Source organism: Neisseria sp. HMSC03D10, from assembly GCF_001807625.1.
Lineage (GTDB): Bacteria > Pseudomonadota > Gammaproteobacteria > Burkholderiales > Neisseriaceae > Neisseria > Neisseria mucosa.
The window spans coordinates 5,600-57,181 of the sequence record NZ_KV789551.1 but is presented as its reverse complement, the minus strand read 5'-3'; the positions used below and the strand labels follow the sequence as shown (position 1 = coordinate 57,181).

Sequence of the window (51,582 nt, the reverse complement as noted above, 5' to 3'; positions counted from 1 at the left end):
GACGTACAGGCCGTCGCGCGGCTCGGTTTCGGCGTGGTTGATTAGGATGTTTATAAAAGGCTTTAACTAGAAACTAAACATGGAACTTGTATAACAGTTCCATGTTTGAAAAAAATCTTTAATATCATACATCTAAAAAACAAAGCATCTGAAGACTATAAGCTAAACATGAAACTTGAATTTAAAAGCGGAGTTTCATGTTTAAGCCTATTTTTTCCGTTTTTTAGTCGATACTGCTGCATATGTTTTTTGCAAATCGTCATTACTTAATTCAGTCAGGCTTTCTACTGCGAAATTTTTTTCGAGGTAACTTTTCAACCAATCTTCAAGCTCAAGCTGTTTTACATTTAATTTGATATAAGCGTATTTCTTTTTTCGCCAGTCGGGATCATTGTTCTTTGATGTTGCTGTATTGCTCAACCTACCCAGCCATTTTCTGAGATAAGTTTCTGCTTTGTCGTAATCGCTCAATGCGATTAGTTTGTAACTTGGAACTTTACAGTAAGCATTCAGACTAGCCCAAATTGCACGGATTGATTTTGGCGACCGTTTGGCAATCTCTTCTGCTGCGGCAACTTGTTTAACAAGTTGTTGCAGCTTCGAAGCTTGCTCAAGCGTTATATGTTCCTTGCCGGGTTTTGAATCGACACGGGTTCTGATGACGTGATTTTGGGTATTAATTTGATGAACAACCGAACCAGATGAGGCGATAACAGCGTTACTGACGTTGCCGTTAATCTGATTCTCAACGTTTGATTTGCCAATAGCGTCGTCCAATTTTTTATTAAGGTCGTCTGAAACAGCATTTAAATTTGCCGAATGAATGCCTGTAAAGACAAATTGAATATCCACCCCTAATTGGACAGCAGCAAGTAAAAAGTCCGCAGGAATGTTGACCTGCCCGCTTTCATACAGTCTCAAACTTTCTGCACTGCATCCAGTTTGCTCAGCAAAATTCTTTCGAGAGTATCCAAGTCGGCTTCTCTCTTCAACTAAATTCAATGCTAAATCAATGCGTTCCATAAAAACACCGCAAAATAGTACCAAATATATTTGCTATACCAAATATTTTGGGTATATCATTCAGGTAACAGTTAAGGCAGGCATTAAAGCCTGTAAGGTAAGTAAGTAAGGGATTCTATCATGGAGGCATTATGCAAGCGAACGAAATCTATAAATCCTTAGAAGAAAAAAATATATCGGCAAGAATGTTGGCTTCGGCTTTAGGGGTAACTAACCAATCTGTTTCTGAGGTCATAAGAAATGGACGAGGAAGCAAAAGAATTGCGGAAGCAATCGCGAAAGTGATTCAAAAAGATTTAGTTGAAGTTTTTCCGCATTACAAGAAAACAAATTGTCGAGACAAAAAGATAGCTGAATTGAAAGAGATGCTCGGAGTGGGTTGAAATGGAATATATGGACCTCAAAAGCCTGCTTGATTTTGGGTTGCCAAATATGCCAAGAACAGTAATAGGGCTGAGAAAAAAAGCGCAAAGGGATGGTTGGCAAACGAGAAGGCGTCAAGGTAAGGGTGGTGGTGTTGAATATGCCCTACCTATTGAAATCCGAGCCGCCATCATGAAACGGCAGTCGGACGAACTGGCGGAGAGTATGCCGAAAGCCATGCCACAAATCAGACAGGAGAAAACGGCGATGTCACCTCAAGTCTTGGCGGAAGCGGCAAAGCGGCTGAACGAGAAACAACGGTCGGTGGCGGATGCGCGATGCGCGGTGGTGGCGGCGGTGTTGGGGATTAAATATCAATACGGTTGCTCTGCCAAGGCTGCGGTGGCTCAGTTTTTGGGCTTGCTAGCAGAAGGTAAATTGGACGCGGTCACGCTTGGGAACTTGGAAAAGGCCAATGACCGCAGTCGGTCGGCAAAGGTTGGCGAACGTACTTTAGACGGCTGGATTTCTGCCTACCTTAAGGCGGAAAACGCGACGGAGCGGCTGGTTGCTTTGGCTCCGAAGACGACGAAGGCGGTCAAACCGATTGAGAGCTACGGTTGGTTGCCGATGTTTATGCAGTTTCACAATATCCCGTCCGCGCCGAAACTGGCACACAGCTACCGCCGATTTGTGCAGTGGGCTGAAGCGGAAAATATGCCGGTCAATGATGTGCCTAACTTGAGTATGGTGCGGCGCGTTTGGGAAAAGCTCCCGCTGATTATGCAGGAGCGCGGCAGGAAAACGGGGGCGGCTTATAAATCGCTGCTGCCTTATGTGAAACGTGATTGGGGGGCTTTGAAGCCGAACGATGTTTGGATCGGCGACGGCCACAGTTTCAAAGCGAAAGTCGCGCATCCGGTACACGGCAGGCCGTTTAAGCCTGAAGTTACGGTGATTATCGACGGATGTACGCGGTTTGTGGTCGGATTCTCGGTTTCGTTGGCTGAAAGTTGTGTGGCGGTATCGGACGCGCTGCGTATCGGGGTCAAGCACTATGGTTTGCCGATTATCTATTACTCGGATAACGGTGGCGGTCAGACGGGTAAGACGATAGACCATGAAATCACGGGTATTACGTCCCGACTGGGTATCCGGCATGAAACGGGTATCGCGGGCAACCCGCAAGGGCGCGGCATCATCGAGCGATGGTGGAAAGACAATCTGATTGAGATGGCGCGACAGTATGAGACTTTCACGGGCAGCGGGATGGACAGCAGCACGAAGAACCTAATGTACCGCAAGATGGAAAGTGCGTTCAACGCCTTGGAAAAAGGCAAGGTGCCGACGCAGGAGCAGCAAAAATATTTGAAAAAACTGCCGAGCTGGTCGCGTTTTATCGCGGATGTGGTCAAGTGTATCGACGAATACAACAACCGCCCGCACGGCGAGCTGCCCCGACATCCTGACGGTGGGCATTATACGCCGAAGGCTTATCGGGAAATGAGGCTGGAACAGGACGGTATCGCGCCGGATATGTTGTCGACGGAAGAGCTTGCGACGATGTTTATGCCGCAAGAGGTGCGAAAAGTTCAGCGAGGTTGGCTGGATTTGTTCAACAACTCTTATTTTTCGGTCGAGCTGGCGGAGTATCACAAGGACGAGGTACGGGTCAGCTACGATTTGGACGACGCTGCCTTTGTCAATGTATTTGATATGGATGGCAAGTTCATCACGAAGGCACAAGTCAACGGCAATAGCCGCGAGGCTTTCCCGACGGCGCGTATCGACCAACTGGCGGAAAAACGCCGAAAAGGCAAAATCAAGCGGGCGGAAAATGCGATCAGGCTCGCGAATGCGGAAGTCAATCCGGCTTTGGAACAGGCTGCAGTTTGGGACGAGCTGGGAAATTTAGGCAGAAACGTCATCGAGGCGGAGTATGCGGTATTGCCGAAAACGGGAACAGACGACGAGATTGTCTTGTTTGAGGCGGATATGTAGTTAAAACGGTTTTAAAACTCTTTTAATAAGGAAAACATCATGACAAATACGGTCAACAAAGCACTGCAACAAAAACTGGTTGAATTTAAAGCCAAATCAGGGATGAATCAGACAATGCTTGCACGCGGTATCGGGGTATCTTCGGCATCTATCAGTATGTACCTGAATGATACCTACGCGGCAAAAGGCGGCAAATATGGAACTATCGAGCCGAAAATCGAAGCGTTTTTAGAGATGCAGGAAAGTAAGGCGCAACGCGAAGAGTTGGTGTTGGGGTTTGTATCGACCAAGACGACCCGCCGAATCTCTGAAGTGATGCGCGACGCACACGAGGCAGGCGACACAGTGGTGATCTACGGCCAAGCGGGTTTGGGCAAGACGCAAGCGGTCAAAAACTACTGCGAAAAGAATCCCGCCGCCATCCTGATTGAGGCTAATCCGAGCTTTACGGCTTTGGTTTTGATGCGCAAGTTGGCGGCAGCGGCGAAGGTCTCAACGGTCGGCAGCCTGAATGATTTGTTTGAGTCTGTATCTGACCGCCTGCGTGATTCGGGTCGTCTGATTGTGGTCGATGAGGCGGAAAACCTACCGTTACGCGCCCTTGAGATTATCCGCCGACTGCATGACGACACGGGCTGCGGGTTGGTTTTAAGCGGTATGCCCCGACTGGTGGCGAATCTGTGCGGTAAGCATGGCGAGCTGGTGCAACTTTATAGCCGCGTATCGGTTGCGCTGAATTTGGGCGACTCGATGCCGGATGAAGAATTGGAAGAAATTGCCAGAGCGGCGATGCCGGAAGCGGATGATGCGACGATTGAGGAACTGGTTAAACAAAGCAACGGCAATACGCGACGGATGAGTAAGTTGATGCGCGGTGCGGTACGAACGGCAAACAAAAACGGCATCAAAATGCAATCGGGCATCATCAAAAAATACTCGACATTGATTATCCGATAGGTCGTCTGAAACGGTAAGTCTTTGACAGGGCTATATATTTTTTTACCCTATGATTTTAATAAGTTATTGTTTTTAAAGGAAAACGAAAGTGCAAGTTTTGAAAAAAGTTGATTGGAAGATGTTTTCGGCGCCACGTTTTTGGCGGTGGGTGCCGGTTGGTTTGACGGTCGGGGTGTGGTGTTTTGTGGGTGGAATGGCGTTGTATGGCTGCACCCAAGAAGAACCCGAACCGGTTGCGAAAGAGCCGACGAAGGTCCAAGCGATGGACAGACAGGCGGATTTGGAAGTTTTGAAAATAGAAAGCGCCTACGAGGCAATGGGTGTGGAGCAAAAAATGGAAGGAATTGTATATGAATAAGTTTAGAAGGCCTAAACGGGGACTTAGCCGAATCAAGAAATTGGCATTGAAACGGGCAGTCGAGGAAATCCGCGCCAAATACGGCGAACGGGCGATTATGAAGGGATGGCGTGAGCCAGAAGGGAAGTAAAAATGTTAACCAAGTTAAAACCCTGCCGAGTTTGCAAACAGATGAAGCCTGAAGTGGCATTTGCTTGGACTTGGGATAAAAACGGGGGGCGGAAACGGACGCATCGATGCGCGAAATGTTGGGCGGAGCAGATGGAAAAAGAAGCTCGGGCGAATATGGAATGGCCTCGCGAAAAGCGCGGGACGGTACTTGAGTTTGGACGCCCCGCCGTCGCCCGCATAGTTTGGGGCGACAGTTGGCCTGCCGCGCCCGCCATTATGGATAACCGGTACTGGACGGCAACGGATACGCGCAAAGCGGATGTCGAATGGGCTTTGAAATTTAGGGAGCGTGTGAAATGAGCTTTAAAAGACGGAACAGCGATTGGCAGGCATGGGGACAACACCGCCGGCGAGCGACGAAGTTTATGGTGAAGCGAAACCGCGAGCAGGCAATCGCGGAATATCAGGCGCAGTTTGAAGATCAGGACGGCAAAGGTCGTCTGAAAACGGAAGGGAACGAAAAATGAACGAAAAAGATTTAATCGAATGGCTGGAAGACCGTGGGGAACTCATGGTCATGAAGAAGGACGGTGAGGGTTTCGTGATCGCCGCCCGCGCGCCGGACGGGATTTGGAAGACTGCCGAGGCGCAATCGCTGGCTCTGGCGATAACAGTATGGGAGGAGATGAGATGAATATTGCTAAACCAAATAAAGAAGACCTTGATGCAGTATGGGAGCTGGTCGCGTTTTTAAACAAGATTGAGCAGGGTTTGAATCCGATTTACCAACCTGCCGACCCAGAGGATGAAGACGATTTCGAGTATCTGAGCAATGCGCCTGCAGATGAAGTGTTTGAAGCTTTGGAATATAAGTCTGACAACGCCAATTTGCCTTGGATTATGACCGTATTGGATACCTTGCTGTCTTCGAATAACGACATTGTTGACCAAGAATCTGATGTTTTGGATTTCTCGCCGAAATTTAAACAGGCCGTAAAGGATACGGAAAGGCTGGATTTCTTAATCGAAGTCGGGTCAGCCGAATTTTCAAAAGAAAATGGTCAGAAGGCCTGTTGTAGGTTAACCGAATATGGCATTAGAGGCTATGGAGGCAATTACCGCGAAGCCTTGGATGATGTGATGAAAGAGTGGAAGGAGATGTGATGGCAAATATCGATTTGACCCAATGGGGAACGAAGCTGCAAGTCATCCCGCAGCATATCGAAGACGAGCCGACCATTTATGAAATCGAGTGCGGCAGCGATTCGGTCTTTATCACGGAAGAACACGCGTATCAGTTGCGAAATGCGCTGGTCAGAATTTTGGAGGATTGAAAATGCCTGTCGGAATGAAAATCTACTTTGCCGTCTGCGCCCTGCTCGGGCTGTCCGCCGTATTGGTTGCCCTGATGGACTTGGTCGGCGGCGGTTGCAAAGGTCGTCTGAAATGGATTTTGGCGGATATGGTCGGCTTGGCGTCGGGACTGTTTGTCTTTCTGGTCGCGCTGCTTGCCCTTTGGGGAGTCGTCAAATGAACATCAAATGCCCGAACTGCGGGGCGGTGCATAGCCTGGACAGTTTAATCAACGATGCCGACGCATCGGCGGTATTGAGGGCTGTGTTGGAAATGGATGTGGAGATGGGCAAGGCGGCGATACGTTATGTCGGCTTGTTCCGCCCCGCGAAATCGCAGCTCTCTTGGGCGCGTACCGCGAAGCTGTTGAACGAGTTGATGCCGATGATGAAAGCGCAGACGGCGGAGCGCGACGGCGTGTCCCATCCCGCCCCCGCCGAGGCTTGGCTGCACGGCTTTAACGAAACCGTCAACGCCCGCGACCAAGGTCGTCTGAAACTGCCCTTAAAGTCGCATGGTTATTTGCTGGAGATTGTGAGCCAGTGGCAGGGTTCGGGGTTGCCCTCTCCCCAGCCCTCTCCCACGGGGAGAGGGGGCGAAGGCGGCGCGCCGTCAAAACTGCGGCAAGGTGTGGCAGCCTTGGGCGAATGGGCGGGAGATGATTGGGCAAAACGGGAAATCGCGGCAGGTTTTTCGCTGCTCGCCGCGCTGAATCTACCCAACCGCCCCGCAGCGCAGGATATGCCGGTAGTCGCGGAAATTTGGTATCGGAAACTGAAGGAGACAAACGAAATCGTCTCGCCGGAGTATGACCCGATACGGATTAAGACGGGGTTTAAGGTGTTGCAGGCGGCGGAAACATGGCCGCAACCCGCCGAACTGCTCCGCAACCTGCCGCCACGGTTGATACCCAGGGCGATGTTGGCGAAGCCCGCGCCGGATAAAGTAAAAGGCCGTCTGAAAATGGCGAAAGTGAAAGAAGCTTTAAGTAAGAAAGGTAAGTGAAATGGAAAATGTATATTTTACAAGTAATAACCGAATATCGGGGATTAAGATTGTATCGGGGCTTGAGGATTTTGTGATTGAGCCGAGCGAACAAATTCTATAAAATCAACAGCCTGATTTCAATTCAGTGTGTTGAAACGTGATTGAGCCTACGGAGCAGGAGTTTGCCTAGTGGATTCAAATAGGCTTTAACCCATGATTAAAGGTCGTCTGAAAACAGTTTTGAGGCTGTTTCAGACGACCTTTTTTCATGCCCTAGATTTAGGCTGCTTTCTCTTCCTGCTCGTACACGGCGTTGTAGAAAGCGGCGGACAGCTTGTCGGCTTTCTCGGAGGCGGTTTCAATCACGGCAGACAAACCGTCTTCGATTCCTTCCATGTCCATATCCAAAACTTTCAGATGGTTGAGCGTGAACACCAGCAGATTCAGGGCTTTGAGGCTGTCTTGGTCGAAAGTCAGAGTATAGGTGGTATTCATGGCTCACACCTCCTCTTCTTTCTGTTTTCGGTCAAGTATGTTGGCGTATTCGGACAACACCAGCAGCAGGCAGCCGCATTGCTCCATCTCTTCACGCGCCATTGCTTTGCGGTCCAACAGGTTTGTGCCGATAAAATTCAAAGCGTTTGAAAGCTGGTTCAAGGCAAATTCGGTATTCATGGCTTAACCCTCCAATCCCAAAGACTGTTGTTGTGCCACCATTTTGGGCTTAGGGACATATTCCAAGAAACCCAAATCGTTGAGTTTTTTGAGACGGTAGGAAACCGCGCCGGGGGTCATGTCCAAGAGTTTGCCTATTTCGGTCAGGTTCAAGCCCATACTGTGGTAGCGCAGCAGCGCGAGCATTTCGGGCGCGGCTTGGAAATAGGCGTCTTCCAATGCATCGATGCGGTATAGCACGGCATCGGGCAGGGCTTTTGCCTGTTTCTCCATTTCGATAAAGTAGCGGCGGGCTTGGCGTCCTTTGTCGTTACGTTCAACCATGCACAGCTCTTTTGCCATATCGAGGGATAAATAATACCCCTGAACAGTTTTATCACGCTGTCCAAAGAAACCTGCTTCGGTGCGGACAATTTTGTCCACGCCGATAAAATCAAGGGCTTGTGTAAATCCGTATTCTTCAATGCGACGCTGAATCCATTTAGAAAATGGTGTTTCCACACCTAAGAACTTATGCAGGTCATGAGCATCAACCAGTGCTTGTGTTTAATTGTCCAATTGACCTGAAACAGTTGGGATGAGTTGGGTATTCATGGTATTATTACCTTTCATTTTTCGTGAATGACGAGGAAAGAGAGTTGCTGCTCTGCTTTCCACCTGTTCCCCCCGAAGCTCCAACTTCGGGGGGAATTTCATTACTGCCTAAGCAGTGTTTGCATATTAATATGTGTACACATAATTAGTCAAGCTGATTTTTGAAATCTTCGCGTATTTTTTCTTTAACCCATTGAGAAAAATCAAGATTATTGGCTATTTCTAAAATATCCCTTTCTGTTTCGCGGTTAAAAGAAACTTTTTTAATAACACGCTTGGCTTCCGCCCTTTTACGGTATTCAGCCAATTTTTCATCAACCATAGGTAAACTCCTTGATTTTTTTAGCCGTCTTTTATAAGATGGGAACTAAGGGCGGCGGCTACCGCCCTTAGCTTTCAGTTTCCTAGTAAGCCTTACCGCTTACCAATATCAGAAACAGAAAGAACAGAATTTGAAGGTAGGACTTCATTTTCTTTCTCCCGTAACAGCCCCGCTTCGGTGGGGCTTTTCCCGTATCGGGCTTCACTGCCCCGATAAATTAAATTATATATGTGTCCACATAATTAATCAAGCATTTCCCAAACATAATCAGAGAAAAAGGTCGTCTGAAACGTTTTCAGACGACCTTTTGTTGTTGTCGGGCATCAATGCCCTGCCATTTGTGCGATGTTGCGAGCATGTAAATCAAGATATGGTATTTTAGTGTGTATTTTTGGAAGAAATTTACCATATATAGTATTAAAATATTATACATTTATTTTATATAGGTTTGATTTTCTTGAAAAATAAATCCTATATGCTAATATTTGCGCTATTTAAGCGAGGTTAAAAAATGAATACCATCAAAGAATATACGACAGTCCGCGAACGGCTGCTCAATGCTGCCGATTATTTGGAAGAAGTCCGTAAAGACCGTAAGACGGGCAATATTGCGTCCGTGGAATTTGTGCCGCCGAAAATCGGGGCTCGGGGTTACGGCAAATTCAAAGTCCGTTACAAAACCTTGGTGGCGGTTGATTTATGAGCGGGGAAAAATCCGAGAATCTGCCGGTCGATGAACAGCAGAAAATGCTTCAGGAGTTTTTAGAACTTCAAAAACAGGATATTGCGGTCAAACAGAAGGAGTTGGAAAGCCGTAAGGACGAAATCCAATCTCACGAGCGCATTGCACTGGCTACCATCGAAGCGCAAAAACAGGGCGAACAGCAACATGGTGAGATTTTCAAAGAGGTACACAAACGCCGTTTGAATGCCGTGATTGCTATTGCTTTTCTGATTGCCGCCGTGCTGATTACTGCGTTATGGCGCGATAAGGACAGCGTCGCTATTGAAATTGTCAAAATCGGCGGGGCGGTAGCTTTGGGATATTTTGCAGGAATCAACAGAGGTAAAGCGCAAACCTTGGAAAAGCAACGGCGCGAAAAAGACAGTGATTAGATTGTAGTAAAAAAGGCCGTCTGAAACGTTTTCAGACGGCCTTTTTTCATGCCTATCCGTTTCGCAAAAAAAAACAGCGGCTTACTACAACATATAGTATTTTATCTGTATAATATGCGTTAATTAATCAATATATTGTGTTTTAGGGGTTTGAAATGCGCCGTGCGTTGATTGCGAAAATTAAAATCGCTCAAAAAGAGCTTGGTTTGGATGATGCGACGTATCGCGCGGTCTTGGAGCGTGTAACGGGCAAGCGGTCGTGTACCGAGTGCAGCATCCCTGAGCTGGAGCGTGTGGTCGAGGATTTGCGCCAACATGGGTTTACGCCGAAAAAGACGGCGGGACAACGGCCGAACCGCCGCGATTCTGCCGATCCGATGATGCGCAAAATCGAAGCCCTGCTGCTGGATAACGGCTGGTCTTGGAATTATGCGCACGGTACGGCGAAAAAGATGTTTAAGGTTGACCGCGTGGAATGGCTATCAGACGGCAATATGCGCAAGTTGGTGGCGGCGTTGCAGATTAGTGCGAACCGCAAGAAAAAGGAGAAAACGGGATGAGCTTAAATTGGGAGATGACGGAGCAGGATTTTGAGGATGTGAAACATCTGCTGCCGCACAGTGTGGTGGCGATGATTACGGTTATCGGGCTGGAGGCGGCGTTTCACATGGTTAAGGTTTGGGGTGGGACGAATTATCCGATTTCGAATCGCCGCCGCAATACGCATCAGAGCCGAATTTTACACGCTCAACTGGTCGAGGATATCGGCGAAGAAGCGGCGGGACGGTTGGAGCGTGCTTATGTCGGGCAGCCTTTCTTGGCAATCCCGCGCTGCTGGGACGCGATGCGCGAGCTGCGCAACCGATTTATCCGCCGCCAGTATGATGCGATGAGCGCGGAAGGTTTGAGCGATTTGTTTATTGTGCGCGAGCTGGTGTTGGCGCATAAGCTGTCAACACGAAATATCCGATACATCCTAAAAGAAGCTGACCGCGAAGCGGCGGCAAGGGCGCAGGCTGATTTGTTTGCGGCTTAGTTTTTGTTGTGCTTGTGTTGAGAGTGGACCTTTTACCCTGCCTTCGGGCAGGGATTTTTTTGCCTGTACCCGCTGAATGCAAGCCTGACGGGGCTTGGGGGTCGTCTGAAAAGGTTTAATGGGGTTTTAAAACTATCTATTTGAGGTATGTATGGCCCAGCAAAAAGAACTCCCTTGGGTGGCTGAAGCGCGAAAGTATATCGGTCTGACAGAAATCCCCGGTAAAAACCACAATCCGACCATTTTGAATTGGCTTCACGGTCTGAAAGCTTGGTGGAAAGACGACGAGACACCGTGGTGCGGCGTATTCGCAGCCCATTGCCTGCGAATCGGCGGGCGAGACATCCCGAAGGATTGGATGCGCGCCAAAGAATATGCCTTTGCCGGTAAACGGCTTACCAAGCCTGCTTACGGCTGTTTGGTCGTGTTCACTCGCCAAGGCGGCGGTCATGTTGGTTTTGTTGTCGGCAAGGACAAGGTGGGCAATCTGTTGGTTTTGGGTGGCAACCAAGGCAACCGCGTCAGCATCGCGGCATTTCCAACGCCCCGCGTGGCTGCGTATGTATGGCCGTCTGTTGGCGGTGCGCCTCTTGATCCCGCTCCTGAGCGTTACAACCTGCCATTGGGCGGTGCGGCACTGAGCAGGAGCGAGGCATGAAAAAGGCTTTGATTGCTCTGGCATTGGCGGCATTGGAACCACAGATGCGTGGATTTGAGATTAAACCTGCCCGCGTGGGCAATCTGAAACAACATCCGAGCCTGCGCTTGGGTAAATCAGGCGTGGCAGCCGCGAAACGGGCGGCGCGTAAACGCAAAGCGAGAAAGTAAGAAATATGATTGACGGTTGGGATGGTTATTAAGATGCGCATTTTCGATATTTTCAAAAACCCCGCGACAGGCGGTATTTCTCATTCAAAGCTGTGGGCAAATATCGCCTGCGCGGCAGGGACGGTTAAATTTGTGATGCTGCCCGATCCGTCGGCGGAGATTTGGGCGGTTTATTTGGGTATCGTCGGCGGCTATGCCGTAGCGCGCTCGCTGGTCAGTGTCAAACGGCAGGAGGTCGAGAATGACATTCAAACTGTTGACGAATAAATGGGTGCTGAGTGGCTTGGCTGCCATCTTAGTGCTGGTTTTGGTGGCATCGTACAAGCAAGGGTACAAGACGGCATACCAAGAACAGCAAGCAGTCATCGATAAGATGGAAAAAGACAAGTCGGAAGCCTTGAGGCTGTCGGCTCAAAACTACGCACGCGAGCTGGAGCAAGCCCGCGAAGCCGCTAAACAATCTGAAGCCAAGGCGCACGCCGTCGGCGTGGCTTTGGCGCAAAAACAGGCGGCAGTCAGTCGTCTGAAAACGGAAAACAAAAAGGAAATCGAAAATGCGCTTACTCAAGACCGCCAAAAAGCAGGCGGCGGTTGTATTGACGGCCTTGGCTCTCACAGCCTGCGCCTCTATGCCCGCGCCCTCGGCTACGGAAATTAAGGTTGTTGAAAAGGCGGTCATGCCGACACCGCCCGCTGCGTTGATGGTCGCGCCGGTACGCCCGAATCCGCCGAAAGACGGCAAAACGGCAACGCTGCTCGAACACGCCGCTGAGTTTGGTGGCTATGTTTCGGAGCTGGAAAACCAAAATCAGGCTTGGCGCGATTGGGCGGGCAATCACTCCCGTAAAGTCGGTGACTGACAAAAAAAGCCCGCGTAGGGCGCGGGCTGAGGGTGAAAGCGGATTTTATACCTCTTTTACAGGGGTGGCGGCGGTAGTGCTTTTCAGCAAATCGACTGCGTGCTGGCAGTTTTGCTTGCTGGTGTAGCCTTCGCCCTGAGCGATAATTTCATGGTTGGCTGCTTTCAAACGCCAACGGTATTCGCCTTTTGCGTCTTTATAGATTTCAAAATACATAAGGTTTCTCCTATGAATGAGTACACGTTTTCTTACCGCTTTGACGGCAAGTCCTGGTCATTGAGCATTTGGGCGGACAGCCCTGAAGAAGCCAGGGAGAAATTTCGGGCTGCACGAGAAAATGCGCAGTATGACGGCGAAGTTGTAGCAAAGATTTATACATTTGTAAATATTTCGTGGGTTAAGAAATTGTACAAGCGGATAAAATATTTAATGGGTATCAAAGAATGACCTACCGTGAATTAGTTGAACGTCAGTTGGCTGTGCGCCATGCCGATTTGGAATTGGGCTTAAGCCGTGCACGTGAACAAGAGCCGTTTGTCATCCATGTTTCCAATTTGCTGGATAAGGCAGGGTTTGAATATACGGTACGGATGAACAAGGATTTTCAGACGACCTTTAACCTTGAATATCCAAATACAAACTACGACACCTTTAAGCGTGCAGTTTGGCAGACGATTTCGGCGTATTACTGCGTTTGTAACGATGGGGATGGACTCGAAATTTCCAGCAATCGCCCTGACGGCTACTCCGTCCGTATCGTATTCGGCGATGTGCCGGTTTAAAGGGGTTTTAAATGGACTTTGAATTTGGTTTTAAAACCCTGTGGCCGATTGCGACTGCCGCATTTTGGTTTTGGGTCAACGGCATTTCAGGGCGTCTGAAAGAGGCGGACAAGCGCATTGAAGACCTGAAAGAGGAGCTGCACGTGGTCAAACTCTCCTATCACACCAAACAGGACGCCCAAGCCGACCGCAAAAATATTGCGGCGTCTTTGGAGCGCATCGAAAACAAGTTGGAAAAAGTAAACGAAAAACTGGACAGGAAAGCGGACAAATCATGAAAGACCCGATTTTAGAAGCCTTGGCGTGTATTGAAGCCAAGACTGACGAAACCTTGAAAAACCAAACCGAAATGAAAGCCGAAATTGCGCAAATTCATAAGGATACGCGCAAGGCGGCAGTCATTGCAGGCAGTGCGTCCGGAGCGATTACAGGTGGTTTGGTATCTGCCGCCATCATGACTGTTCGCGCCAAACTGGGATTTTAAAATGGCACACCCAAAAGAAACCCGCGAAAAGCTGCGCCGACTGTACGTCAGCGACGGGCAGACGCTCGAAATCGCTGCGATGATGTGCGAAATCCCGACCGCTACCGCCCGTAGTTGGAAACGTGCTGCCAAAGAGACCGGCGACGATTGGGACAAAGTGCGCGCCGCCTACACCTTGGCGGGCGGCGGCATCGAAGACTTGAGCCGTTCGCTGCTGGCGGGGTTTTTGGTGCAGTACCAGTCAACGATGACGATGTTGCAAGACACGTCGGTCGAGGAGCTGATGCCGTCCGAGCGCGCCAAACTGTTGGCGAGCTTGTCGGATGCGTTCACCAAGACCGTGGCGGCAAACGCCAAAGTAATGCCGGAAACGTCAAAACTGGCGACGGCGATTGAGGTGTTGGAATTGTTCGGCGAAGTGGTCAAGGAGCGATACCCGCAACACTTGCAGGCTTTTGTCGAGTTGGTCGAGCCGCTGGGCGTGGAAATTGAAAAGAAATACAGGTAAGGCATGAAGTCCAAAGAGTTTTTAAAGTCACTTGCCGAATATGCCGCCCAACTCCGCCAAACCATCGAGGCGGAGGCGGACGGCTTTGATGCGTCGCCCGCAGCCATTGCCGAGCGTCGGGCGAAGGTTTTAGACCCGGTTAACGGTTACGAATATTTCGTCAATACCTATTTCCCGCATTATGTCAGGTCGTCTGAAAAGTCGGAGCTGCATGAATTTCTGTTTTCCCGCCTACCCGAAATCCTACAACAGCCCGAAGGTATCAACGAAGCGGATGCCGCTCCGCGCGGTGAGGCGAAATCGACGCTGGTTACGCGCTTGTTCTCGCTTTGGACGGTCATCACCGGCGCGAAAAAATTTATTGTCATCGCGATGGACAGCATCGACCAAGCCTATCCGATGCTGGAAGCCATCAAAGCGGAATTGGAGTTTAACCCGCGTTTAAAAACCGACTTCCCCGAGATGTGCGGACAAGGGCGGGTTTGGCAGGCGGGAACGATTGTTACCGCGTCCAACGTAAAAATTCAAGTCTTCGGATCGGGTAAGAAAATGCGCGGCATGGTACATGGTGCATTCCGCCCCGACCTTGCCATCCTCGACGATATCGAAAACGACGAGATGGTGCGCAACCCCGACCAGCGCGACAAGCTGGAAATGTGGCTTAAACAAACCGTCTTGCCGTTGGGCGCGGTCGGTACCAAGTTTGACGTGATTTATATCGGCACGATTTTGCACTACGACAGCGTTTTGAGCCGCACGTTAAATAACCCGTTTTGGAGTACGCGCAAATTCAAAGCGATGAAACGCTGGCCTGACCGCATGGATTTGTGGGACAGATGGGAAGAGCTGTACCGCAACGACGGCAAAGAGGTGGCCGAGGCGTTTTATCAGGCGCACAAAGACGAGATGGAGCGCGGCGCGCAAACAAGCTGGGCGGCTCGCGGCGTACTCGCGCTGATGAAAATCCGTGCGCGTGACGGTCATGCGACGTTCGATTCGGAATATCAGAATGATCCGGTCAGCGGCGAAGACGCGCCGTTTGCGGAAAACATCAAATATTGGTCGGAGCTGCCCGACGATTTGGTGTACTACGGCGCGCTCGACCCGTCTTTGGGTAAGGCGGGTGCGGGGCGCGACCCGTCGGCGATTTTGGTCGGCGGTTATCAAAAATCGACGGGGCGGCTGTTCGTAACCGTCGCCCAAGTCAAAAAACGCCTGCCCGATTTGATTATCGAGGACGTGATCCGCATCCAAAAAGAGGCGCGGGTCAAGCCGGTGTTGTGGGTGGTCGAGACGGTGCAATTCCAGGAGTTTCTCAAGGATGAGCTGATTAAGCGCGGGGCGCGTTCGGGGGTGCATATTCCCGTGCGCGGTATCAAGCCGTCTTCGGACAAGATGTTGCGGATTGAGACTTTGCAGCCGCATATGGCCAACGGACTGATTTTGCTCAACCCCGACCAAAAGACTTTAATCAGCCAGTTGCGCCACTTTCCAAAAGCCGACCACGACGACGGCCCCGATGCGCTGCATATGCTGTGGATGGCGGCAACAACGGGCAATGTGTCAAACAGGGCGCGTGCGATTGATTTGCCTGCACCGATGTTGGAGATTTAAAAATGTGTGATGTGAGAGAACGTATAACCGCTCGTGAAAAAGAGCTGACAGAGGATGTTGAGTACCTCGAGCGTGGTTTGGATAAAGCGATTACACATCTGCAAGAGGTTGTCTCCTGCTATAAGGCTGGGCGGCTATTAAATCTACATTTTATTGTTGCTGGAATTGAAGGTTTTTTGGCGGCTCGCGGTGAAGAGTATTGATTTTAAGGTCGTCTGAAACCGTTTTCAGACGACCTTCGGAGTAAAAAATATGTTCGGATTGATTAAAAGCGCAACGCGGAAAACCGCCATCAAGACATTGACGAGCGCGACTGAAGATGCGCTGGAAAGCCTGTTTTCCAATATGGAGGGAACGGACGCGCTGCTGTCGCGCCTTGGTGTGGACAGACAGCAGGCATTGGACGCGGTGGTAAGTGATGACGAAGTGGCCGCCTGTTTGGAGGATTTGCACGCGGCGATGCTCAACAAGCCTTGGCGGATTTACGGCGAGGATTTGGGCGACGAGGATAAAGACCGCTTGTGGAAAACGCTGAAACGCCACCTGCCCGCGCTTGCCGAAATCGTATTGACGGCACGGCTGGGCGGCTATGGTGTCGGTCGGTACGTTTATCAGCCCGAACCCGACGGCTTTTTGACGATTAAACACATTAGCAACAAAAGCGGCGAATTGGCGAAATATATCCCCTACCGCGACGGTTCGCTGGTGTATCGCGGCAGCGGCGGTGAAGAAACTTGTAATACGGACGTGCTGTATCTCTTTATTGCCCATCGCGCGACATCGACCAATCCTGCGGGCGAAATGGCGGCGGCACGGCTGTATGCGCCCGTCGCGTTGCGTAAAAAAGGATTTGTCTATGCCGCGCAATTCATCACGCGCTACGCCCAGCCTTATCTGATTGCCAAAATCCAAGCCAACAGCGAGGAAGACCACAATAGCTTCATGAGCCGTTTTTACCGCTTTGTCTCCGGCGGCGCATTGAGTATCGACCGCGAGGACGATGTGATGATGCTGCAAAACAGCGCGGACGGTCAGGCATTCCGCCGTCTGGAAAACCTTGCCAATGCGCGCATCCAAAAAACGCTGCTGGGCAAAGTCAAAACCAGCGACCTTGAGACCGCCAGCCGCGCCAGTCAGGAAACCGAAGAAAACAACCGCGACGAGCGCATCGGCGCATATCTTGCCCTTTTGTCCCGCGCGGCGCAGCACTTTATCGACGCGCTTGTGATGGTCAACAACGCCTACGGCAAGCCGATTAATGCGCCCAAAGGCGTATGGTTCGAGTTTGAAGACGAAATCAAGGTCGATAAAACCCGCGCCGAACGCGACAAGATGTATATGGATACAGGGCAACTCGTACTGACCGAGACCTACTACCGCGACATCTTGGGCTTCGAGCCGGAGCATTTCGAGCTGCGCGACCCGAAAACGTCGTCTGAAAACCCTGCGCCCGCCAAATTCAGCCTGCGCCTGTCTGACGGTCTTGCCCATAATGCGCCCGATACAGCGGAGCAGGCAATCGCCCGTCCGAAGATGGAAGCGGTGTTGGGTTTGTTGGAAAGCTGCAAAGACTACGCGGAATTTGAGGCGAAGCTGTCCAAACTTGATTTGAGCCAGGGCGACAATCTCTTAATTCAGCGTTTGGTTTCAGACGGCCTTTCGGCTTGGGCTGACGGAGCGGACGATGGACGGGATTGAATACAACTTCGCAGGGCTGGTCGATAAAGCCGCTTTCGCGCATTTCAAGGCTAAGAAAATCCTGCCCGGGTTTTCGCATTACGATGTTTGGCTGTATCAACACAGCCTTGCCTTTACCGTCGCCAAGATGATGGACGCGGATATGCTTGCCGAAGTCAAAGCCGCCATTGAATCCGCGCAGCAGAACGGCACGGCGTTTGCCGATTTTAAAAAGCGTTTAAAACCGTATTTGATGGCGAAAGGCTGGTGGGGCGAGCAAGTAATGACCGACCCGCTGGACGGCGAGCCGAAATTGGTACAGCTCGGCAGTACACGTCGTCTGAAAACCATTTTCAACACCAATATGCAGACCGCCTTTGCGGCGGGGCAGTGGCAGCGGATTCAGGCAAACAAAAAAGCCTTGCCGTATTTGCGCTACAACCATTCCGCCGCCGGGCATCCGCGCGACAGCCATAAACGGTACTACGGCTTAGTCCTGCCGGTTGACCACGATATTTGGAAGGTTATCTTCCCACCCAACGGCTACGGTTGTAAATGTTCGGTGTCCGCGCTGACCCGTCGGCAGGCGGAGCGCGAGGGCATCAGCGGCGAGCCTGATGTGGATATGGTTGAGTTTACCAATCCGCGCACAGGCAAAACGGTATTGATACCCGACGACATCACGCCAAGCTTTGCACACAACCACGGCGACCGATTGGGCGCAATGGACGCGCTGTTTGGCGAACGCAACGGCGAAGAGGCACTGACCGCCATGATTGCCGGGCGCGAGGCGTGGTTGGACAAGCGGTACAGCGTGCCGTCTGATAAAGTGGCGGTGTTGGCTTTGTCAGATAAGGTGTCGGAAAAAGAAGTGCGCAGGCTGACAAAAGAGCAGTCTGCCAACAATACCAAAGACCACGAAGCGAGAGCTGCGGCAGCGTGGCAGGCTGAAACGGGCGACAGGCTGGAAGTGTTCGATTTGCCCGTGGAGAAGGGTAAGGGTCAAGCCGATTATCTGATTGTTTCAGACGACCTGCCCCGCGAGGAATGGGCAAAACTGGATTTTATGTTTACCGAAAATCCCGACAGTGCGGAATTGATGAACCGTTATTTTGCACACACCGCCGGGGCGTGGAATACTAAGGTCGATAAGATTCAGGAACATTTTGATAAAGCCGATATTGTCCCGCTTGATTTGCGCCATTTGAATGCGGCAAACCGGCATAAATTGTTGCAGTATGTGTTATCATTGCCAAAAGAACAGCGGGATAAAGTCCGCTTATTGGTAAAAATATCGGAGTAAGTCATGCCGTCTGAACTGTATGTCAGCCGCGAAGTAAAAGTATTTTTAGGCGGGAAAACCGCCCCGTCCGAATTGTTGGGCTATCTGTATCCGCGCCTTGCCGAAATCGACAAGGAGGCAGCCGAGCAAATGCAGGGCGAGTTTTCGGGCTGCGTATTTTCGATTGCGGATTTGTCCGCTGCGGCATTCGCCCGTGTGCGCGGATGGATACTTGAGGCTGCTGAAAAGTCCGAGTGGATTAAGCCGTACAAGTCCGATTTAAAAGCCGCGCTTGAAGCTGATCCGAGATTTAAACCTGTATAACCCGAAGGTCGTCTGAAACCGTTTCAGACGACTTTTTTCATAACCGCCCAAATTTCGCGTTTAAGCGCGTTTTATCGGTCGGGATAGGCAAAGATATGTCCGAGAGTTTAAATGCAATCTGACGCAGCCCTAAAAGCCCTCTGAAAACGTTTTTGAAACCGCCGCCGTCTGCATTTTTGGATATGTCCCAAATTTGCGATTTTAGGCGGGTCGGATGCTAAAGACAGGCAAACCCCCGCCAGAGTCTTAAAAATCAATCTGACGCGATTCTAAAGCGGTTTTAAAGTGGGTATTTTTATATTTTGCGCGTAAGGATTTTCAAAGGTCGTCTGAAAACCAAATACGGTTTCAGGCGGCCTTTTTCATTTCAGGCGGCAAAGTGAAGTCATGCCGCCGTCTGTTTGCCGTCATGCGTTGCACAATGGCGGCTATGAATACGAAAACATCACCCCTCAATATCAAATTGTCCGCCGCGCTGCCGGTTGCCTTGGCGACCCGTGCGGATGATGTGCGCACCTTTAAGGGCGTCGCCAATTCGGGCAAGCCGTTCGGCTACGGCGGTTATCAGGCCGTCGTCGATTTGGCGGAGCTGTCGCACAAAGCGTCCGTCCCCGTCCTGTTGGAGCATTCGACGCTGAAAATGGCGGGCGTGTGCAGCCTGTCGGTAACGGCGGACGGTCTGATTGCCGAGGGCAGCCTGTTGTCCAACGAGTTTGGCACGCAGATCGCCGAAGCAGCCGACCAAGGCTTCCCCTGGGAAATGTCGGTTTACGCGCAGGCGGAATCCTACGAGGAGCTGGCGGCGGGCGCGGTATTGTCCGTCAACGGCAATGAAGTAACGGGGCCTGCGGTGATTTTGCGCCGCTGCACCATCCGCGAGGTGTCGTTTACCGCCGTCGGCGTGGACAGTGAGACGGAGGCGGTGGTGTTGTCGGACGGCAGCCCCTTGCCGGATATTTTTAAACAACCTTTGGAGTTATCCATGACCCCAGACGAGAAGAAAGCGTTTGACGACCTGAAAGCGGAAGTCGATACGCTCAAGGCTGAAAAAGCCGAAGCCGAGAAAAAGCTGAAAGAAGCCGAAGCGGCTGCCAAGAAAAACCAAGTCAAGGCGAAATTGTCCGCCGCAGGCTTCAAGGAAAGCGAAGACGGCAAATTTGAAGGCTTGTCCGATGCAACCATGACCGTGCTTTTGTCTGCCGACATCGAAGCGGCAGAAGCCATGATTGCCGATTTGACGCCGAAAGCCGCCCAGTCTGCCGTACCGCCCGCGCTGTTGAGCGAAGGCGCAGGCAAAGGCGAATCCGAACACACCGGCGAAGCGGAGGGCAAGTTCTCCGTCGCCAGCCACAAAGGCTTATTGGGAGGCTCTTATGTCTAAAGTCAAAACCGAAATCTTAGGCCCTGCTATTTCCGACTTTTTGAAATACGAGGCGACGCCGCAGACCCGCGTTGCCGTTGCCGCCGATGCCGGCACAAAGGCAGGCAAGTTTGTCGAGTACCCGCTGCGCGGCAAAAAGCTGCTTGCGTTGACCGATGAAGCCGACGGCAAAGTCGTCGTACAGCCGCTCAACTGCATCATCGACCTGTCAAAAGTTGCCGATGCGGACGTCAAAGCAGCAACTACCGGCAAAACCTTGGCTGCATTGCAAAAAGAAGGCGACGCATACGGCATCATTTACCAAGGCACGCCCGCCGCCTGATTTTCAGACGACCTTTAAACCCGATTTAACAAGGACACATCATGCCTTTATCCGATAACAGCAAATTTGGCGTGCAGGCTTTGACCACCGCCATCAACAAAATCGACCCGGGCGCAAGCCAAATCCGCGAACTGGGTATTTTCGAACCCGAATATCTGACCACCACTTATGCCGACATTGAGTTCCAAGACGGCAAAGTCCACTTGGTTGCCAGCAAAGAGCGCGGCACATCCGGTCAGGCGGTCGAAAGTCCGAAACGCACCGTGCGCACCGTCAAAGTGCCGCACCTGCCGATTCATGATGTCGTTCGCGCCGACGACGTGCAAAATTTGCGTGCTTTCGGCACGACCCAAGCCGCGACCGTTATGGACAAAGTGAATGAAAAACTCGCCGGCGGCAAATCCGACCTTGAATACACCCGTGAGCATCTGATGCTAGGCGCCCTGCAGGGCAAGATTTTGGATGCGACCGGCAGCGTGATTTTGGACATCAATACCGATTTCAACGTGGAACGCAAAACGCAAAACATCGAATTGTCCAAAGACACGACCAAAGTCGGTTCGGTATTGGACAAGCTCTTGTCCGAGCAACGCCAAAAATTCGCCGGTGCGCAGGTGCGCGGATGGGTCGTGTATTGCGGCATGGATTTTCTGAATGCGTTCAAAGAGCATAAGTCCATCTTCGAGGCATACAAACGCTTCGACGAAGCACGCGCCTACCGCGAAGGCGATACGCTCAATCCGACCGAGTTTGTCCACAAGGGCATCCGCTTTATCGAGTATGCCAACCATTTCGGCAGCGACGCCGACATTGCGGCGGACAAAGCGATTCTGTTGCCGGTTGGCCGTAATCTCTACAAAGAGTATTTCGCGCCTGCCGACATGAACGCGACCGTCAACACCCGCGCCCTGCCGTATTACGCCAGCCGCGAGAAATTGCAGCACGACAAGGGTTGGAGCCTGCACATGCAGTCTAACCCGCTGCCGATTGCGCTGCGTCCTGAGTTGTTGGCAACGCTGACCATGTCTTAAACGGCTTTCAGACGACCTTTAGGGCAAGTTTAAAGGTCGTCTGAAAACGGAGGACGGCATGATTACCATCCAAGACATGATGACCCGTTTCGGCGAGCAGGAAATGGCGGAGCGGTCGAATCATGAAAACTACGAAACCATAGACGAAGCGGTGATGGCGGCGGCGATTGCGGACGCGGAAGAAGAAGCGGCAAGCTACCTCAGGGCGGCGAAACTGTTTTTTACAAACGACACCGCGCCGCAGGTTTTGAAAATCAAAGTCTGCGACATCGCCCGCTACTACCTCTACGACGACGCGGTAACGGGAATTGTCGAAGAGCGTTATCAGTCGGCAATCGCCTGGCTGAAGATGGTCGTCAAAAATCCGAATATGCTGGACGAGACCCGCGTATCGGACGACCGCATACCGTCAACGTGTGCCGTTTATGTCAACGAAATACCCGATCTTCGGGAATGGCTGAAGGAGTAGGCAATGCGGATTACGGTATCACACGACTTATCGCGCATCGCCCAAAGTCTGAACCGCCTGTCGGGCAGGTTGAATGGCAGCCTTGAAGAGCCTTTACGCGCTATCGGCGGCATCCTCGAATCTTCGACCCGCCGCCGTATCGCCGAAACCAAAACCGCGCCTGACGGCAAACGCTGGGCGGACGTATCCCCCGCTACGGCAGAAGCCAAAAACGGACGCGACGGGATTTTGGTAGACCACGGCAACCTCTTGGCAAGCATTACGCACGAGGCATCGGCGAAAAGCGTGATTACCGGCTCAATCATGGGCTACTCGGTTTATGCGCAGGAAGGCACGAAAAACATGCCTGCCCGCCCGTTTTTGGGCTTGTCTTCGCAAGATTATCAGGACATTGACGAATTGATGTCCGACTGGCTGGAAGGATTGATTGTCTGATATGGCTTTGAAACAACATGAAAACTTATTGGCGGTCTATCCCGAAATCCTAGGTCGTCTGAAAACCGTCAAAGGCATCAAGGCGGTTAAGGAAATCGGCGAACTTGCCGAGCTGCTCGCCCAAGGTGCGGCGAAGCGCAAAGCCGCCCCGCTGGACGGCGCGGTCTATGTCGTTTACGGCGGCTCGACCTTTGCCGACGAGGCGAAAAACGGCAAATACCTCAAATCAACGCTGCACTTTACCTTTATTCTGGCGCGAAATTATACCGCCTACGGAAAATCCACGCTGTACGAGGTCGGTGAGACCTTGACGGCAATCCAGCGTGCGTTTTCGGGCTGGGACGCGGGCGACGAATATGCCGTTACCCCCTTCCGCCGCATCGCCTCGCCATCCATCGAATACAACGACGGCTTTGCTTTTTACCCCATTTCATTCGCCTGCGACACCGTGCAGGCGGCAAACTAAAGGAGCTGCCACATGGCAAAACAAAACGACCACGGCTTAATCTTTGAGGGCGACGTCAAGGTGCGTAACCTCAATCAGAAAGGCTCGGGCTTTATCGACATCGGCAACACCACCGCCCTGACCACGCAGACCAGTGTGGAAACCAAAGAGCGCGTGTCCAAGCAGAAAGGCACTTACGGCAGCGCGTTGGACAGTTTGAAAACCGTCAAGCCTACCGAAATCGGTCTGAAGCTCGACACCTTCGACAAAGACAACCTCGCGCTTGCCCTGATGGGCGAAGCCGCCGTTATCGCGGCAACGGCGCAGACCGTTACCGACGAGACCGTAACCATCGGCAAAAAAGGCATGGCGTACAAGCTGGCAAACGGCAACATCGACCCGGCTACCGTCAAAGTCAAAAACAAGTCCAAAGCCAATGTCGACGCCAAGCATTTGGACATCAATGCCACCTTGGGCATGATTACCATCCTGCCTACTGCCGACACCGTCAACGACGGCGAAGAAATTACCGTCGAATACAAAACCCGCGATTCCGGCGGCTATAAAGTGTCCGCCGCGACCTTGTCGCGTTTGGATTTGGAAATCTATGTCGACGGCCGCAACCGCGTTACCGGCGAGACCGGCATTCTGCACATCCCCCATGCCGTATTGGCAGCGGACGGCAGTATCGACTGGTTCGGCGACGACTTCAACGAAGCCGAATTCAAAGGCACGGCGGTATTGTCTTCGGGCGAGACCTCGACCTATTCCTTCACGTCGTACAACAACTAAAGATTCGGGCGGCTTATGCGGATTGGCGGGTTCGCCGGTCGGGCTGTCCGATAAACGGCAAAAAGGTCGTCTGAAACGGGCTTCTGCGTGTAGGCGCAGCGGCGTGGAGTTTCAGACGACCTTTTTTTAAACGGGTTTTAAAACAGATTAGAACCGATACAGGGCTGATTTAATCAGGTATCCGCTGACGGCCATAAAGGCAAAAAATTCCAGCAGTTTCATGTCGCGGATGTGCGCCAACATATCGAAACCGAGATACAGCGCGGCGAAACCGAAGAATGCGCCGACGGCGAAAAGTATGGTTAGAGCGAGGGTTTTCATGATTTTCGAACCATTCGTGTAGAAAGTATGGATAAGTCGCACGGGAAAAATGGAGGTAGCTTTGGGAGTTTGTAATGTTCGGAAAATAGAACAAGCATTTTTTCATCGGTCAAGTCTGCCTGCGAAACATATGTTTCCCAGCTAAGGTTTCGCGTCAATTTTACTTTAGCTTCTGCTGCAATTCTAAGGTTTGATGCCCGCAAAGAAGCAGCCTGTAAAAGGATTCGGTACTTGTTTCTAGGATTTGGTGTTTCAAATTTTCTCCACCCTTCCTTGCGGGCGATTTCTTGGCATTTTTCCAATTTCTTCCATGTGAAATTTTCGTTATTCCGAAGCGTGCAGATATGGTCTGCTGCAGCTTGGGGAGTGGGAAAAATGCATAGTGCGTCATAAATTTGGTCGACATCAAACAGTGCGGACAATCTGTTTTCTGAAAGAATCTGACGGATTGCCTGTTTGTAGTAGGGTTGCAAATGTTTCATATGCTGACTGTAAGTAAGATTATTTATTTTAAATAGCAAAGGTATCAAAATAATGGCGAATATTCAAGCAGGTTTAGAGATTAAAGCAGGTGTTTCCGGTGCCGAAAACATCGACGCGCTGGCGCAGTCCATCGAGGCGGCGGGCATCGATACGGGCAAACTGACGGAAGAAGCAAAAGAGCTGGGCGCGACGCTGGCGAAAGCCCAGGCGCAACAGGCGGCGATTGCGGAATACAAGGCTTTGTCGGCGGAATTGGACAATACCGCCAAAGAAATGCGTGCGCTGGACGAACTGACCGCAACGCTCGAGAAATCCATGCGCGGCGGCGGTACGCAGCAACAGCAAGCGGATCTGGCGAAACTACGCGCCGAATCCGAACGGCTGGCAAAAAGCGAAACCGAGCTGACAGGCAAGCTGTATGCCGCCCGCGATGCGATGTCGGTGTCTGGGGTGTCCGTCAAAAACCTTGCTGCCGAAGAGGCGCGCCTGTCGTCCGAATCCGCCGCCGCAACGGCGCAGCTCGACCGCCTGACCGCCGAAGCGCAAACCCTAAAGGCGATTGCCGATGCCAAAATCCAGCTCGGTATCGATACCGACGACAAGGCGCGTCAGGAAATCCAAAAGACCAAAGACGCCTACGAGCTGCTCAAAGACAGCGGCACGCTCTCGCACGAGGAATTGGCGCGGGCGGCGCAGTTGCAGGAAGGCAAGGTGCGCGAGCTTGAAGCCAGCTTGAAAGGCGTGAAGCCGTCTATTACCGAGGTCGCTTCGGAGATTCAGGGCTTGGTCGGCGGTGCGGGCGGCTTGGCGTTTGCCACCCGCGAGGCGATGAAGTTTGAAACCGCGATGGCGGGCGTGAAAAAAGTCGCCGAAGGCACGGATGAGCAGTACGCCCAACTTTCAGACGAGCTGAAGAAAATGGGCGCCGAATTGGGCATTTCCGCCGCCGAAATGGCGGATCTTGCCGCAGCGGGCGGACAGCTTGGCATCCCGATTGAGAAGTTGTCGGAATTTACCGCCATCGCGTCCAAGATGTCGGTTGCCTTTGGGATGAGCGCGGAAGAGGCGGGAAATGCCGCCGCGACGATTGCTAACGTGTTCCAGCTCCCAATCGGCGAGGTCGAGAAGCTCGGCGATGCCATCAACGTTTTGGGCAACAATACCGCCGCGCGTGAAAAAGACATTGTTGCGGCGATGGCGCGTATCGGCGGTACAGCCAAGCAGTTCGGGCTTGCCGCCGACGAAGCCGCCGCGCTTGCCGACGCCTTTATCGCATTGGGCAAACCGCCAGAAGTGGCGGCGACCGCCATCAATGCGCTGTTGCAAAAACTGCAAACGGCGCAAAGCCAGGGCAAGGGTTTCCAAGACGCGCTCGCGTCCATCGGTACGTCCGCCGACGAGATGGCGGCCAATATCGCCGCCAATCCGCAGCAGGCTCTGACCGAGTTCCTGCATAAACTCGAAGGCTTGGACAAACAAAGCCGCGCCCTGACGCTCTCGCAACTCTTCGGTACCGAGTACAGCGACGACATCGCGCTTCTGGTCGGCTCGCTCGGCGAATACGAAAAGGCTTTGGGCTTGGTCGCCGACAAAGGACAAGTCGTCGGCGCGATGCAAAAAGAAGTGGCAAACGCCATGTCCACCAGCGAGGCGCAGATTGCCAAAGCCAAGCAAGAAATCGTCAACGTTGCCATCGAAGTCGGCGAAAAGCTGCTGCCTTTGGTGTCTTTGTTGGCGAGTACGGTGGGCGGCGTTGCCGGTGCGGTCGGCGCAATTACGGAAGAGTTCCCCGTTTTGACGCAGCTTGCCGCGCTGTTTGCGGCGGGAGCCGTTGCCGTCAAAGCTTATGAAGCGGCTGTCCGCCTGACGGGCGGCGCGGTATCGGCATCGTTTGCAACCCAGCGCGTCAGTATCGAAGCAACCAAGACATCTATCCTGTCGACCACTGCCGCTGCGCGAGAGCTGGGCATCGCGCTCAAATCTGCCGCTGCCGGCAACGGCTTCGGCAACGGAGCGGCTGCTGCGGGTGTGTTGGCGCAAAACCTTAAACTGGCGGCGGCCAATGCAGGATTGTTGGCTGCTGCCGCCACTGCCGGATGGGGTGTGGGTGAATGGCTGCGCGAAAATACCGATTTTGCCAAGATTTTTGGCGATAGCCTCGGGCGCGTACTCGCCATGTTGGACAGTTTCTTTACAACAGGCAGTCTGGACAAATACCGCGAACATTTCAAAACCGAAGCGCAAATCAAACGCGAACTGGAGGAAGCGGATAAAAAGGCGCAAGAAGCCGCCGAAAAAGCCGCCGCCGCCAAGAAAAAGGCAGCCGAAGAGGAAGCCGCCGCCGTCAAAGCACTGCAAGCCGAATATCGTGCTTCCGCCGCCGAACAGGCGGCGTTGGAGCGCAGTATGGCCGCCTTGCGTGCCGACGGGCGCGAAACTGGCGATTTTTATAGCGAGCTGGCGGTCAAGCTGGAAAACGTGCGTACCAAAACCGCCGACCTGAAGGCAGAACTTGACAAGAAAAACATCAAAATCAGCGCGGACACGGGCGAACTTGCCGAGGCGCAAAAAGCCCTTGAATCTTTGGGGTTGACGGCGGAAGAAGTCACCACCGGTCTGAGTAAGAAAGCGTCGGAAGGGATTGCCAACTTTTCCACCGCCGCTGCCAAGTTTGGCAATGATGCCGAGCAGATGTCCCGTGTGTTTCAGGCGGCATTAAAGCAGATGGACAGCCCGGAAGCGGTCGAAAAACTGAAAGCCGCCTTGGAAGACGCGGGCAAACAGGCAGGTATGACCGCCGAGGAAATTAAAAAAATCGGCGATGCCGCGCCTGTTGCGTCCGATAAGGTTGCCGACGCATTTTCCAAAATCGGCGTGGACAGCAAAGCCGTGATGACCGGCATCAGCAGCGACGCACGTCAGGCGTTTGCCGACTTTAAGGACGCTTCCGAACAGGCAGCAGCAGCGGGTCAGAAAGATGCCAAGCTGATGCAGGCGGCGTTTGAGCAGATGATGGGCAAACTCAAAAGCAAGGAGGAGTTCGCCGAGTTCCAGCACCAGCTCAAAGCCAGCGGCGACGCGGCACTGTTGACGCAGGAGCAGCTTGCCCGTTTGGGCGACGCGGCTTCAGGCGGCGCAGAAAAAGCCAAAGCCGCCTATCAAGGGCTGAACGATACCGCCGCGCAGGCGGGCGAGGCTGCCAAAAACGCCCACAACAAAGGCGCGCAGGCGGCGGAAAGCCATGCCCAATCCGTCAGCAAGGTGGTCAAGGCAAACGACGATGCAGCGGCGAGTGCGGAAAAGGCGGCGGCAGCGACCGAAAAAGCCGCCAAAGCCGTAACCGACTACGGCTACCGGCTTAGTCAGACGGGCGGCTACGTCAAGTTCAACAACGAACAGCTTGAATTGATGAACCAAAAATTCAGGGGCGTCAAAATCGGTATGGAAGCAACGCTGCAAATCGGGCGCATGAAGGACTACACCCAGCAGATTTACCTTGCCAACTCCGCCATGCAGCGGTTGAGCGACGCAACGGCGCAGGGCGCGTTGACACAGGGTGTGTTGAACGATGCAGCCAGTGCGGCTGCGGCGGCTGCCGACAAGCTGGGCAATACCGAGCTGACCAAGTTTCGCAATGCGATTGCTGACGCGCAACGTCGTCTGAATGCGCTGCGCCAAGAGGCAAGCGACGCGACGCGCGCCCTTGAGGCGGAACTTGCCGAACTCAACGGCAACGCCGAGGCGGGCTACGCTTTACAGCAGGAGAAAAAGCTGCGCGAGCTGAATCAGAAACTGGCAAACGCCAAGCAACTGGGACAGGGCGACATTGCCCGCGAATACCAGCGTCAAATCGAGCTGCAACAGCAGATTTACGACCGCCAACGCAACAAACGCGCCGAATCAGCCGCGCAGGAACGCGCCCGCAGCCAAAACACGGCAAGCGGCAGCAACAACGTGGCACGCCAGTTGCAGCAAATCAGCAATCCGCAGGTCAACGTCAATATAGACGAGCTTAACCGCCTGTTGACGCAACGTGACGAAGCAGTCGCCAACAGGGCGGTCGGCAGCCTGATGACCCAACTGGAAAACTCGTTCAAGCGGACGAGTTAATTCAAGCGGCAAATACAAACCCGACTGCAACCATGCCAAGCCCCGATTTTCGGGGATTTTGCTTTAATGGGGTTTTATATTTAGGCAAAGGTCGTCTGAAATGGCTGATTGGATTTTGAAGCGCAAAGACACCGGCGCAACCGTCCGCCTGCCGCAGGATATGCGCTGGGAAGATGAATTTTCGTGGAATAAGGTGGCGCAGGCCGCGCCGCAACGCACCTTGTCGGGCGGATTGGTGATCCAGCAGGGCATCAAGGCAAACGGCCGCCCGATTACGTTGTCGGGCGATTGGGTATGGCTGGACTTGGGGTCTTTGCGCACTTTACGCGATTGGACGGACGTCCCCGAATTGGAAATGACGCTGACGCATTACGACGGACGCGAATTTAATGTTGTTTGGCGAACGCATGACGCGGCTTTGGGCAGCGTCGAGCCGGTGCGTTATTCAACGCCCGAGGCAGACAGCGAACGATACACCGCCAAGCTCTGCCTGATGACGTTTTAAGGTCGTCTGAAAGCAGGTTTAAATAGGATTTAAAAAGGTTTCAAAATGGAAAAAACAACGCGCCTGACGCAACAGGATTTGCAGATTTACCCCAGCCAGCGCATGACCGATACGCCTGACGGCGGAGGTCTGATGGTCGGGCAGCCGCTGACGGGCGAGGATAACGAGATTTTTCCGCCTGTTTCGGACGTTGACCGCACGATGGGCAGTTTGGACGCCCGTTTGCTCTACCCTGCCGTCCTGCGCAACGACTCCGAGCCGCTCTATGGCGGGCATTTTGTCATTACCGAGCCGCCGACCTCTGAAAACGTGTCTTTCTTGGCGTTTAAGGCGCGCAACTACGGCGAGAGCCGCGCAGACATTATGCCGCGTATCGAGGCTTATTCCGTACCGACAGTGGAAAGCCGCATGACGCTGATGGGGCGGCATTTGGCGGGCGTGCGCCTTGTGCAGGCATATCAGCGCGAAGAAGCCCCGCTGCCTAAAGTGGGCGAGCGGTACTGTCTGCAACACGAAGACAAAACCAATGCCAAGACCGAGCGGATTACCGAATATTTCCGCATCGCCAATCTGACGCACGAAATGCGGACGTTTGAAATTCCCCTGCCGAGCGGGCAGACCAAAGAAATCCGCCGCCGTGTCGTCAAAATGGAAACCACCAACCCACTGACACGCGATTTTGATGGTGTCGATTACCCGGTCGAAGGGTATGCAGGCAACAAGGTCAAGATTTTGGAGACGCAGGTCGCCGATTCAGCAAGCTATTACGGCGTCAAACCCGTTTCAGACGACCTTAAGGCGGGCGACGCATCGCTGACGGTTGCCAGTATCTACGAAAAGCTGGTTCCCACTTCGACGGTGGAGACGCCGTATGCCGACCAATATCCCGTCGCGGGTGATATGTGGGTGGCTGCCGCGCCTGAAAAACAGGTGTTTAGCGGGTATGTATCGGGCGGTACGCTGACGATGCCCCATTCGCTCCTGCCGGGCAGCATCAAAATCGGCAATTACAAAGACAACGCGCAGGGGCAGCTTATCTCCGGTGACAACATCATCCAAGCGGATTATGAAAAAGGCCGTCTGAGCGGCATCCCAAACGGGACTTATACCGTTTCCGCCATCCCCGCCGCCAAATCGTCGGCGGCCCGGTTTGCCTTTGCCGTTGAAATCAAAGAGACCAACCAAGGCACGGCGTTTGCGCCGCTGCTGACCCCCGCCCCCGCTGCGGGTAGCCTGAAAGTGTCGTTTATGGCGTTGGGCGTTTGGTATCTGCTCGCCGATTCGGGCGACGGCGTGTTGCGCGATGAAGCAGGCAAGGCGGTAGGCACGGTGTCGTCAACTACCGGCTCTGTCGTGCTTAATCTGCCCGTCCTGCCCGATGTCGGCAGCCGCCTTGTGTTCCAATGGGGCGGGATTTCGGGGTTTGCCTCGTCCGACGGCGGCAAGACCGGGACGGCAGCGACGCCAAAACCTGCCGAAAGCAAATGCACCTATGGCTTGGGTCATCCCATCAAGCCGGGTACGTTGGTGTTGACTTGGCAGGATGGCGGTACGAAAACCGCCCGCGACGACGGCAACGGCAGTCTGACGGGTGATATGCAGGGGTCGGTGGATTACCTCAACGGCGTGATTTCAACCGAACGCTACATCAACAGCAATACAGTCGAGTACACCTGCGAAGAGACGCGCCGAATCAGCGCAAGCGTGGTCGGCGGCGCAGGCTACGGCATGACGGCGGAGGATAAGGGAGCGCATTGGGAGCTGGTATTCAAGGATGCTACGCCTAATCAGTCGGTCTTCAGATTGGATGTCAAGGGACAAGTTTCTGAAGAGACAGAGTACACGGTGCCGAATTGGTATGGCGCAGCGGTTAGATAGGAGATAAAAATGGCGATTTCTGCCGGAAAAGAAATTAAATCAGGTACGGCGCGTATCAGTCTGCTCGCAGTCAAAGGCGGCTGGAAAGCGGGTAAAAACACTGTGCAGGGTATCCGCTGGGACGGCGACAAGCTGATTGTGCCTAAATCCGCGTTGCGGGTGGAGGCGTTGGCTTGGGCGACCAAGTCCTATTCGACCTTGGGTGCCGCATGGCGCGCTCAGGAAAAAGACGCGACCGCCAAGAAAACCGTCGATATGTCCTTCAGCGATTGGAATGCGGAATTTTTGTCCGCCGACTCGTCCCACGCCAAGCCCCGAAGCGGGCGTCTGGCAGGCGGGCTGACATTTAATGTCTTGATTGACTTTGACCAAGGCAGCACCTGCGTCTTTAATTCGTGGTCTTTTTCAGACGGCACGACCGAAATCGTCGAATACGGCGGCACGCTTTATAAAAACTGGGATGCGGCTAAAGGCAGCGGCGAAAATATCGGCACATTGTCCGCCGCCGGCGAAGTGTCTATCAACGACCCTGCCGTCAAATTTCAAAGCCTCAAGGTAACGGGCGGGGTTGTCCGCTTGCCGCAGGTTAAGATTTTCTCTTATGCAGGGCGCACGCCCGCCGCTCCGGTCAAGCCCGAAAGCTTTACCGTTTATGCCAACAACGGCGACATCGTCGGACGCAGCAATGCGGAAGGAAATATCGAAGGCGGCATCACGGGGAAAATAGACTACGAAACAGGGTTCTATGAAATCAACCGCACCGAAGGTTTTTATCCCGAGGATTTGCGATACAACGCCGTAACCCAAGACAACCTGCCCTTGGATTCGTCGATTATCGGCATCGATGCCGTGCGCCTGCCTGCCGACGGGCGCGTCCCTGTGTTCCGCAAGGGCGACATGATTGTGATTTCCAACCGTCTCAAGCAGGATTTGGGCAGCGCGTTTACCGCCGCCCAGAAAATCACGCTCAACCGACAAAACCTCGACCGCCTCTGCTTGGTCGACAGCAAGGGCAAACACGTCCTTGCCGAAAAATACACGGCAGACTTAAAGGCTGGCAGTATTACTTTTGCCGAGCCGTTGGACTTGTCTCAATACACCATGCCGCTGACCGCCGTTTGCGCGTGGGAAGAAGAAAACCGCATTACGGGCGTCGATATTTCGGGTCGTCTGAAACTGCAATTTGCCATTTCGCGCACCTACCCCAAAGCAGGGACTTACGTTTCATCCGCCCTGATCGGCGGCGATTTGCTGGTACGCGCGACCGAGCCTTTCTCGCAACAGGCATGGGACGGCGTTTGGGCGGATTCGCGCCGCGGCGATCCGATTCTGGCAAAGGCCAATGTCAAAGACTACCCGATCAAACTCGCCAGCAACGGCGCGATTACCGAGCGTTGGCTGATTAAATTCACCACTGCCAACCAATTCGAGCTATACGGCGAGCAGCTCGGTTTGGTGGCAAAAAGCGATACCCTGACCGACCTCGCCCCCGCCAATCCTGCTACGGGCAAGCCGTACTTCACGATTAAATCGACAGCGTTCGGTGGCGGCTGGTCTGCTCAAAACTGCATCCGTTTCAATACCTACGGCACGCCGCTTCCCGTGTGGATTTTACGCAGCGTCCAGCCCTCGCCCGACAGGCAGGAAGGGCGCGACGGCTTTACCGCCTGCCTGCGTGGGAATACAGTGGCGGAATAGGAGGCGGATAAGCAAAAGGTCGTCTGAAACTTGGAATCATGGTTTCAGACGACCTTTTATACCGCTTGTTTATTTTTAATGCCGTTTAATTTAAAATGCTGTTGATATTTTTTTAAACGGAGTAATAAGAATGAAAAAAATTATATTAATAGCTACGTTAACTGCGATTGTGGCAAGCGGCTTGGCGGGCTGCGGGAAAAGTAAAGAAGAAATCGAACTGGAGCGCGAAAAGATTGCATTACAGCGAGAAAAGTTACAACAACTTCGAGAATCGAAACAAGATAGACCGATTGCTGCACCGCAGCCCGAAAAAATGGAGGTACAGACAAAAAAAGACGTTCAGCCAGAACCTGCACGGGAGAATGTAACGGTCAATGTCAACCAGGCGGAGCAGCAGGTGGAAGTTAGACGGGTAAGTAAAGCTGTCATGATTTCAAACGCCAAAACATACTTTTCCGAGAGTGTGCTGCGAAGTGTCGAGGCGCGTTATAAGGACGGAGAAAGTATTTTGTGTGGAGAGGTACTTTGGGATAAAGCCAACTGGCGGCGGTTTGTACAAGTCAATTCATACAATGACAAAGACGGCAAAATAATGACGCAAACCTATTTCGACAAAGATTATTCGCACGAATTTTCAGACACCATATGGCGAGAATATTGCCGCTGATACAAGTATCCGACTGCAACCATGCCACGCCCCGATTTTCGGGGCTTTTGCTTTAATAAGGCTTTATTTTTAAAGCAAAGGTCGTCTGAAATGTTTAATACTGAAAAGGTGCCGGTCAAGGTTTATCGTTGGGATGATGAAGGTGCGCCGAAGGTGTTGCCTGCAGAAGGGGATATTAAGACCATTTTAAAAGCTTGTCTGGTAACGGGCTATGGCGAAAATGAAAACCGCAAAGAGCCGCTGGGCTGGGAAATGCTATTTGAAAACGGCAACGACGCCTGCTTTAGGAGTAAACATGATAAGTCAACAAAATGGGCATTGGGTGTGCATGGTAAAGCAGATTATGGGGGATGCAACGTTGTCGCGCTGAAAAATCCCGTATCTGCTAAAAAAGGCGAAATTGAAGTCGATCAGGAATCTGGAAATATAAAGTTTGCTTACGCCAATTACAGTGGTCTTGATCGGGATAGTCAGATAAAGTGGGTTGTGGTTGGGCATGAGCGTACATTTTTATTGGTGATTCTGAATGAATATTATTCGACCATTTGCCCGCATTTGTACTTTGGAGATTTTCCGAGTTTGGCTGCTGCTGATAGCAATAACTGTATTTTGTCTTTTGTCGGATCCAATAGATATTTGAACAGCGGAACAAACCCTGTTTATAACCTCATCGTCCGCGACTATAAGGGCGATGAGGCAATATCGGCTGATTATTTGTTCAAATCCGTTGGCACACAGGTGGTAAATTATCCAAACCCGGTAACCATGGGGTTTTGCGCCGACGATATATATCTTTCAGAGCGTAAAAATAGTGATGGTAAGCTGAGAGGATTGCTTTCCGGCTTGTGGATTACGATGGAACTCATGCCCCAAAGTAATGAGGTGGAGTTTGGTAAGATTTATAATAATTTAGATGGTGCCGAAGGGAAATGGATGTATTTCAGAGGGTTTAATGCCCGAGGTTTTTTGGTAAATCTGAAAGAATGGGAAATCTAAATGGCTGATTTGATTTTTAAAAGCCGCACTGTAACTAAATTCGGCGTGCGTCGCTCAAAAATCGAAAACCATGCCGTCAAAAGCCGTTCCATCCGCTCTCCTCATGTCAAATACGGCGGGCGCGGTTATATCGCCGGAGAGGCGGAGGGTATTGTTACCGTTGGCGGGCAACCTGCCTCAAGGCGCATCTACCTGTTCGCCCGCTCCAATATGGAGTGCATTGCCGATACTTGGAGCAAAGACGACGGCAGCTACCGCTTCGACCGCCTGAAGGAGGACGAGGAGTATCTGATGGTGGCGACGGATTATAAAAAGCAATACGAGCCTGTCTCCTATGATTTCATCAAGCCCTACGTCGATACTGACGGCGGATAAGGTCGTCTGAAATGTCTGACGATAAATCCAAAACCTATGCCGATTCCGCGCGGATTCCGCTGCCTTTCGGGGCGTTGATTTCGGAGCGTAAGCCGTCAAACCGGCTGGCAATCCCGTTTACCCGACCGCTGCGCCATATTACAGCTGGCGATGCGGTCGCGCCGATTGAGCCGCCTAAGCCCAAACCGCCCGAACCTTACGCGCCGCCGGCAGGCTATGCCGCTGTATCGGGTGAGTGGGGGTTTGTTTTACATGAGGCGGGGACGGGGTCGGCTTGTTTGTCCGGTGGTTTTGCGGGCGGTAGCGCGGCGATCGGAATGGCGGGCGTATCGGTTGAGGCTGTTGATGTTGCCCATTGTTTTCAGACGACCTTTGAGGGAGTGACCGCGCTTGAAGGTCGTCTGAAAGCGCAGTCCGAGCCGTCGTTTGCGGTTACTGCGTGCGCGGACGGAGTTCAAAGCGCGATGGACGGGCTGGACGGCTGCTCCGGTTTGAGTACGACAGGCAGCCTGTTTTTGACGGGCTGTGGCGGCGACACGCAGGCTGCTCAGGCGGGCGAGTTATTGGAAGCCCACGCGGACAGTACGTTTTCAGACGACGCTTTATTGGTTGGCTGCCTGCAATCGGACATCCTTGAGGCAGCGGATTTGGTGTGTTGTTTCAGCCCTGAATCCCTGCCTGCCGTTACCGTACCTTGCGAATACTATGAGATTCCGGTCGAGCCGGAACCCGTCCCCGAAACCTACGTCTGCGGTATCCGCCCGCCGTCAAACCGCCTTGCTCTGCGGTTTTACCGTAGGAAAATTGCGCACGACCCGCGCCATATTCCGCTGCCGTTCGCCTGTTTCGATACGGCAAAAACCCCTGTTTTAAACGGATACATCATGAAAAATACCGTCAAAGCCACGGCGGACGGGCAGCCGATTGAGTTGTTTTCCGCCTCGTTTACCGCCGATACGGGCGGCTACTGCTGGCAAGGCAGCCTGACCGTTTCGCCCGAGGATTTCGCCAAAATCAACCCCGACGCACACGCAAAGGGCGAGGAAGCGCAAATCAAGGTGCAAATCAATGCGGACACTTTTGTCATCCTTGCCGAGGATTACAGCGACAACCGCCGCTTCGGGCAAAAAAGCTATACGGTAACGGGCAGGAGCGTTACCGCCCGCTTGGGCGCTGACTACGCCCCAAAAGGCAGCGGCACATACCGCAACCCTATCTACGCGCAACAAATCGCCACGGAGGTCTTGAGGCCGACTGGCGTGGGATTGGACGGATGGACGATGGCGGATTGGCTGATTCCTGCCGACGTGTACGCATTGACGGACAAGACGCCGATGGCGGTATTGCAAGAGCTGGCGCAAGCGGCGGGCGGGTTTATTGAGAGCGACCGCGCCAAGCCTGTCCTAAGATTTAAGCCTAAGTGGCGGACGGCAGCTTGGGAGGTGGCGCAGGCGGCAGCAGACGTTACCGTGCCTGCCAGTGTGATTTACAGCATCAGCGGGCAGCGTAATGTGTCCGAGCGGGCGAACGGGATTTATGTTTGGCCGAGCCATAATAAGGGCAAAGGCGCGGACGTGTACCGCAACGGCAGCAACCGCGAGCCGCGCGCCTCCGCGTTGACCCACGCGCTTTATACCGACCAACCTGTTTTGCTGGCCGCAGGTGTTGCCGCCTTGAGCGCGACGGGCGTCCACAAGCGCGAGACCGTGTCTTTGCCTGTGTCAGACAAATACGCGATTCCGATGGCTAATTTGGGCGAGATTTGGCAAATCAGCGAGCCGTCAGGCAACTGGCAGGGCGTGGTTGTTGGCGTATCGGTCGAGATCAAAATCGAAAACGACGCGCCTGTCGTTACTCAAAATGTAAGCATCGACCGCTATTTGGACGATTAAAGCCGCTTTAAAAATGCTTTAAAGGTCGTCTGAAAGCCATGTTCAGACGACCTTTTATCTATTTGTTGGGGGTAAAAATGACCAATCTGTATCAAAACCTGACGGCACTGCTCAACCGCGAGCAGCGCGGCATCGCCAAAATAACGGGCGATTTGGGCGGCGGCTCATGGGCGGCGCAAACGCAAAGCGGCGGGAATATCGTTTTGAGCGGTCAGGCTGCTTTGAATCAACGTGTTTTCTACGACATTCGCACCAACCGCATCATCAGCCAAGCCCCCGACGCTGCTGTTTTGGAGTTGGGCGTGTAGTGTTGAGTGCAGGCTCGCCGCCTGCACCTGTCGCGTGAGTTCGTAAAATTATGATTATTTTATAAGGAGTTGGCATGAGAACGGAAACGCTTGGGATTAATACGAGCGATATTTTGAAGTATGAGGCAACGCAACTGACCCGAGTCAAAGTAAAAGCAGCGGAAGGTACCAAGGCTGGCAGTTGGGTTGATTTTTCGCTGCGCGGTGCAAAACTGGTGGCGTTGACCGATGAGCAAGACGGTTACGTTCTTGTGCAGCCGCATAACTGCATTATTGACCTTAAATATTGTGCCAAACCTAAGAATCTTGATGAGATTTTGCAGCAAGGCGACCGTTGCGGCATCCGTTACTTCGGTGTGCCGACGGCGCAGGGGCAGTCTCCGGCAGTAAGTCCAAAACCTGCGCGACCGCCCGCACAGCCTGAGCCACCACAACCCACTCAACCGCCCGCACCGGTGAAACCGTTGGTGCGCAGTCTTAATTTCTTCGGCGACTCGACAAATGCGAGACTTGGCGACCAAGCTATTAATCTCGCTAAAGCGGATGATTTGCCAGTTATCAACAATGCCGCAGGCGGCAGCTTGGCATCCTATGCGCTTATGTCGATGAACGGCAGCCCGGTTGAAATTAAATTCAGCGTTGACACGATTCCTGCGAAGGGGCGGAATGTTTTCATCGATGCCGAACTGGTTTACGGCGAAGGTGTGACACCATTTAGTTTGCATTCGACCATTGTAATCATTGGAGACAACATCGAAGCATCTGTCGTGGGACAAACTGCAAATGTCAAAGTCTACCCACGTGACGAACAGGCTCACAGCATTGTTGTTGGACAGCAATACCCAGTCAAGCTAAAAAACAATGGTGGTACTGATGGCATCTGCGTCCTTGCCACTGGCAAAAACGATGTTAACGGCGCTAACTGGAGCAATTGGCAGGCAGCGTTAGAGCGTGTTAAAGGGTACATTCAAAAATGTATCGCCCTTGTACAGCCAAAAGATACACCTCGATATATTATCTTGCCTATTTGGGCTGATAACAAACCGGGCTGGTCTAAAGAAGAACATCCTTACCGCCATCAGCTTAAAGATGAGCTAAACAATTGGATACGCACAACATACGGCGCAAACGTATATGACATTGAAGCTTATATGCTGTCAGAGCAGATTTGGACGGATACTGGAATCACGCCAAATGAGGCTGACAAACAGGCTCAAAAAGACGGTATCATGCCGTTATCTCTGTCGTATGATGGAGGAGCGCATTTCTTGCCGGCAGTAGAAACTATCATTGCCGGTAAGATTATCGCCAAGGCTAAAGAGCTGAAATATCTGTAAATTCTTAAAATTTAAAGGTCGTCTGATTTCAGACGACCTTTAAAAGGGAGATTGAAAAAATCAAGTGGGACGGCGACGTAGCGGTGCGGCAACACCGCTACGCCAGCCAAGCAGTTCGCGGCTGCATTGACTTCTAAGGCCGCCTTAGTCTCTAGAGACCGGGGCATTCTATCCGTGATATGGGAGTGAGTGCAAATGCAAATTTATCGGGAGTTGCGCTGCAAATTCTGCGGCAAATTACTGGCAAAAGGCAGCGGTTTCGTGCAAATAAAATGCACACGCTGCAAAAATATTAATTCTTTCAGTTGATTATAAAATCGAAGAATGCCGTTGAGCATCATATTAATTCTGTTCCGAGCGTCCCGAATGCCGCAAATTAGGAGTATATATATGATGCAAAAAACACAACAAACTCTACCGATTATCCCTTGGATGGGCGGCAAACGACGATTGGCAAAACACCTGTTGCCCATGTTCCCCGAGCATTCTTGTTATGTCGAGCTGTTTGCCGGCGGCGCGGCGTTGTTCTTTCTGCGCCCAACGCCTGCTAAAGTAGAGGTACTCAACGACATCAACGGACAGCTCATCAACCTGTACCGCGTGGTACAACACCATTTCGACGAGTTCGTCCGCCAGTTTGAGTGGACACTGACAAGCCGAGAGGTCTTTGCCCGCCTGCAAAGCACGCCGCCTGATTGCATGACCGATATTCAACGAGCTGCCCGGTTCTTCTACCTTCAACACAACGCCTTCGGCGGCAAGACCGTCCATCAACATTTTGGTACGGCCACCACCTCAAAAGCTTGGGACGCGTCGCAGATTGAGGTTAAATTAAAGGCTGCTAAAGACCGTTTAAAAGGTGTTTATATCGAGAATGAATCGTGGGATCGTTGCTTCAAACGATATGACCGTGAGCACACCTTCTTCTATGCAGACCCACCATATTGGCAGACCGCAGGCTATGACCAATCATTTGGCTGGGAGCAGTATGAATTACTGGCCAAGGTGATGGCAGAGAGTAAAGGTAAGGTCATGTTATCAATTAATGACCACCCTGATATTAGGGAATTGTTTAAAGATTTCCGTATCACTCAACTTGAATTGGCTTATACGGTCGGAAGAAATAAAACTGGTAAAACCAGTGGAGAATTGGTCGTATGTAATTGGTAAAATAAAAAGCGACGGTAGCGTCGCTTTTCTTATTTCTCATCATCCGATATAGTGCAAAAGCTGGCGAAACTTTCGCAGAGCCTAGAGTGCAAAAGTTACTGCAACAAAGTGCAAAAGTCGGCGGCGGCTTACACTTCTTTGCGGTGTTGAAGACGGAGTGTTTCTATAACGCAGGAAAATTGACGGTGGACGAATTGATGAAGCAGATAGATGACTATATGGATTACTACAACCGGGAGCGTTGCAGTTTGAAGTTGAAAAAGCTGAGTCCTGTCGCATACAGAACCCAGCTTGCACAGAGCGCCTGAATAGGCTTTTATGAGTGTCCAAGATTTGGGGGCCAGTTCAATTTTCAGACGACCTTTTATATTAATAATATTCAGGGCAATCAGATATATTGAACCGAAATAATGTCGTATTCGCGTACACCACCAGGGGCTTGTACTTCAGCGACATCGCCTTCCTCTTTGCCGATTAGGGCTCGGGCAATGGGGGAGCCGACGTAGATTTTGCCTTCTTTGATGTCTGCTTCGTCTTCGCCGACGATTTGATAGGTAACGTGTTCTTCGGTTTCCAAATCTTCCAGCGTTACGGTCGTGCCGAAGACGATTTTGCCTTCTGCGTGGATTTCAGCGGGATTGATGATGTGCGCCATGGACAATTTGTGTTCCAACTCGGAAATTCGTCCTTCGATAAAGCCTTGTTTTTCTTTGGCAGCTTCGTATTCTGCGTTTTCGGACAAGTCGCCGTGCGAACGGGCTTCGGCGATGGCTTCGATGATTTCGGGGCGGGCGACGCTTTTGAGGCGTTGCAATTCTTGTTTGAGCAATTCTGCGCCGCGTACGGTCAATGGAATTTTTTGCATGGTTTGTCTTCTCCGCAAAAGCGTTTGGGCTGCTTTTGCTTGGTAAATATGCGGTAAATATAATCCGCAAAAAATGAAAATAAAAATACAAGCCGCCTAAATCTCGGCGGCTTGTCTGTGTAAGAATGAATGGCGGTATTGTACCAAAATCAGGGGAAACTGCAACGGCAATCGGCTTTTTCCCTGCTCTGGTGTGGCTTTAGTCCAAATGTTCGCTGCTTTGCGCCAAAACGGTACGGTTGCCGTTGGTTTCGGCAGGCGAAACGATGCCGTCTGCTTCCATTTGGTCAATCAGGCGGGCGGCGCGGTTGTAGCCGATGCGTAATTGACGCTGAATGCCGGAAATGCTGGCTTTGCGCGTTTTCAGAACGACAGAGACGGCATCGTCATACATCGGATCAACTTCGCTGTCGCTGCTGCGGCTGATACCCGGCAGATCGTCGGTTGTGCCGCTCATCAGAATATCGTCGATGTAATCGGGTTCGCCGAATTGTTTCAAATATTCGACTACGCGGTGTACTTCGTCGTCTGAAGCGAATGCGCCGTGGACGCGTTGCGGATAACCTGTACCAGGCGGCAGGAACAGCATATCGCCTTGTCCGAGCAGGTTTTCCGCGCCCATTTGGTCGAGAATCGTACGGCTGTCGATTTTGCTGGATACTTGGAAGGCGATGCGTGTCGGGATGTTGGCTTTAATCAGACCTGTGATGACATCGACGCTGGGGCGTTGTGTGGCAAGAATCAAATGGATGCCTGCTGCGCGGGCTTTTTGGGCAAGGCGGGCAATCAGTTCTTCGATTTTCTTGCCTGCGGTCATCATCAAATCGGCGAACTCGTCAACCACGACTACGATAAACGGCAGTTTTTCCAAAGGTTCAGGATCGTCAGGCGTCAGGCTGAACGGGTTGGCAATTTTCATGCCTTGTGTGGCAGCTTCCATGATTTTTTGATTGAAGCCAGCAAGGTTGCGAACGCCTACATGGCTCATCAGACGATAGCGTTTTTCCATTTCGTTGACGCACCAGTTGAGCGCATTGGCCGCCAGCTTCATATCGGTAACGACAGGCGCGAGCAGGTGCGGAATGCCTTCGTAAATGCTCAATTCCAGCATTTTCGGGTCAATCATAATCATGCGCACGTCTTCAGGCGTTGCTTTGAAGAGCATAGATAAAATCATGGCATTAACGCCGACCGATTTACCCGAACCGGTTGTGCCGGCAACCAACAAATGCGGTGCTTTGCCCAAGTCGGTAACGACGGGCTGACCGGTAATGTCCTGACCGAGCGCGAGCGTCAGCTTGGATTTGGATTCGGCAAACGCGGGCGAATTGAAGATTTCGCTCAGGCGTATCATTTGGCGTTTCGGGTTCGGCAGCTCCAAGCCCATGCAGGTTTTGCCGGGTATGGTTTCGACGACGCGGATAGAGGCAACACCGAGCGAACGGGCAAGGTCTTTTTCAAGGTTTATAACCGAATTGCCGCGCACGCCGACATCAGGTTCGATTTCGTAACGCGTAATCACCGGACCGGAATAGGAATCCACGACTTTGACTTTGACCTTAAATTCTGCCAGTTTCTCTTCGATGGTGATGCTGTTGTTTAACAATTCTTCTTCGGTCTGCGTGGCGGCCAGGTCGAATTGGGGCGGGAGGAGCAGGGCGGTAGTCGGCAGATGGATGCTGTTCGTCTGCGGGGCGGTGAGGTCGTCTGAAGCCGCGTCCCAATCATCGTCGCCGTCAAACCACGGTGTTTCATTGGTTTCAATGTTTTCAGACGACGTTTGCTCGTGTGGCAGGTCGCGTCCGAATACATCCGCGGTATCGTTGTCTGTTTCGGAATCAACGTCCTTAATTGTGTCGCTTGCCGATTCGCGAATCAGGTAATCATGTATAGAGATTTCCGGATTGTTGCTGATGTGTGCGTTAACTTCCGACTCAAATACGGAAACGGACGGATGATTACGGAACACGGGTGGTTCGGGAATGTCGATTTTGTTTTCGGGTAAATCGAATTTGGGCGGTTTCGGAATATCGACCGCAGGTGCCGGTACGGGTGGTACGGGAGGCGGTTCGATGACGGTTGCGTCAGGAGCGGGCGGCCGGGAAATAAAAGTGTTTTCACGAACGGCGCGGGACAGTTTGGCGGGAACCGCCGCTTTTCGGCTGAGAACAGGAGCTTGGCTTCTTGCTGTAAAGGATGAGGTGGGTTTCGCCGTTGATTGTTCAACACTTTCTGCTTCTTGTTTAGACAGTTGACGACGGGTTATTTTTTCTGCGGCAGCTTCGGAGTGCTTGAGTGTGCGGCGGCGGTTTGCAGGCAGTTTCAGATTGGCAAAAATATCTTCATCTTCAATAATTTGAGGCTGGTATCCGCGCACAGGGGCAACGGCTGCGGCAAGTTTGTCGCGAGCGGCACGGCGCATGGCGAGATTGTTTTGGATGTCGATGACGTTGATTTCGTCTTTTTGACCGTAATAGTTGGCCGTAGAGGGGATGGATTCACGTTCGGCAGTACGCAAAGCGGTTTGTGCCGTTTCGATATGGGGACGGCCGGCTTTTTCCAGATGGATGCTATCCACATAAGATTTGACGCGTTCGCGCGTACGGCGTAAGACAGGGTCGTTGAAATCAATGACTTCCAAACCTTTCATCGGTGTAACCGATGTCCGTACCAAACGGATTTCCGGTTCGCTTTCAGTAGTGATGGCAACGGGGTTTTGTTTGGCGGTTTGATGCTCTTCCCATTCTTGGACGGCAGCTTCAGTCAGCGAGCGGGTGGCTTCTTCCAAAGTAATCTCTTCGAAGGCACCGCCTGTTACCAAGCCGGGCGTATATTCCGGCGTATCGGACGTTTCGAACGGTACGATTTCCGGATATTGCTCAGGTTTGTGGGCATTTGGACGGACTTTTTTGGGGGGGATGTCGGGTGTTTGGGGAAATTCAGGCTCGTGGAGGTATTCCGGCTCGAAATCGGTTTCAGACGACGTTTCGTATGCGGGCGATGAATCTGCCGCATCTTCTTGTACGGAAGGGGAAACTTGGAATGCGCCCATAGCCTCCGCCAGCGAGCTTGGAGAGAAAGAGGAGTCGTCTGAAAGCGTTTGCATACGTTTCTTGTAGTCGTGTTGCGCAGCCAAAAGACGCAGGCGGGCGATGGTTTTGTTGCCTGCGGTTTTTGCTTCTTCCGTAAGTTCGTACGCTGCGTCCGGATTTTCGTCAAAATCCCTGCCGCGTTTCAGACGGACCAGCTCGCGTTCCCAATCTTGTTCTTGTTTTTTGTGCAGTAAAAACACGATGCCGATGGCAAGCAATAAAATAATAATCAGCACGCTCCACAACATATTGAAATTTTCCCGAGTCAAAAAAGCAAAGTCCGTTATTCTAACGCTTTTCAGGATGAAACAAAACCGACAAGGCTTTGTTTCCTTTCGGTTGTGCGAATCCACTATAATCAGGTCGTCTGAAACGCTTTTTAAACATTGAGGATATATGCTTTTCCAAACGGGATGGTTTTCGGGTTTGATTTTGGCCGCTGCGTGGTGCGTGTTGGTTTTATTGTTGGCATTATCCGCGCCGAAGGCTTATCGTGATTTTCGAAAACATGGTTCGGCAGCCGCATTGGCAGGGATTATTTTGGCGTCGGTCTGGAGCTTGAATGCCACCCCTGACGGCGGGCAGCTTGCGGGGATGAGTTACCATCTTTTGGCGGTCAACCTGATTGCCTTGATGCTCGGTGTCCCGCTGGCATTTTGGGTCTGTGCGTTGCTGTATTTGCCCTATGTTTGGATATTTGGCTCAGATTGGCAGGCTTATCCGGTCAATGCGCTTGCGTTGTTTCTGCCTGCGCTGGCGGTCAATTTGCTGTCGCGCGCCTGGGTCAACCGGCTTCCCGCCAATATTTTTATCTTCATTTTTGTCAATGGTTTTTTAGCATCCGCAGCGGGTATGCTGCTGACCGGGGGTGTTTTGGTCGGCATATTGGACAGGGTGCGGGCTTTTCCTGAAACGGCATTGTGGAGTATGGCATTTCCCGTGTTTTTCCTCATTGCATGGGCGGAGGCGTTTTTAAGCGGTATTACCGCCGCTATTTTTATTGCGTTAAGGCCGCAGTGGATTAATACGTTTGATGACGGACGCTACCTGAAACCGTCGAATAAGATTTGGTAAAAGGTCGTCTGAAAACCGGATTTTGGCTTTTCAGACGACCTTTCGTTTGGGGCGGTATCAATAAACGTCGCGTTGGTAGCGTTTGTCTTCGCGCATTTCGTTGAGATAGTCTTCGGCATCGTCGCGGCTGAGTTTGCCTTGGGTTTCGATGACGTTGAGCAGGGAGGTTTCTACGTCGCGTGCCATGCGGATGGCGTCGCCGCAGACGTAGAGGTGTGCGCCTTGTTGCAGCCAGTTCCAGACTTCGGCGGCGTGTTCGGCGATTTTGTGTTGGACATAGACTTTGTGTTCGCCTTGCCTGCTCCATGCCAAGTCGGCACGGGTGAGTATGCCGTCTTTGCGGTAATCGCTCCATTCAAGCTGGTAGAGGAAGTCGTCGGCGAGGCGTTGATTGCCGAAGATGAGCCAGTTTTTGCCGTTGTCGCCGTTGGCGGCGCGTTGTTGCATGAAGGCGCGGAAGGGGGCGATGCCTGTGCCTGCGCCTATCATGATGACGGGGGTGTCGCCGTTGGCGGGCAGGCGGAAATTGGGGTTGGGTTCGACGAAGACGCGTACTTCGCCGCCTTCTTCAAGGCGTTCGCCCAGATAGCCTGAGGCTGCGCCGGTGTAGGTGTTGCCGTGGTGTTCGAAGCGGACGACGCCGACGGTCAGGTGAACTTCTTCGCCGACTTCGTCTTGCGCGGAGGCGATGGAGTAAAGGCGCGGGGTTTGGGGGCGGAACAGTTGGAACAAGGTTTGCGCGTCCAGCGGATGGGGGTGGGCGGCGAAGATGCCGACGGGCGGGGTAGCGGCGAGGTAGGCGTCCAATCGGGTTTTGTCGGCGGCTGTGGTTTTGAGTTCTTCGCTACCGGACAATTCGGCGTATTGCTGCACGAGTGCCGGTGTGTTTTGCGTGATGTCGGCGGACTCGGTCAGGGCGGTGCGGATGTCGGTTTCGAGGTCGTCTGAAAGGCGGATTTTTTCTTCGCCGCTTAATTGGTGCAAATCAAGGATTTCTTGAACCAAAGCGGGAGCGTTGAGCGGGAGTACGCCCAATGCGTCGCCTGCCTGATAGTGCAGTCCGGAACCAGACAGGTCGATTTCGATGTGCTCCACGTCTTTTTCGGCGGAGCGGGACGTGATTTTTTGGCGGACGGACAGGGTGGCGGTATAGGGTTTGTCTTTGGTATAGACAGTACCTGCGGTTTGAAGGGCGGCAGGTGTTGCAACGGATGCTGCGGCGGTTTGCACGGCAAGCTCGGCAACTAGGGGGACGACGGCTTCTATCCACGCGTCGGCGGCACTTTGGAACTCTAAATCGCAGATGCCCAAGTCGTTCAGACGACGTGCGCCCAGTTCGGCGAATTTGGCGTCAAAGTCTTTGCCCGCTTGGCAGAAATTGGGATAGGAAGAATCGCCCAAACCTAAAACGGCAAAAGTGAGTTTGCCCAAATTGGGGGCTTTTTTGCCGAAGACGAATTTATACAGCGGCAGGGCTTCTTCGGGCGGCTCGCCCTCGCCTTGCGTGGATGTTACCAATAACACGATGTCTTCATCGGGTAGGGTTTTGCTTTTGAAGTCCCCCGCGCTGCTCAATACGGCTTCTACGCCGGCGGTTTTGAGTTTGGCGTGCAGGGATTCGGCCACGCCGCGCGCATTGCCCGTTTGCGAGGCGGATAAGACCAACACGCGTCGCGCGGTGGCGGCAACGGCAGCAGCAGCGGAAACACCCAAACTGCCCGCCGCCCCTTGACTTTGCGCCCAGCAGTAGCCGGAAAGCCAAGCGAGCTGTGTAGGCGAGAGGGCGGCGAGTTGTGCGGAAAGTTCGATGGGAAGCGGGTTGGCTGGGGTCATGTCGGTTCCTTTGTGCGGACGGCTGCTTGAGGCAGAACGTTTGCCTGCGCGGCTTTAATTGTTTGGTTGAATGGTGATTTTTCTGAAAACAGTGGCGATACTGTAAACAGGTCGTCTGAAAAACGGAAAGAATGCTTGGTTTTAATTTAATGCGATTTCGTTATATTCCGGATTGGGAGAGGGGGAGAGAAATGGTGATGGGGTTGGGTTTCAGACGATCTGGCTATCATCTTTCAGATTGGCAAAATATGAATGGATAAGAAATTTTTTAAATGAAATTAGTGGTTTTATTGCGTATCGCCGCCGACGGTTTGGATAAGGCAAAAAATATTCTGTCCAATCCTGCAAAATAACCGATGATCCGAATTGTGCAGAATATTTTTGCAAAGGCAGCGGGCATTTGAAGGGGAGTGAACTAAAGCTGAATTTTGTATGATCAGATAGAAAAGGTCGTCTGAAAACCTGTAATATCGGTTTTCAGACGACCTTTCGAGCTTTAAAGCGTTAACCGTTTACAGCGGCCATTTCAGCGCGGGATTGCTTTCGATGACGGCTTTAAACTGATTTTGAATCCGCCCGATGGCTTCGTCGGAATCTGCCTCGAAACGCAGCACCAAAATCGGCGTGGTATTGGAGGCGCGCATCAGACCGAAGCCGTCGGGGAATTCTACGCGCAGGCCGTCGATGGTGATGATTTCGGTCGCGCCTTCGAATTTGGCTTTGGCGGCGAGTTCGTCGATAACCTGATGGCCGTTGCTGCCTTCGGGCAGGTCGATGTTGAGTTCGGGCGTGGAAATGCTTTGCGGCAGGCTGTTCAACACTTCGGACGGATTGTCGAAGGCAGACAGGATTTCCAAGAGGCGCGCGCCGGCGTACATGCCGTCGTCGAAGCCGAACCAGCGTTCTTTGAAGAAGATGTGTCCGCTCATTTCGCCGGCAACCAGCGCGCCGGTTTTTTTCATGGTGGACTTGATGAAGCTGTGGCCGGTTTTTTCCATGACGGCTTCGCCGCCGTGTTCTTTAATCCACGGAGCCAGCAGGCGGGTGGATTTGACGTCGAAGATGACTTTCGCGCCGGGGTTGCGGCTCAAAACGTCTTGGGCGAACAGCATGAGCTGGCGGTCGGGATAGATGATGTTGCCGTCTTTGGTGACGACGCCCAAGCGGTCGGCATCGCCGTCAAAAGCCAAGCCGATTTCGGCGTCGCTGTTTTTCAGCGCGGCAATCAAATCTTGCAGGTTTTTGGGTTTGGAAGGGTCGGGATGGTGGTTGGGGAAATTGCCGTCCACTTCGCAGAAAAGTTCGGTCACTTCGTTGCCCAAACCTTTGTAGAGTTTGCCCGCGAATGCGCCGCCTACGCCGTTGCCCGCGTCGATGGCGATTTTCATGGGGCGTTTGAGTTTGACGTGGCCGACGATATTGTTGTGGTATTCGCCGGAGATGTCTTTTTCGGTTACGCTGCCTTGTTTGTCGGCGGCAACAAAACCGTCTTTTTCAACAATGGCTAAAAGTTCTTGAATGGCTTCGCCTGCGAGCGTGTCGCCGCCGAGCATCATTTTGAAGCCGTTGTAATCGGGCGGGTTGTGGCTGCCGGTAATCATCACGCCGCTGCCGCCGCATTCGTTGATGGCGGCGAAATAAAGCATGGGGGTAGCGACCATGCCGACATTGAGGACGTCGATGCCGCTGTCGGTAAAGCCGCGCTGGATGTGTTCCATCAGTTCGGGACCGCTCAAGCGTCCGTCGCGTCCGAGTGCGATGCGGGTAATGCCTTTTTCGGCGGCTCGGGTGGCGATGGCTTTGCCGATAAGGTAGGCGGCTTCGTTGGTCAGGGTTTTGCCGACAATGCCTCGGATGTCGTAGGCTTTGAAGATGTCGCGGGCAATGTTTGCCATGATGGTTTCCTTTGTGATTGTGAATGGAAAACGGGCTTATTCTAACATAGGCAAAGGTCGTCTGAAGGCTTTCAGACGACCTTTGGGGGTTATATCAAATAACCATTCACTGCGGTTTCAATCAATTGCCGAAAGTGTTGCATTGATTGATGTCGCCACTTTCCAAACCGCGTTTGAGCCATGCCATGCGCTGTTCGGACGAGCCGTGTGTAAAGCTGTCGGGAACAACATAGCCCTGTCCCTCTTTCTGCAGGCGGTCGTCGCCGACGGATTCGGCAGCCAGCATGGCTTTAGTGATGTCTTCGGGTTTGAAGATATTATTGTTGACGGCGTAATGCCCCCAAATGCCCGCGTAGCAGTCTGCCTGCAATTCGAGTTTGACGGAAAGGGCATTGGCTTCTTTTTTGCCGACCTGCTGCTGCATTCTGTGGACTTTGGGCAGGATACCGAGCAGGTTTTGGACGTGGTGCCCGACTTCGTGTGCGATAACGTAGGCAAACGCGGCATCGCTGGCGGAATTGAGTTTGGTCTGCATATCCCTATAAAAATCTAAGTCGAGATAGACTTTTTTGTCGCCCGGGCAGTAAAACGGCCCCATTGCCGATTGGCCCATGCCGCAGGCGGTGGATGTACCGCCGTTGTATAACACCAGCGTGGTCGGGGTGTAGGTCCGTCCGATTTGTTTGAAATAGCTGCCCCAAGCTTTTTCCGTATCGGCGAGGACGACGCGGGCGAGTTCGTTCAGCTCGGCTTCTTCCTGAGGTTTGAGTTGGGAGGTTTGGGTTGAACCCGTACCCATGGAAGGCGTGCCGACCAAGCCGCTCAAATCGACGCCGTAATAAGCGCCGATCAAAACGACGATGATGCCGAGGATGCCGGGCGTTCTACCGCCGCCGCCGCCGTTGCCGCGTCGGTCTTCTACGTTTTGACTCTGTTCGCGTCCTTTCCAATCCATCTTGTGTGTTCCTTGTTGTGAAGTGATATGGGGCGGATTATACCGTGAAGCGGTAGAGTGATGTCCGCCTATATGAGAAAAGGTCGTCTGAAAACACCAAACGGAGTTTTTTCAGACAACCTTTTTGCCATGTCAAAACCGGATTATTCCGCCTTCAAACCTGCCACACACTGCCTGTCGCGATCTTCAAACGCTTGCGCGCCGCCGAGCAGGTTGAGCTGCTCTTGCGAGCTGAGTTTGCCCAATGAACGGATTTGCTCTTCGGAAAGTTTGTCCAAAGGCTTGTCCCACATACAGGTGCAGTAATCGGCGGCGAGTTTGCTGTTGTTTGAATCCAAGCCTCTTGCTTTCAAATCGTTTTGCCATTTTTCGGCAAAGGGGATGTTTTTCACGCAAGATTCAAAGATGTTCTGCTTAGCCTGCGGTTTGGACATGGCGCATTGCGAGAGCAGGGCAGTCGCGGAGAGCAATGCCAAAATGACCCACGCCCAAATGCGGATGGTGCGGATTTTGGCTTTCGCTTTTTTACGCGCTGCGGCTTGCTCTTCGGCGGACATTTCGTTTTTCGGCTCAGTCATGCAGGCTTTCCATGCGGATCATGGTGATCGGTTTTTCCACGCAGCTTAATGCTTCGATGGCGGCAATGGCGCGCTTGATGTTTTTCTCGACCGTGCTGTGGGTCAGAATCACGATTTCGGCGGTGGTTTGGTCGATCACGCCTTTTTGGATTAAGGCTTCGATGGACACGTTTTCTTTTGCCAAAAGCGCGGCGATTTGCCCCAGCGTGCCCGGTTCGTCTTTGGCTTGGACGCGCAGGTAGTAGCTGCTGGTGATTTCGTCCATAGGCAGGATGGTTTGCGCTTGGACTTGGGTGGGCTGGAACGCCAGATGCGGTACGCGGTGGCCGGTATCGGCTTCAATCAGGCGGGCGATGTCGATGATGTCGGCGACGACGGCGGAAGCAGTCGGCAATGCGCCCGCGCCCGCGCCGTAATATAAGGTTTCGCCAACCATATCGGCGTTGACGCGCACGGCGTTCATCACGCCGTTGACGTTTGCCAAGAGGTGGCTTTCGGGAATCAGGGTCGGATGGACGCGCAATTCGATGCCTTTGTCGGTTTTGCGGGTAATGCCCAGAAGTTTGATGCGGTAGCCGAGTTCTTCGGCGTATTTGATGTCGCGGCTGTCGAGTTTGCTGATGCCTTCGAGGTAGCAGGCGGGGAAGTTCATCGGCGTGCCGAATGCCAGCGCGCTCATGATAGTAATTTTGTGGCCTGCGTCGTTGCCTTCGATGTCGAAGGTTGGATCGGCTTCGGCGTAGCCTAATGCCTGCGCTTCTTTCAATACGTCGGCAAACGCGCTGCCTTTTTCGCGCATTTCGGAGAGGATGAAGTTGCTGGTGCCGTTGATGATGCCGGCGATGCTGCGGATGCGGTTGGCGGCGAGGCCTTCGCGCAGGGCTTTGATAATCGGGATGCCGCCTGCTACTGCCGCTTCAAATTGCACCATGACGTTTTTTTCTTCCGCCAGCGGGAAGATTTCGTTGCCGTATTCGGCGAGCAGTTTTTTGTTGGCGGTAACGATATGTTTGCCGTTTTCAATGGCTTTCAACACAGCGTCTTTGGCGATGCCGGTACCGCCGAACAATTCGACGACGACATCGACGTCTTCACGCGCGACCAGTTCGAACGGGTCTTTGACGAAGGCTGCGGACGGACAGGTTTGGCGGGCTTTTTCTTCGCTCAAGTCGCATACGGCACTGATGCGCACTTCGCGTCCCAAACGGCGGCTGATTTCCGCCGCATTGTCCTGCAACACGGCAGCCGTACCGCCGCCGACCGTACCTAAACCTAAAAGACCGATGTTTACTGGCTTCATTGTGCCTCCTTGTGAGCCGATTTTCTTAAATCAAAAAGTAAAAACAGAAATTCAGAAAGCCTGAAACGTGACGCCGCCGCAGGGGATTGATATAGTGGATTAACTTTAAATCAGGACAAG

Annotated in this window: 67 protein-coding genes; 51 read left to right on the top strand and 16 right to left on the bottom strand. The window is 52.5% G+C overall.

Annotation, left to right across the window (positions count from 1 at the left end):
- Positions 1-207: 207 nt before the first annotated feature.
- Positions 208-1,023, bottom strand: coding sequence for a transcriptional regulator (locus HMPREF3066_RS07335; RefSeq protein WP_070441671.1), 816 nt, complete (start codon positions 1,021-1,023; stop codon positions 208-210).
- Positions 1,024-1,154: 131 nt separating this feature from the next.
- Here HMPREF3066_RS07335 and HMPREF3066_RS07330 point away from each other — a divergent pair, with 131 nt between their 5' ends.
- From HMPREF3066_RS07330 to HMPREF3066_RS07295, 11 genes are all read left to right on the top strand, one after another.
- Positions 1,155-1,406, top strand: a complete 252-nt coding sequence (locus tag HMPREF3066_RS07330) for a helix-turn-helix domain-containing protein (RefSeq protein WP_070441668.1) — start codon at positions 1,155-1,157, stop codon at positions 1,404-1,406.
- A 1-nt stretch (position 1,407) separates the two neighbouring features.
- Positions 1,408-3,387, top strand: coding sequence for a Mu transposase C-terminal domain-containing protein (locus HMPREF3066_RS07325; RefSeq protein WP_070441665.1), 1,980 nt, complete (start codon positions 1,408-1,410; stop codon positions 3,385-3,387).
- 39 nt (positions 3,388-3,426) lie between these two features.
- Positions 3,427-4,344 (top strand): AAA family ATPase, encoded by a 918-nt coding sequence (locus HMPREF3066_RS07320; RefSeq protein WP_070441662.1) that lies wholly within the window; start codon positions 3,427-3,429, stop codon positions 4,342-4,344.
- A gap of 88 nt (positions 4,345-4,432) precedes the next feature.
- On the top strand, positions 4,433-4,702 hold the full coding sequence (locus tag HMPREF3066_RS07315; protein WP_070441659.1) for a hypothetical protein: 270 nt from the start codon (positions 4,433-4,435) through the stop codon (positions 4,700-4,702).
- A 132-nt stretch (positions 4,703-4,834) separates the two neighbouring features.
- On the top strand, positions 4,835-5,173 hold the full coding sequence (locus HMPREF3066_RS07310) for a type II secretion pathway protein L (RefSeq protein ID WP_070441656.1): 339 nt from the start codon (positions 4,835-4,837) through the stop codon (positions 5,171-5,173).
- Positions 5,170-5,340, top strand: a complete 171-nt coding sequence (locus HMPREF3066_RS13165) for a hypothetical protein (protein ID WP_168160665.1) — start codon at positions 5,170-5,172, stop codon at positions 5,338-5,340. The genes HMPREF3066_RS07310 and HMPREF3066_RS13165 overlap by 4 nt, the downstream gene beginning before the upstream one ends.
- Positions 5,337-5,507 carry a hypothetical protein gene (locus HMPREF3066_RS13160; RefSeq protein WP_168160664.1) on the top strand — a complete coding sequence of 57 codons (171 nt, stop codon included), beginning with the start codon at positions 5,337-5,339 and terminating at the stop codon, positions 5,505-5,507. Before HMPREF3066_RS13165 ends, HMPREF3066_RS13160 begins: the two co-directional genes overlap by 4 nt.
- Complete coding sequence (locus HMPREF3066_RS07305; RefSeq protein ID WP_070441653.1) at positions 5,504-5,977, top strand: hypothetical protein; 474 nt, start codon at positions 5,504-5,506, stop codon at positions 5,975-5,977. Before HMPREF3066_RS13160 ends, HMPREF3066_RS07305 begins: the two co-directional genes overlap by 4 nt.
- On the top strand, positions 5,977-6,147 hold the full coding sequence (locus HMPREF3066_RS13155) for a hypothetical protein (RefSeq protein ID WP_168160663.1): 171 nt from the start codon (positions 5,977-5,979) through the stop codon (positions 6,145-6,147). The genes HMPREF3066_RS07305 and HMPREF3066_RS13155 overlap by 1 nt, the downstream gene beginning before the upstream one ends.
- 2 nt (positions 6,148-6,149) lie before the next feature.
- Positions 6,150-6,347 (top strand): hypothetical protein, encoded by a 198-nt coding sequence (locus tag HMPREF3066_RS07300; protein WP_070441650.1) that lies wholly within the window; start codon positions 6,150-6,152, stop codon positions 6,345-6,347.
- Positions 6,344-7,171 (top strand): hypothetical protein, encoded by an 828-nt coding sequence (locus tag HMPREF3066_RS07295; RefSeq protein ID WP_070441647.1) that lies wholly within the window; start codon positions 6,344-6,346, stop codon positions 7,169-7,171. Before HMPREF3066_RS07300 ends, HMPREF3066_RS07295 begins: the two co-directional genes overlap by 4 nt.
- Before the next feature lie 261 nt (positions 7,172-7,432).
- Here HMPREF3066_RS07295 and HMPREF3066_RS07290 read toward each other — a convergent pair whose 3' ends face one another.
- The 4 genes from HMPREF3066_RS07290 to HMPREF3066_RS13150 all read right to left on the bottom strand — a co-directional run bounded on the left by HMPREF3066_RS07290 (position 7,433) and on the right by HMPREF3066_RS13150 (position 8,744).
- Positions 7,433-7,648 (bottom strand): hypothetical protein, encoded by a 216-nt coding sequence (locus tag HMPREF3066_RS07290; protein ID WP_002213624.1) that lies wholly within the window; start codon positions 7,646-7,648, stop codon positions 7,433-7,435.
- A gap of 3 nt (positions 7,649-7,651) precedes the next feature.
- Entirely contained in the window at positions 7,652-7,828 is a 177-nt protein-coding gene (locus HMPREF3066_RS12355; protein ID WP_003741259.1) for a hypothetical protein, read from the bottom strand.
- 3 nt (positions 7,829-7,831) lie between these two features.
- Positions 7,832-8,365 (bottom strand): antA/AntB antirepressor family protein, encoded by a 534-nt coding sequence (locus tag HMPREF3066_RS07285; RefSeq protein WP_321178922.1) that lies wholly within the window; start codon positions 8,363-8,365, stop codon positions 7,832-7,834.
- Between the two features lie 202 nt (positions 8,366-8,567).
- Positions 8,568-8,744 (bottom strand): hypothetical protein, encoded by a 177-nt coding sequence (locus HMPREF3066_RS13150; RefSeq protein WP_168160662.1) that lies wholly within the window; start codon positions 8,742-8,744, stop codon positions 8,568-8,570.
- 511 nt (positions 8,745-9,255) lie between these two features.
- Here HMPREF3066_RS13150 and HMPREF3066_RS07280 point away from each other — a divergent pair.
- From HMPREF3066_RS07280 to HMPREF3066_RS13585, 9 genes are all read left to right on the top strand, one after another.
- Positions 9,256-9,447 (top strand): hypothetical protein, encoded by a 192-nt coding sequence (locus HMPREF3066_RS07280; RefSeq protein WP_070441643.1) that lies wholly within the window; start codon positions 9,256-9,258, stop codon positions 9,445-9,447.
- On the top strand, positions 9,444-9,860 hold the full coding sequence (locus HMPREF3066_RS07275; protein WP_070441640.1) for a hypothetical protein: 417 nt from the start codon (positions 9,444-9,446) through the stop codon (positions 9,858-9,860). The genes HMPREF3066_RS07280 and HMPREF3066_RS07275 overlap by 4 nt, the downstream gene beginning before the upstream one ends.
- Positions 9,861-10,015: 155 nt before the next feature.
- The gene (locus HMPREF3066_RS07270; protein ID WP_070441637.1) at positions 10,016-10,420 is read left to right on the top strand and encodes a gp16 family protein; all 405 of its coding nucleotides are present in this window, start codon (positions 10,016-10,018) and stop codon (positions 10,418-10,420) included.
- Positions 10,417-10,896 carry a Mor transcription activator family protein gene (locus HMPREF3066_RS07265; RefSeq protein ID WP_070441634.1) on the top strand — a complete coding sequence of 160 codons (480 nt, stop codon included), beginning with the start codon at positions 10,417-10,419 and terminating at the stop codon, positions 10,894-10,896. The genes HMPREF3066_RS07270 and HMPREF3066_RS07265 overlap by 4 nt, the downstream gene beginning before the upstream one ends.
- A gap of 151 nt (positions 10,897-11,047) precedes the next feature.
- On the top strand, positions 11,048-11,554 hold the full coding sequence (locus HMPREF3066_RS07260) for a TIGR02594 family protein (RefSeq protein ID WP_070441630.1): 507 nt from the start codon (positions 11,048-11,050) through the stop codon (positions 11,552-11,554).
- Positions 11,551-11,724 (top strand): hypothetical protein, encoded by a 174-nt coding sequence (locus tag HMPREF3066_RS13145; RefSeq protein ID WP_168160661.1) that lies wholly within the window; start codon positions 11,551-11,553, stop codon positions 11,722-11,724. The genes HMPREF3066_RS07260 and HMPREF3066_RS13145 overlap by 4 nt, the downstream gene beginning before the upstream one ends.
- Positions 11,725-11,757: 33 nt before the next feature.
- Positions 11,758-11,991 (top strand): hypothetical protein, encoded by a 234-nt coding sequence (locus tag HMPREF3066_RS07255; RefSeq protein WP_070441627.1) that lies wholly within the window; start codon positions 11,758-11,760, stop codon positions 11,989-11,991.
- Positions 11,966-12,382, top strand: coding sequence for a hypothetical protein (locus HMPREF3066_RS07250; RefSeq protein ID WP_070441623.1), 417 nt, complete (start codon positions 11,966-11,968; stop codon positions 12,380-12,382). The genes HMPREF3066_RS07255 and HMPREF3066_RS07250 overlap by 26 nt, the downstream gene beginning before the upstream one ends.
- The gene (locus tag HMPREF3066_RS13585) at positions 12,279-12,584 is read left to right on the top strand and encodes a hypothetical protein (RefSeq protein WP_321177666.1); all 306 of its coding nucleotides are present in this window, start codon (positions 12,279-12,281) and stop codon (positions 12,582-12,584) included. Before HMPREF3066_RS07250 ends, HMPREF3066_RS13585 begins: the two co-directional genes overlap by 104 nt.
- A 45-nt stretch (positions 12,585-12,629) precedes the next feature.
- Here HMPREF3066_RS13585 and HMPREF3066_RS07240 read toward each other — a convergent pair whose 3' ends face one another.
- The gene (locus HMPREF3066_RS07240; RefSeq protein ID WP_002215844.1) at positions 12,630-12,800 is read right to left on the bottom strand and encodes a YegP family protein; all 171 of its coding nucleotides are present in this window, start codon (positions 12,798-12,800) and stop codon (positions 12,630-12,632) included.
- Between the two features lie 12 nt (positions 12,801-12,812).
- On the opposite strand from HMPREF3066_RS07240, the gene HMPREF3066_RS07235 reads away from it, so the two are divergent.
- The 17 genes from HMPREF3066_RS07235 (at position 12,813) to HMPREF3066_RS07155 (ending at position 24,130) form a co-directional block, all read left to right on the top strand.
- The gene (locus tag HMPREF3066_RS07235; protein WP_070441617.1) at positions 12,813-13,031 is read left to right on the top strand and encodes a hypothetical protein; all 219 of its coding nucleotides are present in this window, start codon (positions 12,813-12,815) and stop codon (positions 13,029-13,031) included.
- Positions 13,028-13,366 carry a hypothetical protein gene (locus HMPREF3066_RS07230; protein WP_049227006.1) on the top strand — a complete coding sequence of 113 codons (339 nt, stop codon included), beginning with the start codon at positions 13,028-13,030 and terminating at the stop codon, positions 13,364-13,366. Before HMPREF3066_RS07235 ends, HMPREF3066_RS07230 begins: the two co-directional genes overlap by 4 nt.
- 11 nt (positions 13,367-13,377) lie before the next feature.
- Complete coding sequence (locus HMPREF3066_RS07225) at positions 13,378-13,644, top strand: hypothetical protein (protein WP_070441614.1); 267 nt, start codon at positions 13,378-13,380, stop codon at positions 13,642-13,644.
- Positions 13,641-13,850 carry a hypothetical protein gene (locus HMPREF3066_RS07220; RefSeq protein WP_070441611.1) on the top strand — a complete coding sequence of 70 codons (210 nt, stop codon included), beginning with the start codon at positions 13,641-13,643 and terminating at the stop codon, positions 13,848-13,850. Before HMPREF3066_RS07225 ends, HMPREF3066_RS07220 begins: the two co-directional genes overlap by 4 nt.
- Position 13,851: 1 nt before the next feature.
- Positions 13,852-14,358 (top strand): DUF1804 family protein, encoded by a 507-nt coding sequence (locus HMPREF3066_RS07215; protein ID WP_070441607.1) that lies wholly within the window; start codon positions 13,852-13,854, stop codon positions 14,356-14,358.
- 3 nt (positions 14,359-14,361) lie between these two features.
- On the top strand, positions 14,362-15,972 hold the full coding sequence (gene terL, locus HMPREF3066_RS07210; RefSeq protein ID WP_070441604.1) for a phage terminase large subunit: 1,611 nt from the start codon (positions 14,362-14,364) through the stop codon (positions 15,970-15,972).
- 2 nt (positions 15,973-15,974) lie between these two features.
- Positions 15,975-16,175, top strand: coding sequence for a hypothetical protein (locus tag HMPREF3066_RS07205; RefSeq protein WP_070441601.1), 201 nt, complete (start codon positions 15,975-15,977; stop codon positions 16,173-16,175).
- A gap of 49 nt (positions 16,176-16,224) precedes the next feature.
- Positions 16,225-17,670, top strand: coding sequence for a phage portal protein family protein (locus tag HMPREF3066_RS07200; protein ID WP_070441598.1), 1,446 nt, complete (start codon positions 16,225-16,227; stop codon positions 17,668-17,670).
- Positions 17,657-18,952 (top strand): phage minor head protein, encoded by a 1,296-nt coding sequence (locus tag HMPREF3066_RS07195; protein WP_070441595.1) that lies wholly within the window; start codon positions 17,657-17,659, stop codon positions 18,950-18,952. The genes HMPREF3066_RS07200 and HMPREF3066_RS07195 overlap by 14 nt, the downstream gene beginning before the upstream one ends.
- A gap of 3 nt (positions 18,953-18,955) precedes the next feature.
- Positions 18,956-19,255, top strand: a complete 300-nt coding sequence (locus tag HMPREF3066_RS07190; protein ID WP_070441592.1) for a glycine cleavage system H protein — start codon at positions 18,956-18,958, stop codon at positions 19,253-19,255.
- A gap of 379 nt (positions 19,256-19,634) precedes the next feature.
- Entirely contained in the window at positions 19,635-20,636 is a 1,002-nt protein-coding gene (locus HMPREF3066_RS07185; protein WP_321178921.1) for a hypothetical protein, read from the top strand.
- The gene (locus tag HMPREF3066_RS07180; protein ID WP_070441588.1) at positions 20,629-20,958 is read left to right on the top strand and encodes an oxaloacetate decarboxylase alpha chain; all 330 of its coding nucleotides are present in this window, start codon (positions 20,629-20,631) and stop codon (positions 20,956-20,958) included. Before HMPREF3066_RS07185 ends, HMPREF3066_RS07180 begins: the two co-directional genes overlap by 8 nt.
- Positions 20,959-20,999: 41 nt before the next feature.
- Positions 21,000-21,989 carry a major capsid protein gene (locus tag HMPREF3066_RS07175; protein WP_070441585.1) on the top strand — a complete coding sequence of 330 codons (990 nt, stop codon included), beginning with the start codon at positions 21,000-21,002 and terminating at the stop codon, positions 21,987-21,989.
- Positions 21,990-22,047: 58 nt separating this feature from the next.
- On the top strand, positions 22,048-22,458 hold the full coding sequence (locus HMPREF3066_RS07170; protein ID WP_070441582.1) for a phage protein Gp36 family protein: 411 nt from the start codon (positions 22,048-22,050) through the stop codon (positions 22,456-22,458).
- A 3-nt stretch (positions 22,459-22,461) separates the two neighbouring features.
- Positions 22,462-22,893 carry a phage virion morphogenesis protein gene (locus HMPREF3066_RS07165; protein WP_070441579.1) on the top strand — a complete coding sequence of 144 codons (432 nt, stop codon included), beginning with the start codon at positions 22,462-22,464 and terminating at the stop codon, positions 22,891-22,893.
- 1 nt (position 22,894) lies between these two features.
- A complete protein-coding gene (locus tag HMPREF3066_RS07160; RefSeq protein WP_070441577.1) occupies positions 22,895-23,359 on the top strand; it encodes a phage tail terminator protein in 465 nt (154 codons plus the stop codon).
- Positions 23,360-23,371: 12 nt separating this feature from the next.
- Positions 23,372-24,130, top strand: a complete 759-nt coding sequence (locus HMPREF3066_RS07155) for a phage tail tube protein (protein WP_070441574.1) — start codon at positions 23,372-23,374, stop codon at positions 24,128-24,130.
- A 147-nt stretch (positions 24,131-24,277) separates the two neighbouring features.
- Here HMPREF3066_RS07155 and HMPREF3066_RS07150 read toward each other — a convergent pair whose 3' ends face one another.
- Together HMPREF3066_RS07150 and HMPREF3066_RS07145 are read right to left on the bottom strand one after the other, a co-directional pair.
- The gene (locus HMPREF3066_RS07150; RefSeq protein WP_003741304.1) at positions 24,278-24,451 is read right to left on the bottom strand and encodes a hypothetical protein; all 174 of its coding nucleotides are present in this window, start codon (positions 24,449-24,451) and stop codon (positions 24,278-24,280) included.
- A complete protein-coding gene (locus tag HMPREF3066_RS07145) occupies positions 24,448-24,933 on the bottom strand; it encodes a hypothetical protein (RefSeq protein WP_070441571.1) in 486 nt (161 codons plus the stop codon). Before HMPREF3066_RS07145 ends, HMPREF3066_RS07150 begins: the two co-directional genes overlap by 4 nt.
- Before the next feature lie 52 nt (positions 24,934-24,985).
- Between HMPREF3066_RS07145 and HMPREF3066_RS07140 the strand changes: the two genes are divergently transcribed.
- From HMPREF3066_RS07140 to HMPREF3066_RS13340, 10 genes are all read left to right on the top strand, one after another.
- Positions 24,986-29,044, top strand: coding sequence for a phage tail tape measure protein (locus HMPREF3066_RS07140; RefSeq protein ID WP_070441568.1), 4,059 nt, complete (start codon positions 24,986-24,988; stop codon positions 29,042-29,044).
- Positions 29,045-29,144: 100 nt separating this feature from the next.
- Positions 29,145-29,549: a hypothetical protein gene (locus HMPREF3066_RS07135; RefSeq protein WP_070441565.1), complete on the top strand. Its 405-nt coding sequence runs from the start codon at positions 29,145-29,147 to the stop codon at positions 29,547-29,549.
- A gap of 45 nt (positions 29,550-29,594) precedes the next feature.
- Entirely contained in the window at positions 29,595-31,427 is a 1,833-nt protein-coding gene (locus HMPREF3066_RS07130) for a hypothetical protein (RefSeq protein WP_070441562.1), read from the top strand.
- A 9-nt stretch (positions 31,428-31,436) separates the two neighbouring features.
- Positions 31,437-33,125 (top strand): hypothetical protein, encoded by a 1,689-nt coding sequence (locus tag HMPREF3066_RS07125; RefSeq protein ID WP_070441559.1) that lies wholly within the window; start codon positions 31,437-31,439, stop codon positions 33,123-33,125.
- 130 nt (positions 33,126-33,255) lie between these two features.
- The gene (locus HMPREF3066_RS07120) at positions 33,256-33,792 is read left to right on the top strand and encodes a hypothetical protein (protein ID WP_016687362.1); all 537 of its coding nucleotides are present in this window, start codon (positions 33,256-33,258) and stop codon (positions 33,790-33,792) included.
- Between the two features lie 90 nt (positions 33,793-33,882).
- Positions 33,883-34,788 carry a hypothetical protein gene (locus HMPREF3066_RS07115; RefSeq protein ID WP_070441556.1) on the top strand — a complete coding sequence of 302 codons (906 nt, stop codon included), beginning with the start codon at positions 33,883-33,885 and terminating at the stop codon, positions 34,786-34,788.
- Positions 34,789-35,163, top strand: coding sequence for a hypothetical protein (locus HMPREF3066_RS07110; protein WP_070441553.1), 375 nt, complete (start codon positions 34,789-34,791; stop codon positions 35,161-35,163). It abuts the gene before it with no gap.
- An 11-nt stretch (positions 35,164-35,174) separates the two neighbouring features.
- Positions 35,175-37,055 (top strand): hypothetical protein, encoded by a 1,881-nt coding sequence (locus tag HMPREF3066_RS07105; protein ID WP_070441550.1) that lies wholly within the window; start codon positions 35,175-35,177, stop codon positions 37,053-37,055.
- Positions 37,056-37,132: 77 nt separating this feature from the next.
- On the top strand, positions 37,133-37,363 hold the full coding sequence (locus HMPREF3066_RS07100) for a hypothetical protein (protein ID WP_070441689.1): 231 nt from the start codon (positions 37,133-37,135) through the stop codon (positions 37,361-37,363).
- 74 nt (positions 37,364-37,437) lie between these two features.
- A complete protein-coding gene (locus HMPREF3066_RS13340) occupies positions 37,438-38,700 on the top strand; it encodes a hypothetical protein (protein ID WP_070441547.1) in 1,263 nt (420 codons plus the stop codon).
- Positions 38,701-38,711: 11 nt separating this feature from the next.
- Here the strand turns inward: HMPREF3066_RS13340 and HMPREF3066_RS13140 are convergent, their stop codons facing one another.
- Positions 38,712-38,867 (bottom strand): hypothetical protein, encoded by a 156-nt coding sequence (locus tag HMPREF3066_RS13140; protein ID WP_168160660.1) that lies wholly within the window; start codon positions 38,865-38,867, stop codon positions 38,712-38,714.
- 28 nt (positions 38,868-38,895) lie between these two features.
- Here HMPREF3066_RS13140 and HMPREF3066_RS12335 point away from each other — a divergent pair, with 28 nt between their 5' ends.
- The 3 genes from HMPREF3066_RS12335 (at position 38,896) to HMPREF3066_RS07085 (ending at position 40,178) form a co-directional block, all read left to right on the top strand.
- Complete coding sequence (locus HMPREF3066_RS12335; RefSeq protein ID WP_081452104.1) at positions 38,896-39,009, top strand: Com family DNA-binding transcriptional regulator; 114 nt, start codon at positions 38,896-38,898, stop codon at positions 39,007-39,009.
- Positions 39,010-39,090: 81 nt separating this feature from the next.
- Complete coding sequence (locus HMPREF3066_RS07090) at positions 39,091-39,870, top strand: DNA adenine methylase (RefSeq protein WP_083286421.1); 780 nt, start codon at positions 39,091-39,093, stop codon at positions 39,868-39,870.
- Positions 39,871-39,956: 86 nt separating this feature from the next.
- The gene (locus HMPREF3066_RS07085) at positions 39,957-40,178 is read left to right on the top strand and encodes an IS3 family transposase (protein WP_083286420.1); all 222 of its coding nucleotides are present in this window, start codon (positions 39,957-39,959) and stop codon (positions 40,176-40,178) included.
- Positions 40,179-40,258: 80 nt separating this feature from the next.
- Here the strand turns inward: HMPREF3066_RS07085 and greA are convergent, their stop codons facing one another.
- Both greA and HMPREF3066_RS07075 read right to left on the bottom strand, forming a co-directional pair.
- The gene (gene greA / locus HMPREF3066_RS07080) at positions 40,259-40,735 is read right to left on the bottom strand and encodes a transcription elongation factor GreA (RefSeq protein ID WP_003742680.1); all 477 of its coding nucleotides are present in this window, start codon (positions 40,733-40,735) and stop codon (positions 40,259-40,261) included.
- Between the two features lie 199 nt (positions 40,736-40,934).
- Entirely contained in the window at positions 40,935-44,075 is a 3,141-nt protein-coding gene (locus HMPREF3066_RS07075) for a DNA translocase FtsK (RefSeq protein WP_070441544.1), read from the bottom strand.
- A 148-nt stretch (positions 44,076-44,223) separates the two neighbouring features.
- On the opposite strand from HMPREF3066_RS07075, the gene HMPREF3066_RS07070 reads away from it, so the two are divergent.
- Complete coding sequence (locus tag HMPREF3066_RS07070) at positions 44,224-44,901, top strand: energy-coupling factor ABC transporter permease (protein ID WP_070441542.1); 678 nt, start codon at positions 44,224-44,226, stop codon at positions 44,899-44,901.
- Between the two features lie 57 nt (positions 44,902-44,958).
- Here HMPREF3066_RS07070 and HMPREF3066_RS07065 read toward each other — a convergent pair whose 3' ends face one another.
- The 5 genes from HMPREF3066_RS07065 to HMPREF3066_RS07045 form a co-directional block, all read right to left on the bottom strand.
- Positions 44,959-46,734, bottom strand: coding sequence for an assimilatory sulfite reductase (NADPH) flavoprotein subunit (locus tag HMPREF3066_RS07065; RefSeq protein ID WP_070441539.1), 1,776 nt, complete (start codon positions 46,732-46,734; stop codon positions 44,959-44,961).
- A 512-nt stretch (positions 46,735-47,246) separates the two neighbouring features.
- Positions 47,247-48,629 carry a phosphomannomutase/phosphoglucomutase gene (locus HMPREF3066_RS07060; RefSeq protein WP_070441536.1) on the bottom strand — a complete coding sequence of 461 codons (1,383 nt, stop codon included), beginning with the start codon at positions 48,627-48,629 and terminating at the stop codon, positions 47,247-47,249.
- A 121-nt stretch (positions 48,630-48,750) separates the two neighbouring features.
- Positions 48,751-49,584: a KPN_02809 family neutral zinc metallopeptidase gene (gene ypfJ / locus HMPREF3066_RS07055; RefSeq protein ID WP_070441533.1), complete on the bottom strand. Its 834-nt coding sequence runs from the start codon at positions 49,582-49,584 to the stop codon at positions 48,751-48,753.
- A 143-nt stretch (positions 49,585-49,727) separates the two neighbouring features.
- On the bottom strand, positions 49,728-50,162 hold the full coding sequence (locus HMPREF3066_RS07050) for a hypothetical protein (RefSeq protein WP_070441530.1): 435 nt from the start codon (positions 50,160-50,162) through the stop codon (positions 49,728-49,730).
- The gene (locus HMPREF3066_RS07045; protein ID WP_070441527.1) at positions 50,155-51,462 is read right to left on the bottom strand and encodes a homoserine dehydrogenase; all 1,308 of its coding nucleotides are present in this window, start codon (positions 51,460-51,462) and stop codon (positions 50,155-50,157) included. The genes HMPREF3066_RS07050 and HMPREF3066_RS07045 overlap by 8 nt, the downstream gene beginning before the upstream one ends.
- Positions 51,463-51,582: the final 120 nt, after the last annotated feature.

Bases quoted from the DNA above. Each gene is read 5' to 3' on its own strand.
- HMPREF3066_RS07335 (WP_070441671.1), bottom strand. From the start codon at position 1,023: ATGGAACGCATTGATTTAGCATTGAATTTAGTTGAAGAGAGAAGCCGA.
- HMPREF3066_RS07330 (WP_070441668.1), top strand. From the start codon at position 1,155: ATGCAAGCGAACGAAATCTATAAATCCTTAGAAGAAAAAAATATATCG.
- HMPREF3066_RS07325 (WP_070441665.1), top strand. From the start codon at position 1,408: ATGGAATATATGGACCTCAAAAGCCTGCTTGATTTTGGGTTGCCAAAT.
- HMPREF3066_RS07320 (WP_070441662.1), top strand. From the start codon at position 3,427: ATGACAAATACGGTCAACAAAGCACTGCAACAAAAACTGGTTGAATTT.
- HMPREF3066_RS07310 (WP_070441656.1), top strand. From the start codon at position 4,835: ATGTTAACCAAGTTAAAACCCTGCCGAGTTTGCAAACAGATGAAGCCT.
- HMPREF3066_RS13165 (WP_168160665.1), top strand. From the start codon at position 5,170: ATGAGCTTTAAAAGACGGAACAGCGATTGGCAGGCATGGGGACAACAC.
- HMPREF3066_RS13160 (WP_168160664.1), top strand. From the start codon at position 5,337: ATGAACGAAAAAGATTTAATCGAATGGCTGGAAGACCGTGGGGAACTC.
- HMPREF3066_RS07305 (WP_070441653.1), top strand. From the start codon at position 5,504: ATGAATATTGCTAAACCAAATAAAGAAGACCTTGATGCAGTATGGGAG.
- HMPREF3066_RS13155 (WP_168160663.1), top strand. From the start codon at position 5,977: ATGGCAAATATCGATTTGACCCAATGGGGAACGAAGCTGCAAGTCATC.
- HMPREF3066_RS07300 (WP_070441650.1), top strand. From the start codon at position 6,150: ATGCCTGTCGGAATGAAAATCTACTTTGCCGTCTGCGCCCTGCTCGGG.
- HMPREF3066_RS07295 (WP_070441647.1), top strand. From the start codon at position 6,344: ATGAACATCAAATGCCCGAACTGCGGGGCGGTGCATAGCCTGGACAGT.
- HMPREF3066_RS07290 (WP_002213624.1), bottom strand. From the start codon at position 7,648: ATGAATACCACCTATACTCTGACTTTCGACCAAGACAGCCTCAAAGCC.
- HMPREF3066_RS12355 (WP_003741259.1), bottom strand. From the start codon at position 7,828: ATGAATACCGAATTTGCCTTGAACCAGCTTTCAAACGCTTTGAATTTT.
- HMPREF3066_RS13150 (WP_168160662.1), bottom strand. From the start codon at position 8,744: ATGGTTGATGAAAAATTGGCTGAATACCGTAAAAGGGCGGAAGCCAAG.
- HMPREF3066_RS07280 (WP_070441643.1), top strand. From the start codon at position 9,256: ATGAATACCATCAAAGAATATACGACAGTCCGCGAACGGCTGCTCAAT.
- HMPREF3066_RS07275 (WP_070441640.1), top strand. From the start codon at position 9,444: ATGAGCGGGGAAAAATCCGAGAATCTGCCGGTCGATGAACAGCAGAAA.
- HMPREF3066_RS07270 (WP_070441637.1), top strand. From the start codon at position 10,016: ATGCGCCGTGCGTTGATTGCGAAAATTAAAATCGCTCAAAAAGAGCTT.
- HMPREF3066_RS07265 (WP_070441634.1), top strand. From the start codon at position 10,417: ATGAGCTTAAATTGGGAGATGACGGAGCAGGATTTTGAGGATGTGAAA.
- HMPREF3066_RS07260 (WP_070441630.1), top strand. From the start codon at position 11,048: ATGGCCCAGCAAAAAGAACTCCCTTGGGTGGCTGAAGCGCGAAAGTAT.
- HMPREF3066_RS13145 (WP_168160661.1), top strand. From the start codon at position 11,551: ATGAAAAAGGCTTTGATTGCTCTGGCATTGGCGGCATTGGAACCACAG.
- HMPREF3066_RS07255 (WP_070441627.1), top strand. From the start codon at position 11,758: ATGCGCATTTTCGATATTTTCAAAAACCCCGCGACAGGCGGTATTTCT.
- HMPREF3066_RS07250 (WP_070441623.1), top strand. From the start codon at position 11,966: ATGACATTCAAACTGTTGACGAATAAATGGGTGCTGAGTGGCTTGGCT.
- HMPREF3066_RS13585 (WP_321177666.1), top strand. From the start codon at position 12,279: ATGCGCTTACTCAAGACCGCCAAAAAGCAGGCGGCGGTTGTATTGACG.
- HMPREF3066_RS07240 (WP_002215844.1), bottom strand. From the start codon at position 12,800: ATGTATTTTGAAATCTATAAAGACGCAAAAGGCGAATACCGTTGGCGT.
- HMPREF3066_RS07235 (WP_070441617.1), top strand. From the start codon at position 12,813: ATGAATGAGTACACGTTTTCTTACCGCTTTGACGGCAAGTCCTGGTCA.
- HMPREF3066_RS07230 (WP_049227006.1), top strand. From the start codon at position 13,028: ATGACCTACCGTGAATTAGTTGAACGTCAGTTGGCTGTGCGCCATGCC.
- HMPREF3066_RS07225 (WP_070441614.1), top strand. From the start codon at position 13,378: ATGGACTTTGAATTTGGTTTTAAAACCCTGTGGCCGATTGCGACTGCC.
- HMPREF3066_RS07220 (WP_070441611.1), top strand. From the start codon at position 13,641: ATGAAAGACCCGATTTTAGAAGCCTTGGCGTGTATTGAAGCCAAGACT.
- HMPREF3066_RS07215 (WP_070441607.1), top strand. From the start codon at position 13,852: ATGGCACACCCAAAAGAAACCCGCGAAAAGCTGCGCCGACTGTACGTC.
- terL (WP_070441604.1), top strand. From the start codon at position 14,362: ATGAAGTCCAAAGAGTTTTTAAAGTCACTTGCCGAATATGCCGCCCAA.
- HMPREF3066_RS07205 (WP_070441601.1), top strand. From the start codon at position 15,975: ATGTGTGATGTGAGAGAACGTATAACCGCTCGTGAAAAAGAGCTGACA.
- HMPREF3066_RS07200 (WP_070441598.1), top strand. From the start codon at position 16,225: ATGTTCGGATTGATTAAAAGCGCAACGCGGAAAACCGCCATCAAGACA.
- HMPREF3066_RS07195 (WP_070441595.1), top strand. From the start codon at position 17,657: ATGGACGGGATTGAATACAACTTCGCAGGGCTGGTCGATAAAGCCGCT.
- HMPREF3066_RS07190 (WP_070441592.1), top strand. From the start codon at position 18,956: ATGCCGTCTGAACTGTATGTCAGCCGCGAAGTAAAAGTATTTTTAGGC.
- HMPREF3066_RS07180 (WP_070441588.1), top strand. From the start codon at position 20,629: ATGTCTAAAGTCAAAACCGAAATCTTAGGCCCTGCTATTTCCGACTTT.
- HMPREF3066_RS07175 (WP_070441585.1), top strand. From the start codon at position 21,000: ATGCCTTTATCCGATAACAGCAAATTTGGCGTGCAGGCTTTGACCACC.
- HMPREF3066_RS07170 (WP_070441582.1), top strand. From the start codon at position 22,048: ATGATTACCATCCAAGACATGATGACCCGTTTCGGCGAGCAGGAAATG.
- HMPREF3066_RS07165 (WP_070441579.1), top strand. From the start codon at position 22,462: ATGCGGATTACGGTATCACACGACTTATCGCGCATCGCCCAAAGTCTG.
- HMPREF3066_RS07160 (WP_070441577.1), top strand. From the start codon at position 22,895: ATGGCTTTGAAACAACATGAAAACTTATTGGCGGTCTATCCCGAAATC.
- HMPREF3066_RS07155 (WP_070441574.1), top strand. From the start codon at position 23,372: ATGGCAAAACAAAACGACCACGGCTTAATCTTTGAGGGCGACGTCAAG.
- HMPREF3066_RS07150 (WP_003741304.1), bottom strand. From the start codon at position 24,451: ATGAAAACCCTCGCTCTAACCATACTTTTCGCCGTCGGCGCATTCTTC.
- HMPREF3066_RS07145 (WP_070441571.1), bottom strand. From the start codon at position 24,933: ATGAAACATTTGCAACCCTACTACAAACAGGCAATCCGTCAGATTCTT.
- HMPREF3066_RS07140 (WP_070441568.1), top strand. From the start codon at position 24,986: ATGGCGAATATTCAAGCAGGTTTAGAGATTAAAGCAGGTGTTTCCGGT.
- HMPREF3066_RS07135 (WP_070441565.1), top strand. From the start codon at position 29,145: ATGGCTGATTGGATTTTGAAGCGCAAAGACACCGGCGCAACCGTCCGC.
- HMPREF3066_RS07130 (WP_070441562.1), top strand. From the start codon at position 29,595: ATGGAAAAAACAACGCGCCTGACGCAACAGGATTTGCAGATTTACCCC.
- HMPREF3066_RS07125 (WP_070441559.1), top strand. From the start codon at position 31,437: ATGGCGATTTCTGCCGGAAAAGAAATTAAATCAGGTACGGCGCGTATC.
- HMPREF3066_RS07120 (WP_016687362.1), top strand. From the start codon at position 33,256: ATGAAAAAAATTATATTAATAGCTACGTTAACTGCGATTGTGGCAAGC.
- HMPREF3066_RS07115 (WP_070441556.1), top strand. From the start codon at position 33,883: ATGTTTAATACTGAAAAGGTGCCGGTCAAGGTTTATCGTTGGGATGAT.
- HMPREF3066_RS07110 (WP_070441553.1), top strand. From the start codon at position 34,789: ATGGCTGATTTGATTTTTAAAAGCCGCACTGTAACTAAATTCGGCGTG.
- HMPREF3066_RS07105 (WP_070441550.1), top strand. From the start codon at position 35,175: ATGTCTGACGATAAATCCAAAACCTATGCCGATTCCGCGCGGATTCCG.
- HMPREF3066_RS07100 (WP_070441689.1), top strand. From the start codon at position 37,133: ATGACCAATCTGTATCAAAACCTGACGGCACTGCTCAACCGCGAGCAG.
- HMPREF3066_RS13340 (WP_070441547.1), top strand. From the start codon at position 37,438: ATGAGAACGGAAACGCTTGGGATTAATACGAGCGATATTTTGAAGTAT.
- HMPREF3066_RS13140 (WP_168160660.1), bottom strand. From the start codon at position 38,867: ATGCCCCGGTCTCTAGAGACTAAGGCGGCCTTAGAAGTCAATGCAGCC.
- HMPREF3066_RS12335 (WP_081452104.1), top strand. From the start codon at position 38,896: ATGCAAATTTATCGGGAGTTGCGCTGCAAATTCTGCGGCAAATTACTG.
- HMPREF3066_RS07090 (WP_083286421.1), top strand. From the start codon at position 39,091: ATGATGCAAAAAACACAACAAACTCTACCGATTATCCCTTGGATGGGC.
- greA (WP_003742680.1), bottom strand. From the start codon at position 40,735: ATGCAAAAAATTCCATTGACCGTACGCGGCGCAGAATTGCTCAAACAA.
- HMPREF3066_RS07075 (WP_070441544.1), bottom strand. From the start codon at position 44,075: ATGTTGTGGAGCGTGCTGATTATTATTTTATTGCTTGCCATCGGCATC.
- HMPREF3066_RS07070 (WP_070441542.1), top strand. From the start codon at position 44,224: ATGCTTTTCCAAACGGGATGGTTTTCGGGTTTGATTTTGGCCGCTGCG.
- HMPREF3066_RS07065 (WP_070441539.1), bottom strand. From the start codon at position 46,734: ATGACCCCAGCCAACCCGCTTCCCATCGAACTTTCCGCACAACTCGCC.
- HMPREF3066_RS07060 (WP_070441536.1), bottom strand. From the start codon at position 48,629: ATGGCAAACATTGCCCGCGACATCTTCAAAGCCTACGACATCCGAGGC.
- ypfJ (WP_070441533.1), bottom strand. From the start codon at position 49,584: ATGGATTGGAAAGGACGCGAACAGAGTCAAAACGTAGAAGACCGACGC.
- HMPREF3066_RS07050 (WP_070441530.1), bottom strand. From the start codon at position 50,162: ATGACTGAGCCGAAAAACGAAATGTCCGCCGAAGAGCAAGCCGCAGCG.
- HMPREF3066_RS07045 (WP_070441527.1), bottom strand. From the start codon at position 51,462: ATGAAGCCAGTAAACATCGGTCTTTTAGGTTTAGGTACGGTCGGCGGC.